Annotated in this window: 54 protein-coding genes and 1 riboswitch (1 of these 55 only partly in view); of the genes, 8 read left to right on the top strand and 46 right to left on the bottom strand. The window is 34.5% G+C overall.

The annotated features are described in order from the left end of the window. Positions 1–83 precede the first annotated feature (83 nt). Positions 84–1,160 (top strand): glycosyltransferase, encoded by a 1,077-nt coding sequence (locus RBQ61_RS10175; protein ID WP_308137218.1) that lies wholly within the window; start codon positions 84–86, stop codon positions 1,158–1,160. Position 1,161: 1 nt separating this feature from the next. Next, positions 1,162–2,208, top strand: coding sequence for a lysylphosphatidylglycerol synthase transmembrane domain-containing protein (locus tag RBQ61_RS10170; RefSeq protein WP_308137217.1), 1,047 nt, complete (start codon positions 1,162–1,164; stop codon positions 2,206–2,208). Positions 2,209–2,229: 21 nt separating this feature from the next. Here the strand turns inward: RBQ61_RS10170 and RBQ61_RS10165 are convergent, their stop codons facing one another. From RBQ61_RS10165 to spoIVA, 12 genes are all read right to left on the bottom strand, one after another. Beyond that, the gene (locus RBQ61_RS10165) at positions 2,230–2,559 is read right to left on the bottom strand and encodes a hypothetical protein (protein WP_308137216.1); all 330 of its coding nucleotides are present in this window, start codon (positions 2,557–2,559) and stop codon (positions 2,230–2,232) included. A gap of 107 nt (positions 2,560–2,666) precedes the next feature. Beyond that, positions 2,667–3,461: a sugar phosphate isomerase/epimerase gene (locus tag RBQ61_RS10160; RefSeq protein WP_308137215.1), complete on the bottom strand. Its 795-nt coding sequence runs from the start codon at positions 3,459–3,461 to the stop codon at positions 2,667–2,669. 44 nt (positions 3,462–3,505) lie between these two features. Next, on the bottom strand, positions 3,506–4,960 hold the full coding sequence (locus tag RBQ61_RS10155) for a 4Fe-4S dicluster domain-containing protein (protein WP_308137214.1): 1,455 nt from the start codon (positions 4,958–4,960) through the stop codon (positions 3,506–3,508). A gap of 122 nt (positions 4,961–5,082) precedes the next feature. Then, positions 5,083–5,613: a bifunctional pyr operon transcriptional regulator/uracil phosphoribosyltransferase PyrR gene (pyrR, locus tag RBQ61_RS10150; RefSeq protein WP_308137213.1), complete on the bottom strand. Its 531-nt coding sequence runs from the start codon at positions 5,611–5,613 to the stop codon at positions 5,083–5,085. An 8-nt stretch (positions 5,614–5,621) separates the two neighbouring features. Next, positions 5,622–6,575: an RluA family pseudouridine synthase gene (locus tag RBQ61_RS10145; RefSeq protein ID WP_308137212.1), complete on the bottom strand. Its 954-nt coding sequence runs from the start codon at positions 6,573–6,575 to the stop codon at positions 5,622–5,624. Next, positions 6,576–7,043, bottom strand: coding sequence for a signal peptidase II (gene lspA / locus RBQ61_RS10140; RefSeq protein ID WP_308137211.1), 468 nt, complete (start codon positions 7,041–7,043; stop codon positions 6,576–6,578). Between the two features lie 12 nt (positions 7,044–7,055). Continuing rightward, complete coding sequence (locus RBQ61_RS10135; protein WP_308137210.1) at positions 7,056–7,841, bottom strand: RNA-binding protein; 786 nt, start codon at positions 7,839–7,841, stop codon at positions 7,056–7,058. A gap of 9 nt (positions 7,842–7,850) precedes the next feature. After that, a complete protein-coding gene (locus RBQ61_RS17650; RefSeq protein ID WP_374049878.1) occupies positions 7,851–8,111 on the bottom strand; it encodes a YggT family protein in 261 nt (86 codons plus the stop codon). Between the two features lie 9 nt (positions 8,112–8,120). Next, positions 8,121–8,552, bottom strand: coding sequence for a cell division protein SepF (locus tag RBQ61_RS10130; protein ID WP_308137209.1), 432 nt, complete (start codon positions 8,550–8,552; stop codon positions 8,121–8,123). Between the two features lies 1 nt (position 8,553). Next, positions 8,554–9,258, bottom strand: coding sequence for a YggS family pyridoxal phosphate-dependent enzyme (locus RBQ61_RS10125; RefSeq protein ID WP_308137208.1), 705 nt, complete (start codon positions 9,256–9,258; stop codon positions 8,554–8,556). Between the two features lie 10 nt (positions 9,259–9,268). Next, positions 9,269–10,522 (bottom strand): HlyD family efflux transporter periplasmic adaptor subunit, encoded by a 1,254-nt coding sequence (locus tag RBQ61_RS10120; RefSeq protein ID WP_308137207.1) that lies wholly within the window; start codon positions 10,520–10,522, stop codon positions 9,269–9,271. A 266-nt stretch (positions 10,523–10,788) separates the two neighbouring features. Then, on the bottom strand, positions 10,789–12,252 hold the full coding sequence (gene spoIVA / locus RBQ61_RS10115; RefSeq protein WP_308140107.1) for a stage IV sporulation protein A: 1,464 nt from the start codon (positions 12,250–12,252) through the stop codon (positions 10,789–10,791). A 359-nt stretch (positions 12,253–12,611) separates the two neighbouring features. Here spoIVA and splB point away from each other — a divergent pair, with 359 nt between their 5' ends. Continuing rightward, the gene (splB, locus tag RBQ61_RS10110) at positions 12,612–13,634 is read left to right on the top strand and encodes a spore photoproduct lyase (RefSeq protein ID WP_308137206.1); all 1,023 of its coding nucleotides are present in this window, start codon (positions 12,612–12,614) and stop codon (positions 13,632–13,634) included. A 106-nt stretch (positions 13,635–13,740) separates the two neighbouring features. Here the strand turns inward: splB and RBQ61_RS10105 are convergent, their stop codons facing one another. Together RBQ61_RS10105 and RBQ61_RS10100 are read right to left on the bottom strand one after the other, a co-directional pair. Beyond that, entirely contained in the window at positions 13,741–14,622 is an 882-nt protein-coding gene (locus RBQ61_RS10105; protein WP_308137205.1) for a GGDEF domain-containing protein, read from the bottom strand. 126 nt (positions 14,623–14,748) lie between these two features. Continuing rightward, the gene (locus RBQ61_RS10100) at positions 14,749–15,642 is read right to left on the bottom strand and encodes a hypothetical protein (RefSeq protein WP_308137204.1); all 894 of its coding nucleotides are present in this window, start codon (positions 15,640–15,642) and stop codon (positions 14,749–14,751) included. Positions 15,643–15,888: 246 nt separating this feature from the next. On the opposite strand from RBQ61_RS10100, the gene dapB reads away from it, so the two are divergent. Beyond that, positions 15,889–16,686: a 4-hydroxy-tetrahydrodipicolinate reductase gene (gene dapB / locus RBQ61_RS10095; RefSeq protein WP_308137203.1), complete on the top strand. Its 798-nt coding sequence runs from the start codon at positions 15,889–15,891 to the stop codon at positions 16,684–16,686. Between the two features lie 43 nt (positions 16,687–16,729). On the opposite strand, the gene RBQ61_RS10090 is transcribed toward dapB, so the two are convergent. Further along, positions 16,730–17,245: a flavin reductase gene (locus tag RBQ61_RS10090; protein WP_308137202.1), complete on the bottom strand. Its 516-nt coding sequence runs from the start codon at positions 17,243–17,245 to the stop codon at positions 16,730–16,732. 398 nt (positions 17,246–17,643) lie between these two features. On the opposite strand from RBQ61_RS10090, the gene RBQ61_RS10085 reads away from it, so the two are divergent. Further along, positions 17,644–18,528 (top strand): YitT family protein, encoded by an 885-nt coding sequence (locus tag RBQ61_RS10085; RefSeq protein ID WP_308137201.1) that lies wholly within the window; start codon positions 17,644–17,646, stop codon positions 18,526–18,528. Between the two features lie 22 nt (positions 18,529–18,550). Beyond that, on the top strand, positions 18,551–19,030 hold the full coding sequence (locus RBQ61_RS10080) for a peptide deformylase (protein WP_308137200.1): 480 nt from the start codon (positions 18,551–18,553) through the stop codon (positions 19,028–19,030). Between the two features lie 132 nt (positions 19,031–19,162). Here the strand turns inward: RBQ61_RS10080 and RBQ61_RS10075 are convergent, their stop codons facing one another. From RBQ61_RS10075 to RBQ61_RS10055, 5 genes are all read right to left on the bottom strand, one after another. Further along, on the bottom strand, positions 19,163–20,668 hold the full coding sequence (locus RBQ61_RS10075) for a Na+/H+ antiporter NhaC family protein (RefSeq protein ID WP_308137199.1): 1,506 nt from the start codon (positions 20,666–20,668) through the stop codon (positions 19,163–19,165). A 180-nt stretch (positions 20,669–20,848) separates the two neighbouring features. Continuing rightward, entirely contained in the window at positions 20,849–21,988 is a 1,140-nt protein-coding gene (locus tag RBQ61_RS10070; RefSeq protein WP_308137198.1) for an ATP-NAD kinase family protein, read from the bottom strand. An 84-nt stretch (positions 21,989–22,072) separates the two neighbouring features. Then, positions 22,073–23,641, bottom strand: a complete 1,569-nt coding sequence (gcvPB, locus tag RBQ61_RS10065) for an aminomethyl-transferring glycine dehydrogenase subunit GcvPB (protein ID WP_308137197.1) — start codon at positions 23,639–23,641, stop codon at positions 22,073–22,075. Between the two features lie 23 nt (positions 23,642–23,664). Then, a complete protein-coding gene (gene gcvPA, locus RBQ61_RS10060) occupies positions 23,665–25,065 on the bottom strand; it encodes an aminomethyl-transferring glycine dehydrogenase subunit GcvPA (RefSeq protein WP_308137196.1) in 1,401 nt (466 codons plus the stop codon). Between the two features lie 29 nt (positions 25,066–25,094). After that, entirely contained in the window at positions 25,095–25,889 is a 795-nt protein-coding gene (locus tag RBQ61_RS10055) for an SDR family NAD(P)-dependent oxidoreductase (protein ID WP_308137195.1), read from the bottom strand. 218 nt (positions 25,890–26,107) lie between these two features. Here RBQ61_RS10055 and RBQ61_RS10050 point away from each other — a divergent pair, with 218 nt between their 5' ends. Next, positions 26,108–27,859, top strand: a complete 1,752-nt coding sequence (locus RBQ61_RS10050) for a sigma-54-dependent Fis family transcriptional regulator (RefSeq protein ID WP_308137194.1) — start codon at positions 26,108–26,110, stop codon at positions 27,857–27,859. A gap of 80 nt (positions 27,860–27,939) precedes the next feature. On the opposite strand, the gene helD is transcribed toward RBQ61_RS10050, so the two are convergent. The 26 genes from helD to RBQ61_RS09920 form a co-directional block, all read right to left on the bottom strand. Further along, a complete protein-coding gene (gene helD, locus RBQ61_RS10045; RefSeq protein ID WP_308137193.1) occupies positions 27,940–30,255 on the bottom strand; it encodes an RNA polymerase recycling motor HelD in 2,316 nt (771 codons plus the stop codon). Positions 30,256–30,466: 211 nt separating this feature from the next. Further along, positions 30,467–30,997, bottom strand: a complete 531-nt coding sequence (locus RBQ61_RS10040) for a folate family ECF transporter S component (RefSeq protein WP_308137192.1) — start codon at positions 30,995–30,997, stop codon at positions 30,467–30,469. Between the two features lie 39 nt (positions 30,998–31,036). Beyond that, a riboswitch (THF riboswitch) is annotated at positions 31,037–31,133 on the bottom strand. A gap of 51 nt (positions 31,134–31,184) precedes the next feature. After that, positions 31,185–32,048 carry a bifunctional 5,10-methylenetetrahydrofolate dehydrogenase/5,10-methenyltetrahydrofolate cyclohydrolase gene (locus RBQ61_RS10035; RefSeq protein WP_308137191.1) on the bottom strand — a complete coding sequence of 288 codons (864 nt, stop codon included), beginning with the start codon at positions 32,046–32,048 and terminating at the stop codon, positions 31,185–31,187. A gap of 78 nt (positions 32,049–32,126) precedes the next feature. Beyond that, a complete protein-coding gene (locus RBQ61_RS10030) occupies positions 32,127–32,870 on the bottom strand; it encodes a formate/nitrite transporter family protein (RefSeq protein WP_308137190.1) in 744 nt (247 codons plus the stop codon). Between the two features lie 56 nt (positions 32,871–32,926). Continuing rightward, positions 32,927–34,612 carry a formate--tetrahydrofolate ligase gene (locus tag RBQ61_RS10025; protein ID WP_308137189.1) on the bottom strand — a complete coding sequence of 562 codons (1,686 nt, stop codon included), beginning with the start codon at positions 34,610–34,612 and terminating at the stop codon, positions 32,927–32,929. A 42-nt stretch (positions 34,613–34,654) separates the two neighbouring features. Continuing rightward, positions 34,655–35,515, bottom strand: a complete 861-nt coding sequence (gene panB / locus RBQ61_RS10020) for a 3-methyl-2-oxobutanoate hydroxymethyltransferase (protein WP_308137188.1) — start codon at positions 35,513–35,515, stop codon at positions 34,655–34,657. Between the two features lie 329 nt (positions 35,516–35,844). After that, positions 35,845–36,774, bottom strand: a complete 930-nt coding sequence (locus RBQ61_RS10015) for a ketopantoate reductase family protein (RefSeq protein ID WP_213924126.1) — start codon at positions 36,772–36,774, stop codon at positions 35,845–35,847. A gap of 30 nt (positions 36,775–36,804) precedes the next feature. After that, complete coding sequence (locus RBQ61_RS10010; protein WP_308137187.1) at positions 36,805–38,091, bottom strand: TRAP transporter large permease; 1,287 nt, start codon at positions 38,089–38,091, stop codon at positions 36,805–36,807. Next, complete coding sequence (locus RBQ61_RS10005; RefSeq protein ID WP_308137186.1) at positions 38,092–38,580, bottom strand: TRAP transporter small permease; 489 nt, start codon at positions 38,578–38,580, stop codon at positions 38,092–38,094. 81 nt (positions 38,581–38,661) lie between these two features. Next, positions 38,662–39,681 carry a TRAP transporter substrate-binding protein gene (locus tag RBQ61_RS10000; protein WP_308137185.1) on the bottom strand — a complete coding sequence of 340 codons (1,020 nt, stop codon included), beginning with the start codon at positions 39,679–39,681 and terminating at the stop codon, positions 38,662–38,664. Between the two features lie 608 nt (positions 39,682–40,289). Further along, a complete protein-coding gene (locus tag RBQ61_RS09995) occupies positions 40,290–40,979 on the bottom strand; it encodes a FadR/GntR family transcriptional regulator (protein ID WP_308137184.1) in 690 nt (229 codons plus the stop codon). A 261-nt stretch (positions 40,980–41,240) separates the two neighbouring features. Then, positions 41,241–42,098, bottom strand: coding sequence for a MerR family transcriptional regulator (locus RBQ61_RS09990; RefSeq protein ID WP_308137183.1), 858 nt, complete (start codon positions 42,096–42,098; stop codon positions 41,241–41,243). Between the two features lie 27 nt (positions 42,099–42,125). Continuing rightward, complete coding sequence (locus tag RBQ61_RS09985; protein WP_308137182.1) at positions 42,126–43,028, bottom strand: TSCPD domain-containing protein; 903 nt, start codon at positions 43,026–43,028, stop codon at positions 42,126–42,128. A gap of 319 nt (positions 43,029–43,347) precedes the next feature. Next, positions 43,348–43,830, bottom strand: coding sequence for a hypothetical protein (locus RBQ61_RS09980; RefSeq protein WP_308137181.1), 483 nt, complete (start codon positions 43,828–43,830; stop codon positions 43,348–43,350). A gap of 184 nt (positions 43,831–44,014) precedes the next feature. After that, positions 44,015–44,848, bottom strand: coding sequence for a hypothetical protein (locus RBQ61_RS09975; RefSeq protein ID WP_308137180.1), 834 nt, complete (start codon positions 44,846–44,848; stop codon positions 44,015–44,017). A 308-nt stretch (positions 44,849–45,156) separates the two neighbouring features. After that, entirely contained in the window at positions 45,157–45,582 is a 426-nt protein-coding gene (locus RBQ61_RS09970; RefSeq protein ID WP_308137179.1) for a CBS domain-containing protein, read from the bottom strand. A 135-nt stretch (positions 45,583–45,717) separates the two neighbouring features. Further along, positions 45,718–46,431 carry a phosphatase gene (locus RBQ61_RS09965; protein ID WP_308137178.1) on the bottom strand — a complete coding sequence of 238 codons (714 nt, stop codon included), beginning with the start codon at positions 46,429–46,431 and terminating at the stop codon, positions 45,718–45,720. Positions 46,432–47,047: 616 nt separating this feature from the next. Further along, on the bottom strand, positions 47,048–47,563 hold the full coding sequence (locus tag RBQ61_RS09960) for a hypothetical protein (RefSeq protein ID WP_308137177.1): 516 nt from the start codon (positions 47,561–47,563) through the stop codon (positions 47,048–47,050). Between the two features lie 91 nt (positions 47,564–47,654). Next, entirely contained in the window at positions 47,655–48,491 is an 837-nt protein-coding gene (locus RBQ61_RS09955) for a hypothetical protein (RefSeq protein WP_308137176.1), read from the bottom strand. Positions 48,492–48,731: 240 nt separating this feature from the next. Continuing rightward, entirely contained in the window at positions 48,732–49,085 is a 354-nt protein-coding gene (locus RBQ61_RS09950; protein ID WP_308137175.1) for a hypothetical protein, read from the bottom strand. Positions 49,086–49,191: 106 nt separating this feature from the next. After that, positions 49,192–49,896, bottom strand: a complete 705-nt coding sequence (locus RBQ61_RS09945; protein WP_308137174.1) for a DUF4367 domain-containing protein — start codon at positions 49,894–49,896, stop codon at positions 49,192–49,194. Beyond that, positions 49,893–50,417, bottom strand: coding sequence for an RNA polymerase sigma factor (locus RBQ61_RS09940; RefSeq protein ID WP_308137173.1), 525 nt, complete (start codon positions 50,415–50,417; stop codon positions 49,893–49,895). Before RBQ61_RS09940 ends, RBQ61_RS09945 begins: the two co-directional genes overlap by 4 nt. Positions 50,418–50,454: 37 nt before the next feature. Further along, entirely contained in the window at positions 50,455–51,186 is a 732-nt protein-coding gene (locus RBQ61_RS09935) for a DUF6076 domain-containing protein (protein WP_308137172.1), read from the bottom strand. Between the two features lie 5 nt (positions 51,187–51,191). Next, positions 51,192–51,407, bottom strand: coding sequence for a hypothetical protein (locus tag RBQ61_RS09930; RefSeq protein WP_308137171.1), 216 nt, complete (start codon positions 51,405–51,407; stop codon positions 51,192–51,194). Positions 51,408–51,848: 441 nt separating this feature from the next. Further along, positions 51,849–53,609, bottom strand: coding sequence for a flavocytochrome c (locus RBQ61_RS09925; protein ID WP_308137170.1), 1,761 nt, complete (start codon positions 53,607–53,609; stop codon positions 51,849–51,851). A gap of 474 nt (positions 53,610–54,083) precedes the next feature. Continuing rightward, positions 54,084–55,610: a hypothetical protein gene (locus tag RBQ61_RS09920; protein WP_308137169.1), complete on the bottom strand. Its 1,527-nt coding sequence runs from the start codon at positions 55,608–55,610 to the stop codon at positions 54,084–54,086. A 375-nt stretch (positions 55,611–55,985) separates the two neighbouring features. Here RBQ61_RS09920 and RBQ61_RS09915 point away from each other — a divergent pair, with 375 nt between their 5' ends. Beyond that, positions 55,986–57,671, top strand: partial view of an excinuclease ABC subunit UvrA gene (locus RBQ61_RS09915; protein WP_308137168.1) — the 5' portion only. The gene runs 576 nt beyond the window's last position; the window shows 1,686 of its 2,262 coding nt (coding positions 1–1,686); the start codon lies at positions 55,986–55,988; its stop codon lies beyond the right edge, outside the window.

Genomic DNA, 57,671 nt, shown 5'->3' with positions numbered 1-57,671 from the left:
TATCAACAATAATTTTTTTCCGTGACACTTAAGATTATTAAATATATTTTGTATTTTTAATAACATACGAAGAGGTATATATTATGGCTGATATATTAATATTAACCGCATCCTTTGGGATGGGGCATAAAAGTGTGTCTAATGCTTTAAAGGAACAGATTGAGACAGAAAATAAAAACGCAGAGGTTGTAATTGCGGATATTTGGGAGATATTGAATCCAAAAGTAAAGGACTTCAGCTCGAAAATATATTGTGAACTGACAGAAAATTATCCGCTTGTTTACAACACGTTTTATGAGATAAAAATGAATTACAAGAATAATATTATAGATAATGTATTTTGCAGCTTATATCAAAAAAAGTTTTACGAATATTTGAAACTTAAGAAACCTAGGACTGTTATAAGCACATTTCCGTTGTGTTCATGCATGATATCAAAAATAAAAGAAGAATATGAGCTTGACATCAATTTGATAACAGTAATAACAGATGTGGTAGACAGCTGGGAATGGATTTACAAAGGAACAAATATATATTTAGTTCCAACTGAAGAAATAAAGAATAGAATAATTCATAAGGGAGTCAGCGGTAGTACTATACTCGTGACCGGCATTCCTGTCAAAAAAGGATTCATAAGTGAAAATATTAATCTTTCCATCAAGGATAAACACTCAATCTTGATTGTATTAAGCGGAATAGATAATGTTCCTGAAAGTGTTCTTAGTAAACTTGACCAATTAGATAATTTTGATATAATGCTGGTAACGGGCAGAAATGAAAGGCTTTTTGAAAAATTGTCTAAATCTACATTTTCCAATATTAAAGTGTACGGCTATGTGGACAATATGAATCAAATGATGGACGAATCTCTGTTTATTGTAACAAAGCCAGGCGGAGTAACTATATTTGAAGCAATAAATAAAGAATTGCCACTGATTGTATTAAACTCAAACATTGGTCAGGAAAAGGGAAATATTGAATTTATAAAGAAAAACAAAATAGGTGTGGTTATTAACGATTTCGAAAATTTACCGTCAATACTAAGCTACTATGCCAATAATCAGGACATAATAAATTATTATTGCGAAAACATAAGAAAAATAAAAAAGACCCTAAATTACACGAACAGTTTTTGCTCTGTCTTAAATGAGGTGATTTAATATGCAATTCAAAAAAATCAGGAAAAAATTCGGATTAATATTCGTTGTTTTATCTGCTGCAGTCATGCTGGGTATACTGTTTAGAAACAACGATTTAATTAATCTGTTCAAAATAATAAATAATATTAATGCCTTCTACATCGGAGCTGCTGTTCTTAGCATGTTTATGTTTTGGTTTCTTGAAGCCGGCATGCTTTATACATTGATTTCCAAATTTGCGGACCGCAAAAAAAATTTGCGAACATTCTGGCTTGCGATAAAGGTTACAATGATTGGTCAATATTACAGCAACATTACGCCTATGGCAACGGGAGGGCAGCCGGTTCAGCTATGCATTTTAACTGATGATGATATTTCCTTAAGCAGCGGAACAGCTATTCTCATAAGCAAGTTTTTACTTTTTCAGATTGGTGTAACCATCTATTCTTTTTGTCTTGCTGTTTATAAAATCAAGCTTCTTGTTAATTACTACAGCAGTGTTTCCGGTTTCGTAATAGCAGGACTGACGCTTAATATGGTCATGCTTGGCACTGTATTGTTAATAGCCTTTAATCAGCGCGTTTTACTTAAATTATGCGGAATGCTGTTTAATTTGTTATACAAGCTTCATTTAATTAAAGATGTAAAAAAAGTAATGAACAAAACCGAGAACTTTATAGCTGATTATAATAAGAGCATTGTAAAATTAAAGGAAGATTACTGGTTCACAATAAAAATGTATGCCGTCACCTTTATACAGCTGACAATATTTTTCAGCACAACATTTTTTGTCTATAAATCATTTAATTTGAACAGTTCCAATATACTTGATATCATATGCCTGCAGTCGTTTTTGTATATGGCGGTATCTTTTATACCTACACCGGGTACGGCTGGAGCAAGTGAGGTAGGTTTTGTACTGCTTCTTGGGCATTTGTTTCCTTCTAACATAATTTCAACTGCGATGCTTCTATGGAGAGGCATAAGCTATTACTTCAGTTTGATATTCAGTGGATTCTTCTCTTTCGCTGTAGCAGCATTAGGAAAGAAAAAAATAGTAATCAGTTGATTTTTCTAATTGTTGCAGCGTTTATTCAAAATATTCCTGCGATTCTTTGTAGGCAAATCCTTCTATAAACACATATATAATCCATGTCAGCACTATGAATGGTCTGAAGAAGTATAATCCAGCCCACAATGACAAAACCATCGCTATATTAAGTATGGCATGGTTTTTGGTCTTGAATGCCTGTTCTTCAAATTTGTATTTAACTATCAGCTTGAATATTATTTGAAAAACCACTATTAAGCAAGTCAATACAATTACGTAATTTAATACATCAAAAAAAATATAGAAATCAATCAGTCCTACAATCAATATATTTATTAATGTTTTGGCTATATAGAATTTTTTATACATTTTTATCCTCTTTCATGTATATCAGTAATATAAAATCATTCATAAAATGCATGTAGCAATTATATACCATATTCTTTAGCTTGTAAATCATGTACGTTTATTCAGCTCTATAGATTGCAATCCAATATTTCCTCAAGATTTTCCCTTGCTTTTATTAAAAAATCTATGGGGAGCATGTTTTTTTCAGACTCAAAAGGATATGTTTCCATGGAATAACTTTTTATGTTAGTATTTTTAATAATACTAATAATTCTATCCCATTTTACATGGCCCTTCCCTGGAATCCAGTGTCTGTCGCACAAGCCATCATTATCTGACAAATGTACCGCCATGAGTTTGTTCTGCCACCTATTCAGTATTTCACCGAAGCTTGATTCGTTAACAAAATCGTGAGATGAATCATAACAAAATCCCAAATTAGGTGAATCTATTTCCTTTAGTATGAATTCCGTGTAATTAAGCATTTGTGTATTTTCAATCGCTACTTTAATACCTGTTTTTTCAGCTTCTTTTATTATCTTGCTAAAGGAATCATATCCAAGTGAATAATCAAAACTTTTTTCATTTCCCTCCGTAACATGCAGGACAATAGTATTAACTCCACTGTCCCTGCATTCGTACAGCCACCTCTTAATCATATTGACATGATTGTTTCTCTCTTCACTGCTTTCACTCCAAAGATTGTTTGTATTTTCAAAGGGTAAATGCACATTATCCAACTTTAAATCATAGGAATCTAAAATTTTATTAAATTCTCTGCGATCCACCTTGTATGGATAATATTCATCCTCCCACCACAGCATAACATAATCATATCCAGCCTGCTTTATTAGCTTAATTCTCTCTTCTATAGCCATTATATATCCAAACCAATTGTAAATCCCTGTTTTATAATCCTTCATCCGCTTTCCCCTTGTATTAACGCATACATAAACCCAAATTCATGCTACACTTCCATATTCAAGTTTTCCTTATCAAGAGCAACATAAGTCTGCCTTACATGTTTTCCTTTTGCTTTGTCTGCACTGCTGTTAATTAAATCTGCACCTGTATGTTTTTTGAACATGGACACAGGGCCGTTTACACATCCCCCCCTGCATGCCATTCCTTCAATAAAATTTCCGTTTAGCTTTCCTGACTTTGCCATTTTAAGAGCCTTATCGCACTCTTCTATTCCATCACATATTATAGGTCTAAATTCAAATCCAAGACCTTGTACGGAAATAGTATTTTTAATCGATTCGGTAACGCCGCCAGCTCGTGCAAATATCCTTGCATAATAGGACACGTTATCAAGAGTGGACGCCTCACATTCTACAGGGTTAATTCCATAAGCGTCAAGAAAAGCAGTAAGCTCTTCGAAGCTCATTGTATATTGAATTTCACCTTTTAAATTATCCTGATTTATTTCAGCCTTTTTTGCAACGCACGGGCCGACAAAAACTATTCTTGCTTCCGGATCCTTACTTCTTATAAGTCTGGACGTTGCTATCATAGGTGAAACAGCAGTTGAAATATTATCCTTTAGCTCCGGATATTTTATTTTTATATATGAAACAAATGCCGGACAGCATGAGGATGTTATGAATTTTTTGTGCTTAAGCTCTTTTTCCAATAATTTTGTTTCATAGTCAGCAACCATATCAGCTCCTACAGCAGCCTCAACAACCTCATAAAATCCCAGTTTTTTTATTGCGGTTACCACATTTTCAATTTCTGTTTCTGGATATTGAGCGGCAACTGCAGGAGCAACAATACAGTATACCTTATATTTTGTATTATTTATTGACTCATCAAGCATCTTCATAATTTCCATGATATGAGACTTGTCTGCAATCGCGCCAAACGGACATCTTGACACACATGCGCCACAATTGGTACATTTGCTATAGTCAATTACGGACTTTTTTGTTTCCTGGTCAAAGCTTAATGCTCCAGTCTTACATATCGTCCTGCATGGTCTTTTTACATCCGATATAGCTTCGAATGGGCATACTGCCGCGCACCTGCCACATTCCAAGCATTTATCTTGGTTAATATGAGCTCGCTTATTAATTATTTCGATTGCTCCGGCAGGGCAGTTTTCCCTGCAATGGTGAGCAAGGCATCCCCTGCAAGCTTCTGTAACTGAAAATCTATACAGAGGGCATTCGTCACACGCCAAATCTATGACATTAACCACATGTTCCTTATTATCCTCAATGACATTTTTTATTCTATCGGATATTATAGCTCTTTCCTTATATATACAACATCTTGTCTCAGCTTCAGGCCCGGGTATTATCTTCTCCGGTATATATAATATATCCTTTGCTAAGCTTCCGTTTTTATTTGATCTTATGACCTCTTTCAAAACTTTATATTTTATATATTTGGCCTGGTTGTCAAATTTTTTTGTCATATACGTCCCCTTTATTATATATTGTCAAAATATTACAATGAAATTATAATTCCTTACCAGGTTAATGTCAAACAAAAAAGCTGGTGACGTTTTCCGTACCAGCCTTCATTTTTCAATTAATTTTATTCCGCTATAACAACCTGATTAGCACCATCTGTTTCTTCAAGCTGTACACTAATTCTTTCCAGCCTAGAAGTGGGAACATTTTTACCTATAAAATCAGCTCTGATAGGAAGCTCTCTATGCCCTCTGTCTATCAATACTGCCAGTTCAACATTTTTCGGCCTTCCCTGATCTACAATTGCATCAAGTGCTGCTCTAACCGTTCGTCCCGTATACAACACATCGTCAACCAATACGACAGTCTTATCTTTTATATTAAAATCAACACTCTTAACGGACAAAGGCGCTCTGTCATCCTTTTCATAATCGTCTCTGTAGTATGTTATATCTAATGAAAACAGTGGAACCTTTGAGCCTTCTATCTCCTCTATCTTATTAGCGAGTCTATGCGCAAGCGGCCATCCTCTTGTCATTATGCCAACCAATACAATATTTTCAACGCCCTTGTTTTTTTCAATTATTTCATGAGAAATCCTGAATAAAGCCCTTTCTATTGCCTTTTCATCCATTATTATTGCTTTCGTTTTCATATTATAGTTTAATTCCCTCCTATATTTTTAAGCACTTTTTGAAAATATTCAGGTAGTTCACTTTCAAATTTCATATATTTTCCCATAGTCGGATGGACAAATCCCAATGTTTTTGAATGAAGAAGCTGTCCCTTAAGTCCAAACTTGTTTATCTTTCTGCCGTACACATCATCACCAACTACCGGGTGGCCTATATATTTCATATGCACTCTTATTTGATGAGTTCTTCCTGTCTCCAGTTTCAGCTTAATTAATGTATATTTTCCAAACCTTTCAACTACCCAATAATTTGTGCGCGCATTTTTGCTATTTTTGTAAGTTACTGTACGTTTTTTTCTGTCTTTTTCACTTCTGCCTAAAGGTGCATCAATCGTTCCTTCATCGTCTTTTATGTTTCCTTCCACCAATGCATAGTAAATTCTGTCAATTGAATGATCCTTCAGACATTTTGCCAGGAAATTATGTGACGCGTCATTTTTGGCAACCAACATCAAGCCGGATGTATTCATATCAAGTCTATGGACAATTCCTGGGCGCAACACGCCGTTAATTGACGACAAATTTTTTAAATGGTACATCAAACCGTTTACCAAAGTTCCCGTATAATGACCGGGAGCCGGATGAACTACCATGCCCTGAGCTTTGTTCACAACTGCCAAGTCATCATCTTCATATACTATATCTATGGGCATATCCTCCGATGTAACATCCAGAACCTCCGGCTCCGGCAATATTATCCTTATTTCATCATTTAATTTAATTTTATAGTTTGATTTTATTTTTTTGTTATTTACAGTGATGCTTCCGTCAGAAATGAGCTTCTGCACAGAGTTTCGTGACATATCATCCATGCAGCTTGATATATAAGAGTCTACTCTCTCATTTTCTTTATCTGTAATTAAAATTATTTCATCATCATTTTCTTCGAACTCAACAAAATTAGAATCTAATTTGTTTTCCATTTAATTCACTCTTTCAAACCTGTTAAAAAGAATCAAAATAACCATGAGTATTGTGCCACATACAACAAAGCTGTCTGCAATATTAAATATTGGAAAGTTATAAAAACTGCCAAATCTCACATCAATAAAATCAACGACATATCCGAAACGCACTCTGTCAATAAAATTTCCTATAGCTCCTCCGGCTATCATTGCTATGGATAACCTTGATAACCAGCTTATATTTTTTGTCTTGAAAAATACATATGACAATACCCCAAGCATAACAATGGTTATTATTATAAAAAACATCCTCTGATCCTGTAAAATGCTGAAAGCAGCACCCCTGTTTTCAGCGTACGTGAACCTCAAAAAATCTCCTATTACTTTAATTGAACTTCCGTCCATCAGCACATCTATAGCCCAAACCTTGCTTAGCTGATCTAACAATATAGATGCTGCAAAAACTATTCCTATCAATACGTTCATAGAATCCTCTCATTAAATGTAGTGCTTGATTTCAATTTTTAGCTTACCGCTTTTTGTTAATCCAAAAAGTCCCGAAATTTTGTATCTCCCGTACCTGCTTATTGAAATCATGTCATTTTCCTTTACTTCTGATGATACCCTTTCCTCTACCTGCCAGTTTATTTTTACATTACCCGACTTTATCATACCTGATGCCGCTTCTCTGGACTTATTAGTAATATGCTTAACAATGTTATCTATTCTTAAAGATGAGCTTGTTATATTCATAATAACATGCTCCTGCTCCTTATAATTTATTTCATCTAGGCTAATTTTTTCTGCTTCTATTTTATTATGACCTATTTTATCTAAATTGTACAATATATAATCAGAGATATCATTGTGCAGAACTATATCCGCATAGTTGTCATAAACATAAATATCCCCTGTTTTGTTCCTGGCTATACCTAATGACATCAACGCTCCAAGATAATCCTTATGATTTAGTTTTTTAAACTTAGATCGATTATATATTCTAATCCCGGTCACAAATTCATTCTTTTCTATATTATCAAGATAATCAGGGTATAAAACGAAAACTTTCCTCTCACTATACTCAAATGAGGGGAAAATTTCAAATTTTATATCATAATTTTTAATTGTAGGTAAACTCAGCTCTGCAATATATGGATTTGTAAATTCTGTAACAGCAACAACAAATTTTTTGCTGACATGCAGAGACTTTTCAGCGATTCTTCTAACCGAATTTCTTGTTTCCTCGTCCTTTATAAAATCGTAATATTTTTCGAAATTTTTCATGTTATCTTCCTAAAAGGCAAAAATCAAAGTCTGGAACAACCTTAACAACAAAAATGCCAATATTGGAGAAAAATCAATCATTCCCATGCCTAATCCCAGTCTATCTAAAATTGCCCTGCAAGGAGCCAGTATAGGCTCAGTCATTTGATAGATAAAGTAGGAAATTTTTGACGATTGTAGGGTTGGGAAAAATGATAATAATACTCTTACTAGTATTAGCGAATCTATGATTCTTAATAGTAGACTAAGAGCTAATCTTATTGTGTACATAGTTGCTCCTTATTTATAAAAATAATTCCTTTCATACCTGTCACTTAGCCTTCCGTCAATTTGAACATTATTAGGAGCTAAGACAAATATTCCATTAGATATTTTTTGAATACTTGCTTCAAGTGCATATACAGCACCTTTAATGAATTCAAAAATTTGTTTTTGATCTTCTAATTCCATTCCTTCAATATTAAGAACCACAACTTTTCTGTTTTTTAATTCGTCAACAGCTTTTGTGCAATCCTCATACTTGGTCGGCTCACATATAAAGACCTTCATATCAGTGTTAGAATGAACCTTAATTACATTGTTTTTTCTTGTATAAGTTTCCATTCTTTCAGGTTTGCCGCTATTTATTTCGGCAGAAACATCCTCCTCATCATAATCTTCTTCAAATTCCGTGATGCCTATAAAGTCCTTTACCTTATCCATTACTCCCATTCTACACTTCCTCCTTGTATTTTCTTGCTCCAAATATAGCTGTTCCAATCCTTACCATATTTGCACCTTCTTCAATAGCAATTTCAAAATCATTTGTCATCCCCATGGATAAATATTTCATTTCAGTATTTTTAAGCTTCATATCTGAAATTTTATCATATATCTCTTTCATCTTCCTGAAAACCCATCTTATATCTTCTGGATTTTCACAATACGGTGCAACAGTCATAAGTCCGAGCACCTTTATATTCTCAAACTGTTCCATGGACTTTACAAATTCATAGATTTCATCTTCACCTATACCGAATTTACTTTCTTCTTCACCAATATTCAGCTCTATGAGCACCTTTGATGTCAAGTCATGCTGAGATGCCCTTTTATTTATTTCTTTTGCCAGTTCTATACTTTCAACTGAATGAATGAGAGCTGTTTTATCAATTATGTACTTTACCTTATTTTTCTGTAAATGTCCTATAAGATGCCAATTAATTTCTGTATCTGAAAGCTGCTCATACTTACTGACGAGTTCCTGAACCCTGTTTTCTCCAAGATTCAATATACCTCCCTCAACAGCTTCCTTCGCCCTTTCAGCCGTAACCGTCTTAGATACCGCTATAACAGTAATATCCTCAGGTTTTCTTCCCGAGCGTTTTGCCGCAGCAGCTGTCCTTGCCACTATTCCGTCTATATTGTCCTTAATACTCACAACAAACCTCCTAATCTGCTATTTGACCATCATATACGTTTTCAGGTTCTAATATCACTTTATCAAATATTTTAACAGTAGAATATGATTTTTCATTAATTGTTATTATTTTTCTTTCATTTTCCCCTATGTATGTGCCCGTAGATATTATTGCATAATCTTCGTCCATTCCTACTATTTCTACAGGAAAAAACTTTATAATATTACTTGCATCCTTAACATATGCACCGGTCATACCATTTAGTTTTGTTAATGCTTCGGTTTTTATTTTCAGTCCTTCATATATATCGGTTATCAGCTCTAAATTTATATAGCGTTTATCATAAATTTTATAGAAATAATCATTAAAATAAAGAATCAGCACAGATTGCTCACTGCCATAATTAATCTTTTCAATATACCCCCAAAGTTCATGCTGTTCCCCGTCTGATGTAATTCTGGTTTTTACATATTTATTTTCTTCAAATAACTTTGCTTCCTCATTATCTAAAGTAGCTGTAATATAATAATCAAAATTTCTTATTATTTTAAATATAGCTTCATTTTCAGAAACAGTTTCGCTTTTGCTCTTATCCGCTGCTGTATATTTTTTTTCTGTCGTGGCACTTGGTGTCATTTCCAGAACATTTTCAAACTTATATACATCTTCAAGCCCGTCTGTTTTATAAGTTATAATTCCAGCCTGACCCGAGTAATAACGGACTTTATGTGTTGATATGCTGTTCGTCAGATTTTTTTTCATTTCTTCCAGTTGAGCAACATTGTATTGCTCATATGTTTCCCCAAAAGCAGTTATATCACTTTCGCCATTTACTTGTCCGACAATAGAATACATACTGCTGAATTCATTATTTAAAATGCTGGCTTGAATTTCATTTTCATAAGTAGCAAATGTTTCTTGAGATAACACAGGCGAATTGCCTGACGAATTATTTTTTTTATCTATTGCTGATTGTATTTCAGCAACTTGTTTATTTATTTTGACTGAATTTGCATCAGTGCTTAAATCCGCAACAAGCTGACCTTCCTTTACTTTGGCCCCATCTTCATAATAATATGTAACACTTCCTCCAGCAGCTGCATTATATGTAACTTCATCCTTTATAATGATTCCTTCTGCTTTAATAACATCTTCAAGGTTTCCGTTCTCCGCAACCATGGTTTCAGCTGAGCCGTTAACATTTTGAAATATGTAAATAACTATACAAACTGCTGCAAATGAAAAGAAAAAATTTTTTATACCAAAGATTTTTCTTTTAGCCATTTAAACAAAGCTCCAATTTTACTCTATACAGATTATATTTTAATCCGATTGTTAGCACATTATAACATAAATTTCAACGTTTTTGCAAGCTATATATGCTTATTTTCAAATAATATTACAACTTTATGCGAAAAATTTTTGTTTAAAATGACATATTCATATAATTAACAACAAAAAAAGAGATTCTTCGTCTATACTCACAGAATTTCACTAGTTTCATGGAATTCTGTAAGCACGAAAGGATCTCTTAAATAAATTTTTGATTTTTAAATTATCAAGAAAATAATACTTCCTGAGCCGTCATTTACAATCTTCTCAATTGTCTTTTTAAGTTTTTTTCTTGCATTTTCAGGCATTGCGGTAAGTTTGGATTCAAGCTGTTCATCAACCAGACTGTACATGGTCTTTCCGAATATCTCTGCATCCCATATGCATTGAGGATTATCCTTCATCTGTTCAACCATATGGTTCATCAAATCTTCGCTTTGAGCTTTGTTCCCTATTATAGGAGCTACCTCTGTATTTATTCCTGCATTAAATATATGAAGTGACGGAGCCTGAGCTTTGATTTTAATGCCGTATCTACTACCTTCTTTAAATACTTCCGGCTTATCAACTACCATATCAGCTATTCCTGGAGAAACATATCCATAACCTTTTGATTTAGCATCATTAATTGCAGATTCAACTTTTTTGTAATTATCTTTTGCTTTTGACAGATCTCCTATGAGCTTCAATATTTGATGTTCTCCGGTTATTTCCTCGCCGGACAACTCACTTATTACCTTGTAATAGTATGAATTGTCAAGATCAATTCTCATGTTAATGCTTCCGTTGCCAAGCTCAATATCTTTCACAAAGAAATCTTCAACAAAGTCATTTTCAGTAGAAAATATTTCATCTGCATTAAAATCACTTAATTTATAAAGATTTTCGAAATCATCTTTTAATGTACCGATCAAGTCCTTTTTTAACGAATAATCATATGTAAGTCCATCAAACCATTTTGGAAGTTCAACATTAATTTCCTTAATAGGAAATTCATACAAAACATTTTCCAGAACACCGTCGATATCTTCCGTATTGAGATTCATCAAATCCAATATCTTAACCGGGGCATCATACTTCTCTTTTAATTGCACCGCCAAGGCCTGAGTGTTTTCATTTATAGGATGTGTAGTATTCAAAACGATAACGAAAGGCTTATTTATTTCTTTTAATTCTTTAACTACTCTTTCCTCTGCCATAATGTAGTTATCTCTGTTAATATCCGTTATGCTCCCATCTGTTGTAACAAGTACTCCGATTGTGGAATGATCGTTAATAACTTTTCTTGTTCCTATTTCTGCCGCTTCTGCAAAAGGAATAGGTTCTTCGTTCCACGGAGTGCTTACCATCCGCGGCACTTCGCCTTCCATGTTTCCTATGGCTCCTGGAATCATATAACCTACGCAGTCTATTAACCTTAATTTTGCATTAATATTGTCTTTAAATGTAACTTTTACTGCATTTCCCGGTACGAACTTAGGTTCAGTTGTTGTTACTGTCTTGCCTGTACCGCTTTGAGGCATCTCATCTTTTGCTCTTTCCTTTATATATTCATCTTCAATATTAGGCAGCATTACATTTTCGGAAAATTTTCTTATAAAAGTTGATTTGCCTGTCCTTACAGGACCCACTACACCTAAGTATATCTCGCCGTTTGTTCTCTTTGCGATATCCTCATATATATCTAAATTAGTGATAATAATCCCTCCTCCTGCTAAATATGCACTTTCGTATACAATTAATTTATATGCCCCGACAAATATCTTTATTCCAAAATATGCAAAAATATATTACAAAAAATAATTTAAAAAATTAAACCTGAAGATAAACTTCAGGCTCTTAAACTCTTTATTTTATTGCCGACAATTTTAAGATTATTTCTCAATATTTTTTATTATGCGGCGACTTTCTTAGTGTATTGATACAATCTCATACTAACTTATAAAATTAAATAACACGGAAATTTAAATGTTACATATTTTTGCCTGCATATAAATCAACACATCTGACATAATATTAAAAACGATCTATTGGAGAAAACATGTTTATACCTAAAAGAATACTTTTTGAAAAAAATGCTTTGGAATATGAAACCGGAATAAATATATACAATTATTTTAAACACAATACTAAAGTAGATCTAATTCACTTAAAAAATAATAAATTTAAAGAAAACATCCCCGGAAAAAACACATATGACTTTTATAGAGAAGGCAAAAAAACATTAGTTGTAGGAGTAACAAAAGGTATGAAATTTCAATCATGCAAACCTTCAGCCAATTATCAACTTCCTTTACTATCCGGATGTACCGGTCAGTGTGAATACTGCTATCTACATACACGTCTTGGTGACAGACCTTATATGAAAATAAATGTAAATTTAGATGACATACTTTCTTCAGCGCAAAACTACATAACTGAAAGGCTTCCAGAAAAAACAATATTTGAAGGATCAGCTACTTCTGATCCTGTGCCTGTTGAACCGTATTCAAATTCTCTCAAACGAGCTATTGAATTTTTCAGCAACATTGAACATGGAAGGTTCAGATTTGTAACAAAATTTACTGACATAGATACTCTTCTTAATTTAAACCACAGAGGCAGAACAGAAATAAGATTCAGCTTAAATACCAATAAAGTTATAAACGACTATGAGAATAAAACTCCCTCATTGGAAAAAAGGATTGAAGCGTGCAAAAAAGTTATTAATGCAGGATATCCCGCTGGATTTATTATAGCTCCTGTATTTCTATATGATAATTGGGAGGATGACTATAGAAGCTTGTTGATAAAAATAAGGGACAGCTTACCTAATGTAACTGAATATCCCTTAACATTTGAAGTGATTTCACACAGATATACAACAAGTGCTAAAAATATAATATTAAAGACGTTCCCTGAAACAACCTTACCTATGAACGACGAGAGCCGAACATTCAAATACGGACAGTTTGGATATGGGAAATATGTATATTCAAAAGAGCAAATAAAAAATATAAAAATATTTTTTGAAAAAGAAATAGCCAATATATTCGACAAAAAAACTATTAAATATATTATATAAATGTATAAAATAAAAAAAGCTGCTATCATGATGTGACCCAAAAATTAGATTTTCGGTCTAACTTTTGGGGGTCGGCTCATCATTCAAATGCAGCTTTTTAGTACCATCAATTCTCTTGCTGTTTATTTTTTTTATCTTTGTACATTTTTTTGTCCGAAAGCCGTATAAGCTCTTCGGCTGTTCTTGGTACATCTTTCATTGTTTCAATACCAAATGAAATAGAAAGATTGGTATTTTCCAAATTAAATTTCATTGGTATTTTTTCAATTCCGCACTGTATGCGCTCAAGTATTGTATGGGCCTGCTTTTCATCAGTATTATTTAAGCAAAGAAGGAACTCATCTCCCCCGTATCTGGCTGCCCAATCATGCTCTGAACGTATATGCTTCATAATAACGCTCGCGACAGCTTTCATAGCCCAATCGCCTGCTTCATGACCATTAAGGTCATTTAACATCTTAAAATTATCCATATCTATAAAGCAAACCGAAAGCGGCTGATCCTTTAATGTCGAATTAATAATATCAACCGGAAGACGCTCATCAACAAATCGACGGTTATAAAGAGAAGTCAGAGAATCTCTCACAATAATATCGTTAATTTCACGCACAAAGCGATTCAATAATTCACCTTCACTATAATTTCCGGTTCCAACCATCATACTGTCTGTAGTATTCTTCATCATCTCCAGAACAACAGGCTTACTTTTGTTTTCAACAGGTATAGCCGTCACAAGCATAATTGTTTCCATAGATTTTTCCAACTTAAAAAAGCTCTTTTCCTCATTGTGCGCTCTGACAGATATGCAATTGTCACAAATTCTTCCATTTCCCCAATAATCGTAACAGATTTCTTTTTTATCATCCGGAGAAGCATCCCTGCAGTCCACCACTCTTTTATTTACCGGGTCCACAAGACGCACCGAATCATACATTTTACTAAAAAAGTCCAATTTATCCTTTATCTCATTTATAGAAATATGTTCCATTTTTTCTCCACTTACTGTGTCAAGCAAAACATTTGCTTAACAGAGTTCACCAAAAAATATATTTTTATTACTTTAACATATATACAAGTAAAAAGCAATTTTAATTGGTAATTTTTATAATATCGATTATTTCATTTTATCATTTATTTTTTCTCCTCTATGGCTTCTTAATAAATGATTTCTCAATTTTTCCATCGCATCTTTATGCCTTGATGACTTTATACCCGGAAAAGCCTTTAATATCCTCTTGTGACCAAAAAACCTTGCTTCTAAAATTTCATTATAAGCCTTTTTCAAATTAATAAGATACTGTTCTCTATTTTTCATAATTTCCATATGTGCCTGCTTTATCTCTGCCAATTCTTCTTCTACAGCACTTCTCTTTTGATCTATCTCTTTTTCAAGTTCTTCTTTTCTTTTCATTAATGCTATTGTGCCGCCTGCAAGATTTTCTCCCAAATCATCAGAAGCTCTCCTAATCAAGCCAGTTAATTCTTCTATTCGTTCTAACCTTTTATTCATCTTTAAAATTGTTTCTGTTGTAGCTATAAAGTCTACTGTAAATAAAGTCATAAGTATTGTCAGAATAATTTTAGCGGCTGTTTCTGGTATAATGTTTACCACATCCACTATAATAGGGTTAATATAAGCCACTATAACCAGACATGCAATTCCCCACATTAAAGAAAAAATAGGACAAATATATCCTCCTATATTAAACTTTTCATCAGAATAATCCCACCATCTGTGCTTAAAAACCTTCTCAAGAACAAATCCGGTAATTAGTTCGATCAAACTGGTGACAACAATCGATCCTGCAAACAAGATAAATAAGTTATCGTGAAACGGTCTTAAAATTACAACTACAGCAACAGCACCAAAGCCATAAATAGGACAAATTGGTCCGTTCAGAAACCCCCTATTTACAAATTCTCCTTCCTTAAGTGCAGCATAAATCACCTCTGCACACCATCCCAAAAACGAATACATAAATAAATACAGTAATATCCTAATAAACATCTCTATAGCCTCTACTTATCCCATTTTATAAATATTATACATCCGTCAAAAACATACTGTAAGCATGTAATAAATACATTCTTGCCTACATACGGACATATTCATAGCGATATTATACTACACTATTATTAAAATTCAACTTAAGTCTTTTACTACGTAATAGCAAAAAAATAATTAAGATGCTTTAAAAAATTGAAAATATTAGAAATAGATGGTAGAATAAAAAAAAAGACTTGTGGAGGAATTATGAAAATAATAATTGTTGCACCAAGAGGAAAAATGGGTAGACTTATTACCAAAGTAGCATCGGAAAATACTGATTTTGAAATAATAGCAGGTCTAGGCCCTAAAGGCAGAGATTACATAGGTAAAGATATCGGAACAACAGCGGGCATCGGAAAAACAGTAGGTGCACCAGTAGTTGATAATTTAGAAAATGTTATAGAAAAATGTGACGCGGTGATTGATTTTTCTAACGCAGAATTATCAATGAATGTACTTAATAAGTGTATTGAAGCGGGTAAATCTCTTGTTTGCGGCACTACAGGATTCTCATCGGAGCAGATTGATAAAATAAAAAAATCCTCGAAAAAAATTCCGTTGCTGCATGCTTCCAACACATCAAGAGTAGTAAATTTGATGAATGCATTGCTGGAAACAGCGGCTAAAACCATCGGAAACTCTTCTGACATAGAAATAATTGAAATGCATGATGCGTATAAAAAAGATGCTCCCAGCGGAACCTCAAAAGAAATGGGAGAAGTTATAGCTAAATCCATGAACAAAGAACTAAGCGATATTGCTGTAAACGGACGCATAGGTTCGAGTGAAAGAATTCCCGGAACAATAGGCTACCATTCAGTTAGAGCTGGAGACATTTCGAGCAGCCATACGGTTATATTTGGATTAATGGGTGAACGCCTTGAAATTACCCATCATGCACACAATTGGGAATGCTTTGCAAGAGGAGCCTGTGAAGGCGCATTGTACTTAAAAGGAAAAGCTCCCGGATTATACACTATGAAAGATGTTATAGAGATATAAAAATGCTGTGTTTAGTAATTTTACAAAACTATTAATATAATTTTTATTTATCTTTTTTCACAAAAATATTTTCAACTTCCGATATGTAAAGTGTATGATAGTCTTTATTAGGATAATTTACTTCGTCAAGAGAGTTTTCTATGAAAAATTCGGAGCCAAATTTTTGAGAATATAATTTTTTACATATTATTACTGTATCAGCTTCACTAAAATATGGTGTACCATTAAAATGTTCAGTGGTTAAGCCTGATTTTGACACTTTATCTTCGGATCTACCTGATACAGTACCAAGATAAGTCAGTTGTTTTTTAAAACTATTATTAAAAAAAGCAAGCGAAAACCTATCTGAATTATCTATAAATTCCTTAGTATATCTTGTAGGACGTATTACTATAAATGATACGTCCTTGTTCCACATTACCCCAAGGCCTCCCCATGATGCTGTCATAGTGTTTATCTTGCTATCTTTTTCAGCCGTTACAAGCATCCAGTCAGATCCTATCATCTTAAATGGACTGTTGTTTAATTCTTCAGGTTTTATTTCAATAAAATTATTCACTTTATTTCCCTCCTATTTATTAAAATCACAATTCTTACACAAAAAACACAGCATTTTCAAAGTGGAATTCTAATCTATTTCATGATTAAAACTAGTCTCTAATCTCTCTTATAACAAGTAAACTATCCATATGGTTACAATTTTTTGCCCCTCATGCTTACATAATCATATTATACCGCAAAAACAAATTTCAATCCAGTTTTCACTTAATATAAATGCTATCCAACATAAAAGTAATACGCTTCCTTCCAACGTTTAATTATCTACTGTAATAGGGTTGCTTTATTAACATTTATAACAATTTATCAAATTTACTATCAAATTTTTGTACTAATGCATTGCCTTACTTTCAAATTTAGTATATTATTTATTATATATATTAATAAAAGAGGTTCTATATGGAAAAAAATATTAATCTAAAAGCAGTGTTAATTAAAATTGTATTAATTACTTTTGGAGCGCTTATATATTCTATGGGGATTTCAGTATTTTTAGACCCAAACAATCTCGCTCCAGGGGGAACTACCGGAATTGCAATAATAATAAGCAGCTTAACAAGCTTAAAAACAGGTACTTTGGTTCTTCTGATAAATCTTCCAATTCTAATATTTGGATGGTGGAAATTCGGAACTAAATTTATATTATCAACTATATATGTTACATTTATTTCATCATTTTTTATTAATATGCTTAATGCATATATAATAGTTAGATATGGCGTTTTAACAGATGATTTGTTGCTGTCCGGTGTTGCAGGCGGATCTCTTATGGCTATGGGAATGGCCATAGTATTCAGGCAAGGAGCAACCACGGGAGGTACTGATATAATTATCAGAGCTTTAAGGCAAAAATACAAGCATATAAAAAGCGGTACTATTTTTATTGTTACAGATGCAATTATAGTTTCTGCAGCAGCTGTTATATTTAAAAATATTGAAATTGCCTTATATGCTGCCATTACTATTGTTGTCAGTAATTTTGTTTTGGACTCTGTCCTATACGGAGGAGACAGTGCGAAACTATTATATATAATCAGTGATAACCAAGAAAAAATAGCTAAAAGAATTCTTGATGAAATAGATATAGGAATCACTTACCTAAAAGCTGAGGGGGCATACATGCAAAATTATAAAAAAGTTATTATGTGTGTATGCAGAAAGTATAATTATACAAAAGTAAGAGAAATTATAAAAGAAGAGGATATAAACGCATTCTTCATAGTATCGAGTGCAAACGAAGTATTTGGAGACGGCTATAAAAGCCATCTAATGGAAGAAATATAAATACATATCTAGGAGGAAGATTATGAAGAAAGAAATCTTACTGTTAGGAAATCCTAAATTATATGAGGTCAGCACACCTGTTGAAAAATCAGAGTTGCCTAATCTTTCACTCATCATTCAGGATTTACATGATACATTGATTGCGTTTCGAAATCAATATAATGCCGGTAGAGCGATTGCGGCACCTCAAATAGGGGTTCAAAAAAGAATACTGTACATGTACATCGAAGAACCGACAGTTTTCATCAACCCGGTTCTTGAACCAATAGGTGAAGAACAGATGGAAGTCATGGATGATTGCATGTCATTTCCAAATCTGCTGGTAAAGGTTAAACGACATCAAAAATGTCTTATCAAATATCGTGATATGGAATGGAATGAGCGTAAAATTGTTTTAGAAGGAGATTTATCTGAACTCCTGCAACATGAATATGATCACCTAGATGGAATACTTGCTACTATGAGAGCCATTGACAACAGATCCTTCTTTATTAAGCAATAATTTTAGCAGCATCCAGTAGTATTTTAATAATTGGATGCTGCTTATGACTTTTTACATATCTGTTATAAAACTAAGACATATATCTAATAGATAATATTTCGCCGTAAAAATGGTTCACGCTTTTTTTAGAATTTATACCTCTTCAGAAACCCTCAACTCTTTGCCTTTTTTTCTGAGTTTCACCTCAGGTTCCGAAGGTATTTTAAACAGTGGTATAAACCTGTCTAGTCCTGTAAATGTTAATATTAACATAGAGCCTACAGCAACAAATGCCATAACATTCATCCTCATAACATCTATAGTAGTAAAATTAGCTATAGGATAAACAGCATTGGCTATTGCTGTAAAGAATACCGGAAAGCAATGCCAAGGAATTAATTGAGAGCCATAAACTCCCATGGCATCTGCAAATGTAGCAAGTCTTAATCTCAACTTATACATAGAATCCGGAGTACCTTCCACATTTTCTTCTACTATGTTTCTAATTATAGGCGATATTGTTGCTATCTCTGCGGTTTCATCCGACAACGCAACATTTCCTGTTATACATAGAACACCACACCAACCCATTAATTGTTTTACACTGGAGGACATTTTAACAATTAATTTTGCTAGAGGTTCAAAAGCATTCATACCGTTCATAATACCTCCAAAAGCAGATACCCACATCATCATTACTATTGACCATCCACCTGCATCTCCAAATCCCACTAGAAGCAAATCATTTAACCATTGGCTTACAGTTGTTGTACCTGCAATCATACCAAATATTAACGCAGAAATCATACCTGCTCCAAGACATATCATTGTTTGTATTCCTGCAAATGCCATACCTACAACAATAACCAGCGGTATTATCATATAAACAGGTACTCCTGTTTTAACTTGTTCAAGAAGCAATATTGCCGAAGGTCTCTGTTCAGCCAACGCTTCATATGCTTCCGGAGGGATTGATTCTATTGCTTGCCTTGGATCTCCGGAAACACCTGAAAGCCCCATGCCTAACACAAATATTATAACAGCTGAAATAACTAAACAACACAATGACCAAACACCCTGGTGCCTAACTCTGTGAATTATTTCAACATCCTGCAAGCCTGAACTTAGCACTGTAGTATCAGATATAAGACCTATATTGTCACCAAAACATGAGCCACCTGCAACAGAACAAAGTGTCAATATTTCACTTCCCCCTACAATATAGTTAAGCCATAAGAATATAGGAGCGCATGCTGCGAAAGTTCCCCAGGATGTTCCTGTAGCTATTGATAATACACAAGTAACTAAAAATCCTATAACTGCCACTGTTTTCCCTGATATGCCCAATGATAGAGCAATATTGATAACAGAAGCACCCACGCCTGTTGCCATAAAACATTCAGCAACGCCATATGCAAACATCAAAATAAAAAATACTATTGTTATATTGCTGGCACTCTTAAGACCTCTATCAAAAACTTCTTTGAAGGTGAATTTATTTGAAAACATAGCTACCAATACAGCAAAAACAGTTGCTATTGGAGCTGCAATAAGCAAATCCATCTCGAAAATAATTACCAATAAAGCAAGTATTAATAATGGTAAAAATTTGATCGCTGCTATTAAAGCGCTTTCAGATTTCTTTTCATTTTTATTCATATAACCCTCCATAAATTTTTTAACATAAACAAATTAAGTATGCAAAGTTTTGAGATGATTTTTATTATTTCAGCAAAACATAATGTTGTTTGTTAACGTTTTCAATAGGGCTGCATTCATTATTCTTTATATACCATTACAACTAATTAAAATAAATTCAGACAGCAATTTTTTGATATATTATGAATTTATTTTATAAATAACTGTTTCTCTGAAGCCTGTAATAATTTTTGCATACCCCTTTAGCATTTCATCTGTTTCATTGCTGCCTGTATCCAAAAGCAACGGTTCTCCTTTTAAGTTAGCTATTTTATCTTTTGTAGCTATTATAATTATATTGTCTTTCCCCACAGTTTTAACTACTTTATCACTGATTTGCTGGTTCCCCCTGCCAAGTAAATAACCTTGCCCACCAGTTGGAGTAATAATTATTTTAGCCGGACTAGATGATATGTATTTCAAAATTTGATTTTCAGACAGATCATTTTCAATTAATTTTTTGTTATATATTAAATCAACTCCTATTAATGTATTCTTAAGCCCCAATATTTCCATTATTGCACGTGTTGTCGACCCCGGTCCAATAATGTAATATTCGTCCTCAAGCATATCCCTAATAACTTCATTTGCAATTTCATATTGCTGGGATTTTTCACTCTTTAGCGACGGAGCTTTTTTATTCTGCATGAATTTTCTTTCCACCGGTACCGTTAAGTACCCAAACAATCTTGTATTCACATTGCCTTTGCGATATTCACATTCATCTATATCCAGAACTTCAGCTTCCTTGGTAAGGGTTGTTTTACCTTCAATAAACAATTTTGCCAGTTCTCCGGCTCTGCCAGGAGTCTTTGCAAATACGGATGAATGAATTTTTACACCGGCCGGTATTCCTATTGCTGTAGTACTCTCACCCGCTCCTTCGTAAATATTTTTTGCCGTACCATCTCCCCCCGTAAATACTAATAAATCAACATCTTCGTTTTTCATAATTCTGGCGGCCTCAACAGTATCACTAGATGTTGTATTTTCACTTCTTGGAAAATAAATTATTCTGGCATTAAAATTGTACTTCTTTAAAGCATTTTCTCCCATATCGCCGGAACAAGTAACTATTTCCACAAGATTTTCAAGTCCACTAATTTTCTCAATAAACACTTTTGCTTTATCTAACGCTTTAGGTATGGAGCCAAGCCTTAATGCTTCATGTGCCAATCCGTCTGTCCCCTTAAGCCCGACACTCCCCCCCATGCCTGCTATGGGATTAATTATTAATCCTATTTTTTTCATCACTCTATAGTCCTTATTTTTTTTAAGCACAAATTAACAGTGCTTCTGCAGGAATGGATTTAAAAATAATTAATACATCCCTACAGAAATTTCATTATAAACAACCTAGAAAAACTATTTAAATTTTTTCTGATAGCTTCTCCAAGTTACTGCCCACTTTTCAGGATCATCCATTCCAGATTCATCTATATAATGACACACACTTTGATGAGGTGCTGTTTTTACTATTTCAGGATTTGTATAGGCTTCATTGAATATAAATTTCAGTGTTTCAATATATTCATCCAAATCAGCTTTGGACGGAGTCTCAGTCGGTTCTAATGTCATTGGCTCAGGTATGTAATATGGATGATGACTCTGCCAATAATGCATTCCAAAATCCATCATTCTTCTTTGAACATCAGCAGTTGACACTCCTGTTTCATTGTATAATTTTTCAAGAGTATATCTAACCTGCTCCACACGCTGTTTGCCTTTAATATACGGTGCATCAACATATGGAAGCTCCATTAGTTTTTTAAACAGATAATTGTTATTAAGCACTGCAGTTTTTGCAACCTGGTACAACCCTTCAGGTCCCAGAGATCTTATCCAAGCATATGCTTTCAATACAACCTGTGCAACACCATTGAAAGATCGGATTTTTCCTACTGAATAAGGATTGTTTGTAATTTCATAATTCAAATAATATTTTTCTCCATCGTAATCAACAAGCGGAGCCGGCAAATATTTTTCAATATGTTTTAAAACTCCTGTTGCTCCAACAGCAGGTCCTCCGCATCCGTGCGGCGTTGAAAACGTTTTGTGAAGATTAAAAAAGCACATATCAAATCCGGCTTCTTTGGCCCTTGTAACTCCCAATAATCCATTTGCATTTGCTTGATCATATCCACACAATCCGCCATGCTCATGAACAAGTTTTGTAAATTTTAAAATATTCTTATTGTAAACGCCTGTGTCTTCTGGATTAGCCACAAAAAATGCTGCTGTTTTGTCGCTTACGGCTGCTTTAAATGCTTCAAAATCAGGATATCCATTTTCATCCGGATGAATATATACTATTTTATATCCTTTAACATGTGGAGCTGCAGCATCAGAAGGGTGCGAATAAATCGTTGTTATTATTTCGTTTCTCTGATTTTCCTCGCCTTTTTCTTTATAGTATGCATACACTAGAGATGCCATTGTAAATACTCCTTGACTTCCGCCACCTGGTTGGAATGTAATTCGATCCATCCCCGAAACTTCTCTTAAGTATAAATCCGTTTCATACATAATTTGAAGTATGCCCTGTACTGTAGATTCGTCCTGTAGAGGATGGAGTTCTGCCATTTTTGGAATTCTTGAAAGCTGATCATTTATTTTGGGGCTGTATTTAACTGTGCATGTTCCCTGTCCTATTTCAACATTTACATCTGCCCCTAAAGTTTCCTGAGAAAGCCTTGTGTAATGTCTCAAGACTCTGTTCTGCGACATTTCAGGAAGATTCAAAACAGTTTTTCTTTTCATGTTTTTCGGCAGCTTGGATATTCCGTCTCCTACTTTTTCCGATATTTTTGTTTCAGCCTTTGGAACAAGAATACCCCTTTCGCCTTTTTGGCTTAGTTCAAAAATTATTGCTTCATCCCATTTTGCTTGGTGAAAATTCTTTCTGACTTTACAACTTCTATCTATTTTTTTCACATTGATTCCTCGCTTTCTTAAGATTAAAGAACTATTTCTTCAAGAGCTGTAATTAATTTATCTATATCAGTCTTAGTGTGCACTTCTGTTACACAGTAAAGAGCACATTGACCGAGTTCAGGAAAATCTTCAGACAAATCTTTTCCGCCAAATATTCCTTTTTCAAGCAAAGCTTTGTTAACTTCTTTTACAGATTTTCCTGTTTTACTGAAGTCAACTACAAACTCTTTAAAGAATACCGAATCAAAATAACTTCCATTAATATTATCAAGTTCATTTAATCTTCGTACAGCATACTGAGATTTCTGCATAATTGTCTGTCCTACTTCTTCCATGCCTTTTGGACCCATTGTTGCAAGATATACACCTGCTGTAATTCCCCAAAGAGCTGATTGAGTTCCCACATATTCCTTGCCATTTTCTCTGTAATTACCAAATGATGTTCTGTCATATGCAACGTCTCCGAACCCATACTCACCTTCAACATTAGTTGAAGCGATTCCGAATAACCTAGAAGGAAATTCCATAACGTATTTTTCTTCGTCCATTGTAGCCATAAATCCTGATTGTCCTCCGCCATAATTCATATGTACTCCTAAAGGCTGTAAATCACCGCAAACTATATTTGCACCATAAGACGGAGGCGGGGCAATAACTCCCAAGGATATTGGATCAACACCAACGACACTTAATGCTCCTAATTCATGAGCTATATCTGAAATTTTATGTCCGTTTACTTCAATAAATCCAAGGTAAGAAGGATTCTCAAAATATACTGCAGCAGTTTTGTCGGAGATTTTCTTTTTTAAATCATCCATACACATGCATCCTGTTTTTTTGTCATAATCAACTTCAACTATTTCAAGAACAGGTTCACAGTAATTTTTAATAGCCATTAGTTTTTCTCTATCCATTAACCTCGGAACAAGGACCTGTTTTTTTCCCACAACTCTTGAAGCCATGCTTATTGCAGTAGCTGCAGCCTGAGTCCAGTCCATAGTTGGAACATTAACGACTTCCATGTCCACAAGCTCGGCTACAAGGCTTTGATATTCAAACAGCGCCTGAAATCTTCCAAAATCGTTATAGGGCTCACCACCGTAAGCTGTTAGAAATTCTCCTCTTCCGTTTATTTCATCGCATATTGCCGGTACATAATGTTGCCAGCAGCCAGCGCCGAGAAAGTTCAAATTTTCCAAGCAGTTTTTATTTTTATTTAAAATACCTTCAATATGTCTTTTTAGTTCATACTCAGAACCTAAAGCTTCAGGAAAATTCAAATTTTCTTTTAACTTAATTTCATCAGGAACATCCTCATGAAGTTCTTCAATTGAATTTAGTCCTATTTCCTTTAACATTTCATCTTCTATTTCAGGAACTGAATTAGGAATATAGGGATGGTTTTTAAATCCTCTTATTGTCATTTTAACCTCCAAATTATTATTATGTTAAATTAAGCTAATCCTCCTCCGTCTACAACAATTGCCGCTCCGGTTACCCAGCTCGATAAATCACTTGCAAGGTACAGCACTGTATTTGCTATATCTTCAGGCATACCTATTCTTTGAAGAGGCCTTTCTATACCACAATCTCTAAGATAAGTTTCCTGAGAAGCAGAATCTTTAACTACTCCTGTTTGAACTCCCTCATCTCTAAGCATCGCTGTATCAGTATCACCTGGATTAACACTGTTAACTCTTATATTTTGATGTCCATGATCAATAGCCATTGCGCGAGTTAAGTTAACAATTCCCCCTTTAACTGCACAATATGCTGCTGCCAAATCTCCACCTTTCAAACCCCAACCTGATCCTGTGTTAATAATGCTTCCGCCTCCGTTTGCAGCCATGTGCGGAATTACATATTTAGAAAATAGAAACGTTCCCTTAAGTCCTACGCCAAGAACAAAATCCCATTCTTTCTCTTCCAGATCAACAACTGTTTTCCTTACGGTAACACCTGCATTATTGAATAATATATCAATATGTCCGAATTGATTAAGTATAGATTCAACTGTATTCTTGACTTCATCGGATTTTGTTACATTACATTTAAAAAACTCTACTTTTCTTCCTGCATCCATTAACCTTTTAGCCTCTTTTTCGCCGTTCGCACTTATGTCGACCATTGCAACTGTAGCGCCGTAAGCTGAAAGAAGTTCAACTGAGCCAAGTCCAATTCCTGATGCCGCACCTGTTATTATTGCAACTTTACCTTCTAATGACAGCAAATCTTTTTTTACCAACATTTTTGACCCCCCTATTTTTATTTACTATAATAATAGCATTTATTGTGCCAATATTGACATTATAAATAAAAAAAATAAAACTACTCTAATTACACAACTGCTTTAAATTTATTATTATAAAAATTATTCTTAAGATAATGTTTTCTTGCCATTTTTGTCAATTTTATTGATTCATATGTCAATTAGTTATATAATTAATTAAATATATAGGAGGACTTATGATAAACTTATATAATTACGAAAATGAAATAAAAAATATTTTAAACATAATTAAAAGTATCTTTAATATTGACTATGCTGTTTTTGATACCGAAAGCAATTTAGTTATAAGCACCGAATCCTATTTGAGAATCAAAGGGCGCGTTGTTCATTCTCCTTCCATTCAGGAAGTAATAATGAAAGGAAATGTGACAGTAAATAATCCCGGTCATATGGCAGCTTGCTTGGGATGCAGATTTAAAGATAATTGTCCTTCAACAATTGAAATACTAAAAAGCATTACAGTTAACACAGAACCCCTTGGAGTACTTTCTTTCACTTCATTTTCCAAGGAAAGCCATGACAGAATTGTCAACAATATCGACTACTACACAAATATTATCGAGCAATTCGCACACCTTCTGTCGCTTTTTATAATGCAGCAATACAAAGCATTTGATTCTACAGCCTCAAAATCATCTCTAACCACAATACTTGATTTGTCAGAAGATGGGTTTATAACTACAGACGCAGAGGGAAACATTGAAATAATAAATGCCGCAGCACTTGATTTTTTTGCATCCTGCGGTATGAACACCAAAAATATTCATCAGCTTTTTCCAAACAATGTAGTCTCGGTCATCTTAAGCGGAAGGTCAATATCAAATTATAAAGTTAAAATTAACGATTCTCCTGTCAGAGTTTTTTCAACTCCTCTAAGAAACAATGATGTATCTGTCGGAACTGCTATAAGAATAAACTACAACAAAGCCATTCTCTCAGATAGCGTTAATTTAAACATTAAAAATGACCAGCCTTATAACATTGACAGCATTAAAGGTAAAAGCGAACATGTTAAGCTCATAAAAAAAACTATTAAAAAAATAGCAAACAGCCCTTCAACCGTCTTTATATCCGGCGAAACAGGAACCGGAAAAGGGCTTCTTGCCAAGGCCATTCACTATGAAAGCAAAAGAAAAAATAAACCTTTTATTATTGTAAACTGTACGAGCATACCAGAAAATCTTTTTGAAAGTGAACTTTTCGGATATGAAGCCGGAGCTTTCACCGGTGCAAGCAAGTACGGAAAACCCGGTAAGTTCGAACTTGCAAATGAAGGAACGCTTTTTCTTGACGAAATAAGTGAAATTCCCATAAACATGCAAGCTAAACTTTTAAACGTTTTACAGGAATCAACTTTTGAAAAAGTAGGAGGTATCACTCCTATAAATGTAGATGTGAGAATAATTGCAGCATCAAATCGAAACCTTGAAGAAATGATAAAAAAAAAAAGCTTCCGTTCAGATTTGTTTTACAGACTGAATGTAATACCTATGAAACTAATTCCTCTAAGGCAAAGACGTGAAGATATAAGCATATTAGCTAACGATTTTTTGAAATTTTATAATAGAAAATTAAAAAAACAAATATTGGGTTTTGACAACAAAGTATATGATATACTGAACAATTCATATTGGCCCGGCAATATAAGACAGCTTGAAAACGTAGTTGAATATTGTGTAAACATAACCGAAAAAGAAGTAATCACACCGGCGGATTTGCCGCTTGACTTCTACGAGGATAAACAAGCAGATACATCTGCCGCCGTAAATCCTATAAAAGAAAACGAGCATAAAATAATAATCGAAACAATAGACAGGTACGGCTGGGATGTTAAAGGAAAAACTCTTGCTTCAGAAGAGCTGGGAATGGGTCTAAGGACTTTATACCGTAAATTAAATGACTACAACAAAAGTATTGCAAACAGGTAATCGACCGCTCTTCACCTGCGTTATTAGGTGCAGCATAAGACATAAAGCTGCAGCTTTTTATCTTAACACAACCTGACATCCTATTGTGACTGTTGGTTGCTGCCTAGTCTTTCCAAAAGACTGTTGTTACCTTCCTTAAAGTATACATATAGCTTATGTTGAGCTCTTGTCATTGCAACATATAAAAGCTTCAGGTCCAGCTCATCTTCGCTGTATTCGTCATCAACATTTACAATTATTACTGCATCGAATTCTAAGCCCTTTGACAAATATGAAGGAAGAACTACAATTGTGTTGTCATATTCCTCTTCCTTCCCTACAATCAGCTTTATATCAAGCTCCTCATTCTTCTTAAGCTCTTTGTGAATTGCACTGCACTCCTTCGGAGTTTTTCCTATAATTGCTACTGATTTATAACCTTGAGAAATAAGCTCAAGAACTTTTTGGCATGTTTCTTTTAAAAGTTCTTTTTTTGTTTTAAACTTCATAATACTTGGAATATCCCCATGTCGAACTACAGGCTTTGCAGTTATAAGTTCATCATTAGGAACAAGTTTTATTACTTCATTAGCCAAATCCATAATTTCTATGGTAGTTCTGTAGCTTTGCTCAAGTGTGAGATATTGTCCATTCTGTTCAAATATTTTGCTCTGCACTGATTTCCAATTTTTAAGGCTCCTATATGAATGAATTCCCTGAGACAAATCTCCAAGAATTGTAAAAAATTCAGTGTTAAAAATCTTTCTAAGGGCATAAAACTGAAAGAGGCTGAAGTCTTGAGCTTCATCTATTACAACATATTTTATATCAGCTTTTTCATCAAATCCCATCAATCTATGTTTCAAATACAGAAGCGGCGCCAGGTCTTCAAGTTCTATACATCCACTATCAAGAATTTTTTTGGAATAGTCTGCTGTAAAAAACGCAAGCTCTTCACTAAGTTTTCCCAAACTTAACTCTATAAGTTTTTCTCCTTCTGTTACAATCCCCTTATAACAATCAAACAAATCTTTTTCAATAAATCTGCTCATATAGCTTTTTACGGCAATTTTTATTTCTTTTTTGACTTTTTCAAGTGCAGCATCTCTTAAGTTAAGAAGATCAACTATAACAAGCCTTCTCTCCTCGCCTTCCGGTTCATTGTGCCTTATGATTTCAATCTTCCTGTCGTAGGAAAGCTTTTCTTCATCATATATTGAATCTTTTTCATTATCCAATCTGAACCTTAGATGTTTTTCCAGCTGTTGAAATCTTTTGTACAAAGGAAGATGCCTATAATCTCTTAAAATAACGCTCTTAATTTCTTTAACACTCATAAGCCTGTGACCTTCAAGCATAAAATCTTCCTGAGGAATACAACTTAATTCTATTTCATTAACATACCTTGCAATAATGTTTTTAAATGCAAGTGATCCCTTAAACGCTGAAGTTTTTACAGCAAGCCCTTTTTCTCGTCCTTCATTTGCATCTTCTTGTTTTTTGTTAATCAGAAAAAGAAGTTTTTCTTCTGAATCCGTAAGTTTATATTTATTTCCAATAAGTTCAAAAACATAATCTGCATATGTAGTCTGCTTTACGCTATCCGCCCCAAGTTCCGGCAAAACGCCTGAAATATAGTTAAGGAATAACCTGTTTGGTGCAATAATCATGAACTCTTCAGGATGAAATGATCTTTCATAAGTGTAAATTAAGTAAGCAATTCTGTGAAGAGCAATAGTAGTCTTACCGCTTCCTGCCACCCCCTGAACAATTAGCGGTTTATTTATGTCTGCTCTTATTATGGCATTTTGCTCAGATTGAATTGTAGAAACAATATCTTTTAGTCTATTATCTTTGTTTTCACCTAAAGATGCCTGCAAAAAAGTATCTGTGGCTGTTATATCCACATCCATTATACCTTTAAGGTGACAATTTTCTATTTCATACTGCCTTTTTAACAGAAGCTCACCTTTCATATCTTCACCTAGGTCATTGACATAGGTTACATTTCCTAATCGTCCATCATAGTATACGCTGGCCAAAGGTGAACGCCAGTCAAGTATCATGGGAATATCCCAATCAGGTCTTAAAAGCGACAGCTTTCCTACATAAAATTTTTCTATGTTTTCTTTGCCGTCCTCCCTAAAATCTATTCTGGCAAAGTAGGGCTTTTCCTTTGATTTTTCCAATCTGTCAAAATTCAATTCAAGCTCGTCAAGAAGTCTTGTGTGAAGCATTATTGATACATAACTTAAACTGCTGTCAGTTGGATCCAAATTAGCATAAGCATCTTTAATTTCGTTTTTGTACAAATCCTTATTCTGCTGGGATGCACCAATAATATTTTCTATATATTCTACCGTTTCCTTAAGTCTCTTTTTTTCTAAACTGTAATCCTTATGATTTTCAAGCGCCATGTTTCCTCCCCAGAGTCTAGATTTATTAGATAACTCAAATCTTTTATATATTAACTCATATGGTTACTCAGGTCAAGAATGATTCTGACCCGCAATATTTATAACCATTAAAAATCTTAAAGAAAATACAAAAAATAAAAAACTTACCTTATAGGTAAGTCATAAATTAAATATATTAAGAAATTTGTGCTGCAATCATAATATCACAAATTTATCTATTAACTTGAAAAGCCAATTTTCTTATTGCAGATTTCGAAATCACAAATATTGTAACAAGCTGCACCGGTATTAAAAAAACACACTGCATCATCCTGGTAAGAAGCAAAGGCTTGTAAGGAGCTCCATACAATATGGATATCCAAAATGTGTTTAAAAGCAAACTCAGTACGAGCTGATTAATTCCAATTGCAACTGAAATTCTTGCGATAGACTGCTTCTCATGCAAGAAAACACCGTATACAATTCCCGTAACAAATGCCGTTAAGGTAAATCCAGGAAAATATGCTCCAATGGGAAATAAAATAGCTCCAAAAAAATCCCCTAAAGCCGCAACTATTCCACCCTTAACAGGTCCCAATAACATTGCAGCTATTACAACAGGAACAAAGCCAAAGCCTATTTTGATATTCCAAGCTGAAATTGAAAAAAATCTTGATAAAACTATTTCCATAGCAACAAACATACCTGCCATTGCAACGGAATTTGAATCGAATTTTAATTCTTTTAATGATATTTTGTTCATAAATCTCCTTTCATGTTCCAACTACGAAAGAAGCAAATAAATAGCGGATGCGAAACTGTACCGCAAGCTTAATAGCTTCTCGCCCGAAGGCAACCTCCCATCCTTCGGTACTTAACGCACTGGTTTCTACTCTAATTTATATTTAATATATTTTTATACCTAATTTACACTTGTATATTTTGATGCTTTATTTCACTGTTAACATTTCACAGGCTTTAACCGCTTGATCGAGAAGAATTGTAGTAGTTATAGTTCCTACGCCACCTGCTGCAGGGTTTATTGCTTTGACTTTACCAAATGTGCTGCTGTAGTCAACGTCACCACATATGCTCCCTGTGCCGTCATCGTTTATTCCCACATCTATAACAACTGTATTTTCTGTAAAGTAATCTTCATTCATAAACTTTGCCTTACCAATTGCAGCAACAACAATATCTGCATTTTTTGTCACATCTTTCATGTTGCCTGTTCTTGAGTGACAAATAGTTACTGTTGCATTTTCATCTAAAAGAAGCATTGAAAGTGGTTTTCCTACAACAAGACTTCTACCAGCAACAGCTATGTTTGCTCCCTTAAGAGGAACTTTATAGTATTTAAGCATTTCTACAACTGCCTTTGGAGTACATGGTGCAAATCTTTTGCTGTGACCTTCAAAAATCTTTTCCATATTTAATGGCGACATGCAGTCAACATCTTTTCTTGGATCTATGATGTTTGATATATATTCTTGATCCAAATGGCTTGGAAGAGGTCTGAAAAGCATTATGCCGTGAATTTCACTGTTGTTGTTTGCATCCTCTATAGTATTTTTAAGCACCTCTGTTGAAACATCCGCTGGAAGTTCACTTACAATGCCATCAATACCGAGATTTTTGCAGTTCTTTAAAATACTTCTTTCATAAAATACATCATCTTCCCTTGCTCCAACTCTTATAATAATCATTCTTGGAACAATCCCTTTTTCCTTTAAATTTGAAACTCTTTCTTTTATATTTTCTTTTAAAAAATCCGCAACGGGTTTTCCTACCATCCTTATTGTTTCTACAGACATTTCACCCTCCTGTTAAATAACAAAATATTTTTTAAGTTAATTTAAGTAATATAATTTTTCTAGCGCATTTCCCTCATATTACTTATGGTAAACTCTGAAGTACATGACTGGAACAAAAATTCCTCCTCCAATAAAGTTGCCTATTGCTACAGGAATAAAATTAGCAGCAAATATTTTCGACAATGTTATAGAATGGTCAAAAATTGCAGCCATTGGAAGATAAAACATGTTAGCAACAACATGCTCATATCCGCTAAGTACAAAAAGCATTATAGGAAACCAGCATCCCAATATTTTACCTGTAGTATCTTTTGCAGTTGTGGCAAACCACACACCCAGTGCAACCAAAATATTACACAAAATTCCCTTGTACATTGCCTCCATAAATGTAAGCGATAACTTTGAATTAGCTATTTTTACTATGGTTTCCGAAAGAAAAGTGTTATTGTACACTCCTCCTGCATACAAAAGCGCCACCGCTAATAGTGCTCCCAAGAAATTACCAATAAGCACCTGCATTAGACTTGACATATAATCTTTAAGCGTAATTTTTTTCTGAAGATAAGCAAATGTCATAAGGCAGTTCCCGGTAAAAAGTTCTCCTCCTACAAGCACAATGAGCATCAATCCAACCGGAAAAACGGCTGCTCTTATAAATGGATTGTCATATGAAGCCATAAACCCTTGCGCTCCCAAGGAAATATAAAGTCCTGCCATTATACTCATAATCAATCTTTTTCGAGTAGTCATAGCTACTTTATTCTGTGCTGATGTAATCAGAACTTCAGAAGTTTCTTTTGGCGTAAAACAAGCATTGCTCAAAACAACAACTCCTTTGCTGAAATTTTGTTAAAAGGCTGCATTGCAGCCTTTTAGCATTAAAACAATCCTATTATTTTTCCTTCCATGTCTACGTCTATGCTTTCTGCAGCAGGGACCTTTGGAAGTCCTGGCATTTTCATAATATCGCCTGTTAAAGCAACTAAGAATCCTGCTCCTGCAGAAATTGTAATGTCTCTTATTGTAATCTTAAATCCTTTTGGCCTCCCAAGAACCTTAGGATCATCTGTCAATGAATATTGATTCTTTGCCATGCATATCGGAAGATTTCCAAAACCAAGTTTTTCAAAATTTGCTATTTCCTTATTTGCTTTAGAAGAGAACTCAACATCATCTGCTCCGTATAATTTTTTTGATATTTCTCTTATTTTTTCTTTTATGGAAGCATTTGATTCATATGCAAATTCCATTGAGCCTTCTTTATCGGAAAGTCTTAACACTTCCTGAGCAAGCTCTATTCCGCCTTGGCTCCCTTTTCCCCAGACTTCGGAAAGTGCCACATTTACACCAAGCTCTTTACATTTTTCTTTTATAAGATTAAGTTCAGCTTCTGTATCTGTAGGAAACTTATTTATTGCAACCACCGCAGGAAGTTTGAACACCTGAGTAATGTTTTCAACATGCTTAAGAAGATTTGGAAGTCCCTTTTCGAGAGCATCAAGGTTTTCTTCTCCTAACTCTGTCTTAGGAACCCCACCGTTATATTTTAACGCTTTTACTGTTGCAACTATTACAACAGCGTTTGGTTTTAAACCTGTCTTGCGACATTTAATGTCAATGAATTTCTCAGCACCAAGATCTGCTCCGAATCCTGCTTCCGTTATAGTATAGTCTGCGATTTTACTTGCCATTTTTGTCGCAATAACTGAATTACATCCGTGAGCAATATTTGCAAATGGTCCGCCGTGAATGAATGCCGGAGTTCCTTCCAAAGTTTGTACAAGATTGGGTTTTAGCGCATCCTTTAACAATGCAGCCATTGCACCTTGAGCTTTAAGCTGTCCTGCCGTAATAGGTTGTCCATCTCTTGTATAAGCAACAATTATATTAGAAAGGTTTTTCTTTAACTCAGAGATGTCGTTTGAAAGACAGAATACAGCCATTACTTCAGAAGCCACTGTAATATCAAACCCGTCTTCTCTTGTAACACCTTCACTTTTTCCACCTAAACCATCGACTATGTGGCGCAACTGCCTATCATTCATGTCAACAGCTCTTCTCCATACTATTCTTCTTGTGTCAATATTTAATTTATTTCCCTGATGTATATGGTTGTCAATCATAGCAGCCAACAGATTATTTGCAGCTCCTATAGCATGAAAATCTCCGGTAAAATGCAGGTTTATGTCTTCCATTGGAATAACCTGTGCATAACCTCCTCCTGCAGCTCCTCCCTTAACTCCGAAAACCGGACCTAATGAAGGCTCCCGAAGGGCAATTATCGTTTTTTTACCAAGTTTTGAAAGAGCATCTCCCAATCCAATGGTTGTTGTTGTTTTTCCTTCTCCAGCAGGTGTAGGATTAATTGCAGTTACTAAAATCAGTTTCGAATTTTTTTTATCTTTCAAATCGTTCAACAAGTATCTGTAATCAATTTTAGCTTTGTATTTACCATAATTTTCAACATACTTATCTGGTATTCCCATTTTATCAGATATGTTGTTAATTATTTCTGGCACTGCTTGCTGTGCTATTTCTATATCACTTAAATATTTTTGAGCCATAAATCCTCCATTACTATAGATTTTTATTGTTTAGGTACTTTATTATTTTTTGGAATTACCTCCGCCGTATAATGTATCAAGCTCATAGCCTTCAACTTTTGCATTGAAGCTATATTCAGCTGATGGGAAAGTTCCTTCCAATGTTTCTTTGTGGAATTCATTTAATCCTTCTACCATTTCTTTTCTTATGTTTTTAAATAATTTTACGAATTTTGGTTTGAAATCGCCGTACATTCCCAGCAAGTCCTGAGTAACAAGTACCTGGCAGTCAACATAAGGTCCAGCTCCAATACCAAGTACAGGAATTTTTATAGCTTCTGTCAATGTTTTAGCTACTCCTTTTGGCACACATTCCAATACCATTGAAAAACAGCCTGCTTTTTCAAGGGCTTTAGCGTCTTCGATTAATTTTGCAGCTGACTCCGGTGTTCCGCCCTGAACTCTAAAACCGCCCAAAGAAGTTGCTGTCTGAGGAGTAAGTCCTATGTGTCCCATAACAGGAATTCCTGCTTTAACCATTGCAGCTATTGTATCAGCCATTTCAACTCCACCTTCAAGCTTAACACAATCGCAGCCTGTCTCTTTTATTAACCTGTTCGCACTCATGATCGCCTGTTCTTTGCTAACATTGTATGATCCAAAAGGCATGTCTCCAACTATAAATGTTTCCGGTGCTCCTTTAACAACAGGTCTGATGTGGTGAACCATATCATCCATCGTAACAGGTGTTGTTCCGCTATATCCAAGCATTATCATACCCAATGAATCTCCGACAAGTATTATTTCACAATTGCTTTCATTAACAATAGAAGCAGTTGTATAATCATAAGCCGTTACATATGAAAATTTTCTACCTTCTTCTTTAAATTTCTTGAAGTCCATGATTGTCATTTTCTTTTTCATTTTAATATCTCCTTTTATATTTTATTTAAACGAAATTAATCGTTTTCCTTTGCCGTTAAACTGCTTTTCTACATAAAATATTTTGAAAACGCAAAATTTGTTTTTCTTACGTGGTATTACCTCTGACAATTATTATATATACTCTTTATAAAAATGTCAACAGTTATATAGTTGTTTATATTTTATTTTTTGCTTATTTATCAATGGTTTGTTTGATATTATATTGTCAATATCTAAATTTCATTATACAAAATGCTTTCTTGGTGGTAATACATCTTCCTTTTTATTTTGCAAAATAAGAGGAGCCTATCCAGCTCCCAAAAACTCATTTACTTTATCTGATACATTTTCTCTTTCATAAGAACAAGATTAGTAAGCACCTTATTTACAGGAGTATCTATATTATATTTTTCCCCTTCTCTAACAATAGCTCCGTTTATGTTGCTTATTTCTGTTTTTCTTTTGTTGTTTACATCCGCAAGCATGGACGAAATATTGTCTTTTGTAACTCTTGCAACTTCCTTACAGTGATCTGCCGGATTTGGAGTAGCTAAATTTATTCCTGCAGCTTTTGCAACCATTTCAGCTTCCTTTACAGCCTCTCCTAAAATATTTTCTGTTTCGGGATTTTCAAGAAGCTGTCCATTCTTTAATCCCGTAAGAGCTGTAAGAGCATTAATTCCAACATTTACAAGCACCTTGTCCCATATAATTCCCATAACATTAGTAGATACTTTTACAGGTTTCAGCCCTGCATCTTCAAGCACTTTTGCAATGCCTTTTATTTTTTCTGTAACTTTACCGTCCAATTCTCCAATAACAGTAGCTCCATGACCTGCATGTTTTACTCTTCCGGGCCCCAATAAATTAGCACCATGAGAAGTTGTTCCCGTTATTATTTGTTCTTTCTTAACAATAGTTTCCAGTTTTTCAATATTACCTAACCCATTTTGCAAAGTAAGAACAATTGTATCTTCTCCTATTACAGCTTTGTTTTGCGCTATTGCTATATCAGTAATAGTGGACTTAACAAAAACTATAGCCAGCTCAACTACTCCAACTTCATTTGGATCAGATGTAGCCTTAATACCTTTTATATATCTGTCTCCGCTGGTTCCTTCCATCCATAGACCATCTCGATTAATATTATCTACATGTTCCTTATAAACATCTAGGAAATATACTTCATTCCCTGCTTCCGCAAGAAATCCTCCATATATACTCCCCATAGCACCTGCGCCTATAATTGCAACTTTCATTTTTTATCTCCTTACCATTATTTTTTTACTTTAGTTCATAAGCCCCGTAATCTTTGGAAGCCATGTTATTATATCAGGGAAATAAGTAATTAATAACAATACAGCTATTTCTGACAGCAAGAAAGGCATTATCCTTTTGCTGATATCTCCTATGGATATTTTTGCAATCCCGCTAGCAACAAATAAATTAACAGCCATAGGAGGTGTTATCATCCCTATTGACGTATTAATTACCATGATTATACCAAGCGCAACCGGATGCACTCCAAGCCCTGTAACCAACGGCAAAAGCATTGGCGTAATCAATAGTATTATTGATTGGGTTTCTAAGAAACATCCAAGGAAAAGTAAAACAAAGTTAACTAAAAATAATATTATATATTTACTGCTAAAAGCATTTAAAACTGCCCCTGCAATTGTAGTAGGAATATTAGCACTGGTCATAAGCCAAGAAAATGGCGCTGATAAACATACAACAAACAATATAGCAGCAGTTGATGAAGCAGATTTGGATAATATTGCTGGTAAATCTCTCCACTTAAGTTCCTTATAAACAAACATCGCCACAATAAACGAATATACAACAGCTACAGCAGAAGCTTCAGTAGGAGTAAAAATACCTCCGTATATTCCGCCAAGAATTATTATTGGCATTAGTAATGCCCATATGGCATCTATAAATGATCTTAAAAATTTATCTACAGTCAAATTTTCATTTTGCTTTATTTCATATTTTCCGCAAGTAATAATTGCTACGAGAATAATTACAGATGCTAACATAAGTCCAGGAACAAATCCAGCCATAAACATAGTTCCAATTGAAACATTTGCGATAATAGCATATGTAACCATTGATATGCTAGGCGGAATGACAACCCCTAAAGTTCCAGATGAAGCCGCTACAGCTGCAGCTCTGTCCTTAGGATAACCGGCTTTTTCCATATTTGGAATCATGATTCCTCCTATTGCCGCTACTGTTGCCGCATTTGATCCGGATATTGCACCAAAAAATGCGGAAGCTATAGTTGTAATAATAGACAAACTAGACGGGAGCCTCCCGAGCAAAACTCTTGCAAATTCAATTAGCCTTTTGGATATTCCTCCTTTTTCCATCAAATCTCCTGAAAGGATAAAAAAAGGCACAGCCATTAATGGAAAGCTATCGAGAGATGTGAACAACCTTTGTGCTATTATTACTATGTTTGTATTCATCGTTCCAGTTGTAAGAGCTATAATAGCTGCTATCCCCAAAGAAATGGAAATAGGAACATTTAGCAGCAGCATAAGTCCCAAAGTACCGAATAAAGTAATGGCCATTTATTCCACCTCCTGTGCATTTTCATCTACAAATTTTCTTATTGCATACTGCAAAGTACGCACGAGCATAAGAGTTAGCCCAACAGGCATAGCTGAATATACTATCCATGTAGGCAGCTGCATAGCAGGCGTAACTTGTCCCATTTTAAACAGCTTAGATACAAGCCCGACAGAAACATATGTCATAAATCCGCAAAACCCTAAGATAATTAAAGTTCTTAGCATAAATGTATATTTCTTAGTTGATTCAGGTAATGCATTAACAAAATTGTCAACTGTAAAATGTGCGTTATTCTTAGCACCAACACCAATTCCTAGAAATACAATCCAAATCATCATATATCTAGCCGCTTCTTCAGACCAAGGAATAATCATTATTTTAGTAAATCTAAAAAATGTTGCTACAAAAATTATGATAACCATACACGGGAGCAGTACAGTTATAGCATTCTCCTCAAAATTATCTAGAAATTTTAATATTTTTTTCATTGTACCTCCATTAAACACCTTGCATCATTCATGGTAAAGGATGGAGTACTTATGTTCTCCATCCCCCCCATTTTTCTCTATTTAATTGCCTTTTAAAGCATTTACATAATCTTGATTGATTTCATCAGCATATTGATCATACACCGGTTGGCATGCTTCCTGCCATAAAGATTTATCAACCTCAGTTACTGTAACACCATATGATTTTATTGTATCTACTAGCTCATTGTCCATTTTTATACAATACTCTCTTTCCCAAGTTCTTGCTTCTTTTTCAGCTTTTACAATAGCATCCTGCACTTCTTTAGGATAACTATCAAAAGCAGATTGGCTTATAAGCATTACCGCCGGAGAGTATACATGTCCAGTCAAAGACAGATATTTTTGAGCTTCATACAGCTTGTTCGAGTTAAATACAACAAGAGGATTTTCTTGACCATCTATAGTACCTTGCTGCAAGGCTGTAAAAACTTCAGACCAAGCCATCGGTGTTGGTATCGCTTCTAGCTGTTGAAATGTTGATATGTGTATTGGATTTTCCATAGTTCTTATTTTCTTTCCTGCAATGTCATCCGGCGTAACTATTTCTTGTTTATTATTTGAGACATTTCTAAATCCATTTTCCCAAAATCCCAACGCCTTAATTCCTAGAGGCTCAAGAGTAGCTAAAATTTGTTGCCCTATTTCTCCGTCCATTACCTCATATGCCTTTTCTCTGTCTGTAATTAAAAACGGAAGGTCAAAAACCTGAAAATCTTTTGAAAAATTAGGGAGAGGTCCAGTTGAACTAACTACCATTTCCAACGTTCCCAAACTTAAACCTTCTATCATATCTCTTTCATTCCCCAATTGACCGCTAGGGAATATCTGAACATCTACTTTGCCATCAGTATATTCTTCTACTTTTTTTTCAAACTCTTGAGCTCCCAATGCATAATGGCTATCAAGTTCTGTTGCAGTTCCAACCCTTATTACTATTTTCTCATCAGACGGAGACGAAGCCGCCGGTTCGGATGAAGAACTATCTTTGTCTCCTCCGCTACATGCAGAAAGTGAAAACACAAGAGACAACACTAATAATATTGATATAACCTTTTTCATTTTATTACTTCCTCCTAATATATATATTTATAATACGTTTTCCACAACATCAGGCCCTGAACATTCATATAACAAGCATGTCCATCATATTTGCTGATTCTTATTCCTTCCACCGACAAATACAGCACCCAAATTATTGTCAAAACATAAAAAACATTTTATTACTATTTAACGAATTACAACTAGCGCACTCCAAATCCTATTATTAAACAAAAATTACTTTACTTATTTTTCTAATTATAATTCTATCTTTATAGTTTAAAATTAGTAGCAAAAACATAATCGTTTTCCTCGTTAATATTCAAGACATAAACTCTCGCACTACACATAGCTTATATAATTAACAAATTCGTGGTATTACCTCTTGAAGGTATTATACACAATGCATTATTAATTGTCAATATTAAATACAAAAATTATAATTATTATTTGTTCATTTATCAACGATTTTGATATTTTATTATCAAACTTTTAATCTAACATCTTAAAGAGGTGGTATTACTACTCTGTATTTTCATAATATCTAAATTATATATTTTACAAATAATTATTTAAGCGTCAAAAAATCTGCTGACAACATGTTAGCAGATTTTTATTTTTCTAATCTTTTATATTAAATCTTTCAATCCTTTAATCATATGATACCGCATTGCTAGTTTAGCACCTTCACCATCACGTGCCATTATAAATTTCAGAATATTATCATGGTTTTCAAATGCATTAGTTTTCAAATCTGGTCCAAGCATTTCATAATTGTTTGATATGATACCAAAATACATCCATTCATGTAAAGATGGTAGTATTTTTTTCATTATATCATTATGTGTAGCATCCGCCAGCGCTTTATGAAATTTTTGATCAGCCTCAACAAAAGCCTTGTTATCTTCTATAATTAATTTCTTTTCTTCTTCCGCCAAATACCTTATGTTATCAATTTCTTGATCAGTAGCATTTTCAACAACCATTTTCATAGCCTCTCCTTCGAGAATCATTCGGACATTGTACCAATCAGATAATAATTTTTTTTGATTTCCAACCGTATTAAAACCGAATGGATCCGGAATAACGTCTGGGTTTTCACTTACAAATGTCCCAACACCTCTTCTGATAGTTAGAACACCACTTGCAACTAAATATTTTATAGCTTCTCTTATGCATGGGCGGCTTACCCCCATTTGTTCTGCCAGAGCTCTTTCATTTGGAAGTTTTTCGCTAGGTTCATATTTTTTTTCAACTAAAATCATATTGCGAAGATGCTCTGCAACGTTTCTGGAAAGTGATTGTTGTGTTGATCCCATATTTTTCCCCTTTCGTAAAGAATATATTAATTATTATATCAGCAAAAAAATTCGTGTCAATAACATTGCAAATAGATGAACTTCTGAAATAAGATACATCGCATACAAGCACAGCACAAATTTTCTTGCTTATATTTTACCACAATACAACTGTTTATACAATTTTCAAACATAAAAAGTCGTAAGATCTCATTTTAATCTTACGACTTTTATACATCTTGCAACCTTTATCTATACAAAGGTTATTCAGGCTTTCTTCTGTTATTCTACTGGTATTTGGAACTCACAATACATATTAATACAAGGACTTATAAGAACCTGCCCTGCCAAGAATATTACTCTTATATCACCGCTGATTTTATATCCCTTATCTGCTATATAATTCAACATTTTTTCAATTTGATTTTTTCGATCAAAAATTCTGCATTTACTAATCATGCACACATATTTTCCCGACTTACTCTTATGCAAATAGAAGCCCTCAGGAACTATATCACACTTATTGTTTAATTGAATTGCAATACTTACAGGCGAATCCTTGTAAGAACTCCATTCAGGGTTTTCCCTAACTAAAGCCATATAACAAGTATTGGAAAAAATTTGTATAAAAAAATCTTCGTTTTGGCTCAGATTTTTTTCAACAGCAGACATTGTATAGAAAAAATCGTTGTAATTTGTTATTTCCCTGTTTGTTTCTTTAACTAAGGAATATCGATCATCAAATAATTTTTCCTCGATAATATTACATCTATCCAATAAGTTTTCACCGTTTAGATATCTAATCTTCAGTTCCAAATTTTCTTTTTTGTTCTGAAGCTGCTGAATCTGTATATCTATTGTTTTTAAATTTTTCTCAAGGATGTCCTTCGCAAAATCCCTGTCCGCGTTATCAAACAAATCTTTAATCTGCGAAATTGAAAAATTTTGTTTTCTAAGCTCACAAATAACCTTTACACATCTGTATCTTTCAACCGAATAGTATCTATATAATGTTTGCGGGTCTATATAATCCGGAGTAAGCAATCCCTCCCTATCATAATATCTTAATGTTTCAGCTGTTATGTTGCAAATTTCTGCAAACTTTGAAACACTTAATAAACCATCTTTACAAACATTCATATAATTACCTTCTTATGTTAATTTTTATTATGATCTTGGGAAGCATGCTCCTCCACATGCAAGACAGTTGCCTCCGCAACCACTAAATTTCTTTGAATCTTCTTCTCCGTCAACATTGTCATCATTATCACCATTATCGGCATTTAACATTTCATCTGTATCTTTTGAATTGTCTCCGCTTTCAATTGCATAAAGATTTAAAATTTCTTTAAGACCTTTTGCAAGCTGATCTGGACATGATGAAACATCGTTAGCTCCTGGACACTTAATACCTTCAAAATCTTCTATAACATCAGTCATTTCCATTCCGTCTATCAAATGTATTATACCTGTTGTATTTCCAACACATGGATCGCCTAAAAATTCAACATTAGTAACTTTAGTACCATTAGTTCCAATTACAAAGCTTGTAGTACATGTTGATCCGTCAGCTTCGAATTCAAATTTTCTAACTCCTTCTTCTGCACCTTCTTTGGTAATTTCTTTTAAACGTTCAGATGCAGGAAGAACAGCTTCTTCCTCTATAAAAGTACCGCCTAATGCTTCTACATCTACATCAGCTTCTTGAAGAGCTTTTGTAACTGCTGTTAAAAGTCCCTCAGATGATTTTGTTGCTCCCGAAATTGTATCTACATCAAGTCTTTGTGTTTCCAAAATTTTATCAATTATTTGAGGCATTGCTTTGCCGCCAATATCTGGTGTTTCGTTTGAAGTAACTTTTATATCTTCTATTTTTGTTTCAGAAAGTGTAACTTCTGCAGTCATACTTCCCTCAAACCCTTTACCTCCACCTGTATATACTCCTGCTGTATACTTTGCTTCTTCAACTGGTTTTTGTGTCTCCTGTGTTTCTTCTGCTGGTGCTGCGCAAGCAGTAAGCATTAATGCTAACACTGTAACGATTGTTAAATTTTTAATAATTTTTTTCATCTTTTCTCTCCTAATTATAATACTATAGTCTACAATTTAAGTCAATAATTGTATCTTTTTTTTATCATAACACTTTGTGCTGCACAAAGGTCAATGTTAAATCTAGAGACAAATTAATTAATTTTGCAGGATAGCAATACATCCAGCAATTTAAAAGCATTTGTTGATAAAACTGTTACTTTATTGTCAATAATAAAAAGAAGGAGAACTTTTTATTCACCTTCTTTTTGATAAGTGCTTAATATATTGTGAGCTTATATAGCTTAAAAAAGCTATCAATTTACTGTTAAATCTACGCTACACTTAATATTATAGAAATTTAAGAATTGTAATCTTCAAATAATGCATCAGAAAAAGTCATACTAAACTTTCCAGAGAACCAGCTGCCAACTAAATAAACTTGATATACTCCTTTTTCTAACGAAAAATCATTATAATTATTAATAATGTTATCAAAAAAAACAACTTCTTCTGAGGCATCATCAATTAATAGAAGCTTAATATCTCCATTTCTTTTTTCTGCTTGAATGTTCAATGTTGTATTATTAATAACAGACAGCGTTCCCAATCGGACATTACCACCCATCATGCAATATCGAACAACAGCTTCATTCTTGCTAACCTCCATTATATTATAAAACCATGAATAATATATATTGTCTAACTCAGAAGTCAGAGTTTCTGCGGACTCATCAATATATTCATTATAAACAACATCTTTACTTAGACTGTTTAATAGCAAACATATACCTATAATAAAAACAACCTTTTTAATAACATTCTTAACTCTCTTAACATCCATAAAATCCTCTTCAAATATTGCATGTTTTATTCATAACAAACAACAAAATGAGCTTTTCGCTATGAACAGTATAACACAAGATGTAAAATTCCGTCTATGTTAATTATAAACACTCGTGTGTACATGGACGCTGTCATTGTCATCTTGCACATTTTGAATTATCTCATTGACAATCTTGATACTATTAACCTAATGTCACCAATAGCACTTCAATTAGCAGCAGGTATATATATGATCGTTGGTAGCGCAACCTGGATGCATAACCACCAATACAGCATATCAACCACATTTTTAAAACATCAATAGCTATTACTTCATCATTTGCAATTAATAAAATTGCTACACTAATGCAAATACTTCCCAATAATATTCCGAACTTAAATATATCTCCAACATGAAACAACATATCTTTGAATTTTGTGCGGGTAGAAAAATATATTTTACCATCTGTGCATGTCCCCATACCGAAAATAATATCGTGCATATCACCTGTAAAATAAAAAAGAAAATTTATAATTAGAGCTAAGCAAATCACTAAACTCAAAATGTTAATATGTAAGTTCCCGTTTTCTATCAATAATATTTTCAAAATCAAGCCGATTACAGAAAGCACAAGTAGCACCGAAATAAAAACTATAGATTTTTTTATAGGAACACTAAGTAAATTGTTTTGCTTTTTTTCCGCTATTTCTAACTTCGTCTCAACAACTTCATAAGAATCAACTTCAAATATTATGTACAAATTATTCTGGCATATAATTTTCGCACCCTCGTTTTTCATATTTTCTATCTCTGCATCTATCTGTTCGTCTAAACGTTTACGGAAAATTGCGCATGATTTTGGAGACTTAGTCTTTGCATAACAAAATTTTAATATGTTGCAAAATTCTCCTATCATTCCACAAAGATAATAGCCTTCTGTCATTTGATTTCTTATAAATCCAATCAGTGCAGAACTTTCATAAAACTGATAATTATTATATATTATTTTATATTTATGGTTACTTTTCTTGAACATATCTTTATATCCAAACCTTTTCTTATTCTTCTAATAATCACATTTTAACGTTCTTTAAACTTTATATTTCGACATTATATCATAAAGTCAAACATCCAGCAATAGAAACTCTTGTGGAATGTTGATTTTCCAAGGCTTTTCATTCTGTATTCATACTTAGCTGCAGCATTTTGACTAAATTACTTATTTAACAAAGAAATTTTTTATAATTAGAAAACTACAATGAGCATATACTGCAAGAGCAATTTCATTTCAATGACAAGCAAAAAGCAAAACAGGAGCTATCCTGTTTTGCTTTTAATAATCCGCTATTTAAAAGCGTTAGATGAAGGTTTTGATATGTTTTTCAGAGCAACTTCTGCATTGTCCTGAAGCTTTGACTCCACAGAAATATCCCCTAATGAGACCATTCCTACGAGACAGTTATTTTCTACAACCGGCAGTCTTCGTATCTGCTTTTCACCCATTATTCTTGCAGCTTCATGCACATCCATTTCAGGAGAGCCTACTGATGGATTTGAAGTCATAACTTCCTTTAGCGACTTAGATTGATTATTTGATGCAACAGATCTTAGAGTAATATCTCTGTCTGTGACGATACCAATAACTTTTCCTTGATTAGTAATAGGAATTGAGCCTACATCATGTTGTTTCATTAATTGAGCTGCAGCTTCTATTGAGTCATCTTGTTTTAAGCTGGCAATTTCTCTGGACATTATATCTCTTAATTTCAATAAAAACACCTCCGATTATATAGTTCCCTCAGCATATGTTTTTATTAATGAAGTAATGCGAAATTATTTTTGAAATTTTTTTACTATTTCTCAAAAAATTCAAACACGTTTTTATGCTCGTTACAAACCATTAAATTAATATTTTTTTATAAATTTTTTTAATTCTTCAACAGAACGATTTATAACAAGTTCAATGGGAAATTCTGCTTCTTTTATTACTTCCATTGCCAAATCATGACTTCCCACTGCAGTATCTGTATGAGCGTCACTGCCAATTACTATAGGAACACCATATTCCTTGCACAATTTAAGCATTTCAATATCATTTTTCTTTGTATCTCTTCTGTAATTATTAGGATCAAGAGAAGAGTTATTTAATTCAAGCAAAACATTATGTTCTTTTGCTCCTAAAACAAGAGCTTTAAAATCCGCTAAAAAGTTACTGTCATCAGGATGACCTATTATGTTTACATATGGATTTTTCATAACATTTAAATAGGCTTTCGTATTTTCTTCTTTTGTTCCCGGTGCAATGCACGGCAAATGCATACTTGCAATAACAATATCTAAATTTTTTAGCAAGCTATCTTTCAAATCCACATTTCCTTCGTAATCCATTATGTTCACTTCAGAACCCATAAGCAATTCAACACCGTACATGTTTCTGTCAACTGCACCCAAATTTGCAAAATAGAAATCTGTAGCTGAACCTGGCATTTTAGGTCCGTGCTCTGTTATGGACAGAAGCTCTAATCCTTTTTCTTTTGCTGCAGCAGCCATTTCACGTATGGTACTGTAAGCGTGGCCGCTGGCCAATGTGTGTGTATGTGTATCTAATATAAATTTCATTTATTATCCTTCCCTATTTCTATAGTTTCACGTCGTAATGGCTTTTATTATAAACTAATTCATAATTAATTTCCACAACAATTAGTTTACTAAAAACTCTGTGCATATTTGCATTGTATATTTGTATCTTTAACAGCATTTTCTTTGCAATACAAAGAAGCTCACCATGTTATTGGGGAAGCTTCCTGTTAATTATAAATTATTTCCCTGCAATGGCTGTTATATAAAAAGTTCCGGAAAAGGCGGGCTTCATAGGGAAGTTAGAGAAAAGGCTGTCAAGCAAATCGGTTGAGAGTTTGTATTATTTCGTAGTCAATAACCATTGGCCAAAATAGAAGCAACCGACAGAGATATGTCTCCTTGTTGGTTGCTTCTATTTTGGGCTATGCTTGTCCTGCTTGCCGCATTACATCATTCAGCATAATCACGTGAAAAGCTCCATAGTAATTAGGGTGATGCGGAGCAAAACTAGTAAGCCTTACTATTTTGTACGACCTCATCTATATAATAGTATATAGGGCTTATGACAATAACTACAAATATATTCATCAGAGGTACGCATATTCATTAATTCAGTACTTAAGGGATAAAATTAATTAACTTTGTTGCCTGTCAATTAATGCGGTTTCCATATATTGTTATCTAATAATTCCAGACGCAAATTATAATAGAACGTTTCGTTAGTTTCCGCGTTTTTCATTTCTTGTTTTTCTTCGTTTAAATAAATTTTGATGATATATTTTTCGGTCGTGCCATCCCACATAAAATAACCTGGCCAGACAAATTCAACATTAGGTTCTTCCTCAGATTCATCAAAACTAAAGTATGAAAAACCATATGATTTCAACTGGGCAATATAGTTTTCAATATCCCCAAGCTCTACATTTTCAATATAGACAGTCCAGTAATTTACATCTTCATATATACCGCTTGCATCCGCATAACCAGTTTGAGCATGTACATATTTAATTTTCCCCCCTTCTCTATACTCTATTTCAGTTGATAATGAGTCGGTAACTGGCCACGTGTATGTAGCAGGGTCTATTGAACCTTTATTAGTATTTGTTTGACAAGAAACTAAACAAAATAATAAGCAAATCAAAAAACCGGATTTCCAAAACACCTTACCCATGGACATACTCCTCTCTCAAAGATTTCAATTTGCAGGCCCCCGTTAACGAGGACCTGCACTGGTAGTATTATATTATTTAGTTAGCGCCAAATTAGGATTCTTCATGAGATGTGCCGTCATTGTAAAAAATGATTTGTTTATACCCCCAAAGCGTTCTTTTGGTGTTACCCTTACTGTGGGTGAAAGAAACAGTAATTGAACCCGCGGCATCAACGGTTACAGAAATATCTATCGTTCCTGAAGATGTAGTGGAGTGAGCATATTCACCATATGCTCGTGCGCATTCAAAGGTTGTGCTGTTAGAAACGGCTGGTGCAATAGACAATGTAATATATCCGCTCTTGGCCCAGACCCAGCGATCTCCCAAACTATTCATTTTATATGAGTCAAAGGTGCATTTTACAGAATTTCCACTTGTGGATGTCGATGGAGTTTCGGTTTTGTAGAAGGTACCATCTGTATAATGAAAGCTTACTGATGCTGAGCTACTCATTTTTTTTGTTTCAAAGGCTTTGCTCTTCGAGTCAATTCCAGACATTGCCAAAGCAAATGCATCTTCACCCAGACCTATTGGTGTTTTGTCCCATGACCAACTATATTTACAGGTATATCGTGTTGTGGTATGCTTAGAGTTAGTCAGTGTTGCTGTAAGATCGGCCGAGGCTCTAGTTGCTGCAGCTTCAAACGAGATATTGCCTTTCAAATACTCCTTTAGTGCAGTTATTTCTTCTTTGGAATACCCCATTCCTTTTAATTCCGCTTCCGATAAAGCGGCTCTCTTGGTAAATCCCTTTTCAAATTCTACCAAAGGATCAATGCCTCTTGCACTCCTTTGTTGATTGTAAATCTTTGACTGTTCTAATACTGCCTCATATTCAGTTGTTATAGTAGTGGTGGAGTCGTTACCCTCATACACTGGGGCAGCCATTGCCGTAATAGCTGATGATGCAAGCATTGATACAGCAACACACAATGCTAATAGGGACGAAAAAACTTTGTTCATAAATAAACCTTCTTTCCTTTTTAAATTTAAGTTTCTTTGTATGACACCATATTTATTCCTTATTATAAACTTTCAAATTACCCATCGTATCCCAATCTAAGATTAATCAAACCAGGTAGAGTGCATGGCTCTTATCATACGGATTAGGAGGGTATAGTTCTATGGCTATGGGCACGTACCGGTAACAGATACAGAAGATTGTGCTTGTCCATTCACCGAATAGGACAAGGTTAGCTTGTAGTTCTGACCTTTTTTAACTGTGCATTGTTCAGATAGAATAACTCGCCCAGTTCCTGAGTCACTCCAAGAATCAACCAACGTTTTCCCTCGCCAAAGGGTCAGGGTTACGGATAAATCATCTTTGGAGTTTCCGCTTTTGCAGTCAACCGAGCAGGTTGCGGTAGTTCCGCTAAATGATAAACTGGGTCGACTGCGAATCGCTCGGGTTTCCGCCGCCTCAGCTGACATTGAAAGTGTCAGCACAAGCAGTAACACAATAGCAAAAATACTCTTTTTCATAAAAATCACCTCCTTCTACATTTTAACAGAGAATACTTTGTGTGTTTCTATTATGTAAATGCAGCAGAAGGTAAATTTCTCACAAATTTTTATATATTTTTTTATTTTATTTTTTATTCCAAAAAACGCTCTCAGCTACATTCAAAATTTCTGTTTCATTCAAGAAACCATCCACAGTGAATTGTAGATTTTTATCCACGTCAATCCAAGTGATAGCGCTTGTTTGCTCTGGTGTTTTCGATAGAAATAGTTGTCCGTGACATCCGTTTACTGTAATTTCAGATACCTCCATGCTATCTGTCACAAAATCAGATGCCGCACCCTGCTGGATAAATGAGTAATCCAGATATAAAATTTCTTCGTCTGCATTTTGATAAGTCACGCTTACATAGCCCGGTAATTCACTCCTGTCAATCTCCACATAACCTTCTGGCAAATCTGCAATTTGATATTGAGGCATTTCTGCCTGTGTTGCTTCCCCTGAATATTGATAAACAATATGTGTATCATACCACTCTCTGACCCATTGCAGAACTGCAGCCCGAACAGTAGGGCTTGCAGCCATAAGCGATCCAAGAGCAATAGTGAAAGCCATTACAATGGATGCCACGACCTGAAGTGATTTTTTCCATATTGGACGAGTCTCTTTACGATACCACGCCAGAGGATCAGCAAGCATTTTTTGCATTGCATAACGGTATTGTTTTGATGTTTCCACAGGAGAAGTATTTTTTAAGTAATCAGCCCACTCCAACTGCAATGCATCCAGTAAAATTCTGCGCATAAGTTTATCAACTTCTTCATCAGTCATATGTGAAATCCCTCTTTTCTCACAAGCTTTTGCAGTAACAGACGACCTCGGCTGGCACGAGTGCTGACTGCGGTTTCGGTGATGCCTAAATGCTGAGCAATCTCACGATCTGTATAATTCAACAACAGTTTCATTTCAAGTACCGCACGATATGTTTCCGGCATACGCATAAAAAGAGCCACTAATGCCTTATAATCCATGTCGCTATCGGATGCTGACGTGAATACGTTCCAATCCTCCAGAGGTACTGTTTTTTTATTTTTTCGCCAAATCATGAGAGCTTCGTTCTTCGTTATAGAAATGAGCCAAAACAATAATTCCTCACAGGGAATCTCTGTAACTTTTTCAAAGTGCTTTATAACTTGCATAAAGGCATTCTGAACTGCATCTTCTGCATCCCTTTGTTCCGACAATATACGCATGGCAACCTTCTCCATTTGGATATGATACTGATTAAAAATCATTGTGAATTTTTGACGGTCACCTTCATCATCAATAAGTGCAAGTAAAAATATCAGCATTTATATCCCTCCCTGTGTTACCAAAATCCAGAAACCATTATGAATTCATTAGCCACTCAGTAAACTCTTGCAAGCGGATTTCCCCAGCTTCACATCTTGCCTTCTGTTCTCTGGCCTTTTGACTCCAAGCATAGAAAGCATCGTGCTCGATTTTCCTTGCCTTAATCCACCCAAAGCGTTTTTTGTACTCTCTGCGGTAAACTTTAAAGATTTCATCATCTTTTCGCTTTTCATTCCAAAGGGTAATAGCTCCCATATTTTTGCAGGTACGACCCTTATCGTCTATGGGACGATTGCAGTATTCCGCATCAGTACGCTCAACAATGGCAAAATACCGCTTGCAGTTTTTGCAGATACGTACAGGCTGTCCACGCTTTACAAACTCACGGACAAAGTAGTCAATGATGTCATAAATATCATTGGGATACAACACCTCCGTAAATGTCCTCTTATCTATAACCTCAAAACTCATGGGCTGGGGCTGGAATTGAAAAGTATTTAGCTGGTCACTGCCACGGTGATTATAATACCGAACCATCTTCTTCCGTACTGGCTCCTTGGAGCTGGTGTCCAAATCCAGTACATAGGCAAAGATTGTTTTAATCTGTTCCTGCATGGTGTGAATATTGGATGGAATGTGCGTCAATACCTTGCGAGGCAGCAGGTTCACAATATCCTCATAATTTTGTCGATTCGCCTGTTCCAAACGTTCCCGCCATTCCAAACGAAGCAGTTCAAAGTAGATATGTTTGGGCGCTATCGTGTCCAATACAGTTAAGAATTCATCTGCATACCGCTGTTCCTTGGAAGAATACAGTTCCATGAGAGCGTTACCCATTCCCTCAAAAAACTGCTGTCAGACCACACATCCAAATACAGCAAATCCATCAGACTTTCCCCAAAGGGAAAGTCTTTTTTCTTTTTCTGTTCATTCCCAAATTCAAAATGCTCTTTGTCATCTGCAATCCAGACCTTATATTTTTGTGCCATCCTTTGTCACCTCATCAAAGACTTATTCCTTGTTAAATTATACATTAGTCTTGAATATATGGCTATAGTCTAATTGCTATTATATATAATAATTAGACTATGAAAGGAGCGATGCCTATGATTGTGAAATAGCAAAAGCCGCCACTCCACGGTAATGGAATGACGTCTCACGAAACCCTACGGTTTCAAAAAAATTGGTTGCTCTCATTTGTAACGGACAGAGAGCGAAAAAGCAACAGGAAAATGTGGGGCGTGAGGATACGTTTACTACTCTTTAAGGTAGACCAGCTGTTTGTATTGACAGCGGGCTTTCGCCCACCGCCAATACAAACAGCTGGTGGTGAAAACGGAAAAGGCACAGGATACCGAAATATCCTGTGCCTTACCGTAAGAAAGTACAAACTTCCCTATTACGCCCCGCCTATATCCGGAACTTTTTAATTATTTTCCTACAAAAGCTGCTGCATTATCTCCAGCTATTCTTCCGAATACAGTTATGTCAGCAACTGCGTTTCCACCGATTCTGTTTCCGCCGTGAATTCCTCCAGTAACTTCACCTGCAGCATACAATCCTACAACCGGTTCGCCGGATTCGTTCATAACCTGTGTGCTTGTATTGATAGTAACACCGCCCATTGTGTGGTGAACTGCAGGGGATATTTCAACTGCGTAGAAAGGTCCTTCAACAAGTTCAACTTCCAATGATGTTCTGCCGAAATCAGGGTCTGATTTCGCCTTAACAGCTTCATTGTATTTTGCAACTGTTGCTTCTAAAGTAGCTGCGTCAACTTTCATAATATCAGCAAGTTCTGCAAGCGTCTGAGCTTCCTTTAAAAGACCTTGATTTTTATATTTTTCATAAGTAGATGCATCTTTATATGTTTGATTATCAAGAACCAAGAATGCAGTAGCTCCGTTTTGCTCAAGTATAGCCTTTGATACAACATCTCTTGTTTCAAGTTCATTTATAAATCTCTGAGCTTCATGATTAACAAGTATAGCACCGTCACCTCTTATACCTTCGGTAATCATTTCGTTGATTTTTGGAACAACTGTAGGATGTGTTTGTATCTGATCAATATCAGTCAATGAAACATTGAGATTTTCGACCATTGCCAATGCATCACCTGTTGCTCCCGGTGAGTTTGTAGTTCCGAATCCTTTAAGCGCTGGATTATATTTTTCAACCATTTCAGGGTTTGCTCCAAATCCACCTGTAGCTAATATTACAGCTTTTGCATTAATAGTGTAGCTGTTTCCATCTTCATTTTCAACTTTAATTCCAGTTACAGTATTTCCTTCTGACAATATCTCAACTGCCTTAGTGTTTAATCTAACTTCAATTCCAAGTTCCTTAACCTGATTGCTAAAAACATCCATTAAATGAGTTCCTATTGGCATTCCACCAGGTGCTTTATGTAATCTATCTACGCTTTGTCCTCCTGATCTTCCAACTTCAGACAGGCTAGCACCAATGCTTTCAAGCCAATAAATTGTATCAGCAGAATTTTCTGTAAATACCTTTAAAAGTTCCGGATTATTAAGATTTTTTCCACCCTTCATAGTATCTTCATAGAAAAGTTCCGGACTATCTTCTATTCCTTTTTCTTCTTGATATTTTGTTCCGGCTGCATTCATACCACCTGTTGCGTAGTTAGTATTTCCACCCATAAATGCATTTTTTTCAACAACTATTACGTTTGCTCCTTTGTTAGTAGCCTCGATTGCTGCTGTAAGTCCTGCTCCACCGGCTCCTACAATTACTATGTCAGTTGAAGCATCTTCAACCTTTTCCTCTACTGCTTTAACTTCTTTTGCAGTAAGCGCCGCACCCGACTGTTCTACAGCATCTTTAACAGCATTGATAAATGCAAAACTTGTTAAAGTTGCTCCTGTAACAGCATCAACATCAACAGAATTTGAATCAATCATCTGTTTAGTTAACTGAGCAATTACAGGTTCAGTGAACCCTGACTCTGAGCTTTCTGTAACATTAATATCTTTAATTTCGGAATTTTCCAAAGTAACTTCAACCTTAAATGGGCCGTATTTTCCAGTTCCCTCTCCCTGAACAGAAGTGCTTACAAGCTCTTCCGATTTATTCGCTTCAGCTGGCTGTTCAACTTCTTTTTGCTGGCATGCAGTCATTGAGAAAACAAGCATTACTGCCAGCAGTAGTGATAACATTTTTTTCAATTTCATAAAAGCTCCTTTTTTGATATTTTTTTAACTTAACGTATTATAGACTTAATGATAAATGTTGTCAATACTAATATTATTTTACTTAATTTAAAAAATATAAAGTTAATAAAATTATGTTTGTATGTTTTTTAACAATTATATCCTATGAAAAAAATACGCTTTGCAAATATGTCATTATATTAAATTTGCAACAAAAATCCCATCACAACAACACACTTGTAATATGATGCCGTAATGGGAGCATTATTCCTAATAAATTAATCTAAGATGAAAACAAACCAAACACCTTGTCATTCCTTTTCGCTTTTATTAGTCTTAATTTTTTTAACATGAACAATTGTGTCAACTCTATTTGTTATCCTCTTCCCAGATTTCGTTTGATAATTAATCAAATACCAGATGACAACAACGTCCACTTGTCAGCTTCTAAATTCAAAGATTTAATGAACTTTCCAGGTTATTTAGCTATACCAACTAAAATGGTTTTGCATCTTTGTCGTTAGGATCGAATTGCAGTGCATCTTGAATCATAAAAAAAACCCTGTTAGAAGAAAACATCGATGATGTTGTTCGAGAATCTAGCGCTGTCTGCACTGGATACTGCAATCGGCTTCGTTGATGAACATAGTTTATCCACGAGTCAATAATATAACCGTCTACATTTTCAAGAATTTCATAAGAAACATATCCTCTGTAGTGTTCCTTACCGGTGGGAAAAGAAAATGAAGCAAAAGCATCAGTGGAAACCTGTTTTCCAAAAAAAATATTTTCGTTTTGATAAGTTGCATACTCTAGACTGTAGTATGGTGCCGCATAAGTTTGTTCATCATCATCGTATAGAACATGACCTGAAAAATTTCCATTCTTTGACCAGCCACGGTCACCCCTGTAAGTTGGCCATAGCTGAATGACTTCTGTTCCGTAAAACCCCGGATCTACAACCCAATCAAAGTGGTGAAATATTTTCCATTGTTCTCGTTCACCTGAAAGCTCGACTGCTACACTTGTGATTCGCAGCTCCATAACATCATAAACCGTTGAAATATAGGTAGCATTTCCGTTTTTTTCAGTTACTTCCCGGCCATCATTTACAGCATGATCTTCCCTATCAGTTACTACCCGAATTGCTCCATCACAATCTGAAACATCATTTTCAGTAAGATCATTTAAAACAGTTTCCGGAAATCCCATATCCAACAAATGTAATCTTAAATCTTCGTATTTATTTTGCTCAGCCACGTTAATTTTTTCCCAAGACATAGGATATTTGCCAAAGAACAAATAGCCTGAGGCAATACCCAAAACAAGAACCCCTAAAATAATCCTGGTTAAATTTTTGTCTGATATTTTAATGGGAGCGTCTTGAATTGCATATCCTGCCTTATTAAGTTCAGATGACAAGCCATAAAGACTTCGGATAATATACACATAGGCAATGAGAATTATAATTGCAATAATCCACCCATTATACTGAATCAAACCAAGTACACATAAAATAACATACCAAACAATAAGTGCAGAAATTCCGCTTATATTTTCAGGTGATTTCGATTTTATCTGCACCGAGCGAAAACCGCTGCGCAGGCAAAACATGAGAACAATAATTAAAGCAATATTGACATAGTTCAAAGCAGTAATGACAGGAAGTTGATAAATATATTTCTGCCAAATGGTTGCATTCAGTATCAACCCTGGAAAGAAATAAAAAATTCTGATAATTGAAATTATCCAACATACTCTAAACCCAAAATTTTCATTACGCAAAGAACGAAATCCAAGCAACATAAGCACAATACCAATTGCAGGTAAAATATAATTAAGGCAAAGAAAATTCAGCGTCAATGTGCTCAATGCCAAACCCACAAGCACACGATTTATAGCCTTACTCCAAGGAGTTATTTCATTAACAACGTCACTTTGAGGCTGTAATTCAGATTCCCCGTTTTTCAATAATTTATCAACTTCTTGTTCATTCATGGAATTAAAATCATGTTCATTCAATACCTTCACCCCTAAACTATTTTTTGATATATTCCTTGACTTAAAAACTCTTATATATCCATTATCTCTTAATAACCGTATGTCGTCATATTTTAGGTATAATATAATTATCCGGATGTTTCTACCCAAAAATATTTTAAATTTATCTTATAACTTCTACATTATATACTATTATTTTATCTATTTCAATTTGATTGTTGTGCTATTAAAATAGTGACAACACTACCATCCCCTTGTCACTACTTTTTATTTACTGTTGATTTATTTTAAATCTGGCTATATACTGACAATATGTCGGCTGGAAATGGGAATTATCAGCCGGATGTGTACTGAGGAACAATAGAGCAAAATTTTTAGCAGGAGTAACAAAAGCAAATGAATTTTGATGAAAACAACACTATAAATATAGTAAATGCTTGTGAAAACAATTTAAAAAACATTTCAGTGAAGATACCCAAAAAACAAATAACAATTTTTACCGGAGTGTCCGGCTCCGGGAAATCATCACTTTGTATTGACACTATAGCAGCAGAGTCAAGAAGAGAACTGAATGAAACCTTTCCCAGCTTTGTTCAGCAATATCTTCCAAAATACGGAAGGCCTGACGTTGAAAAGGTAGAGAACCTTCCTGTAACAATTATCATCAATCAAAAAAAACCAGCACCAAATACACGATCCACTGTTGGAACGTACACGGACATTCAACCTTTTTTAAGACTTTTATTCTCAAGAGTTGGAAAACCCTTTGTAGGATATTCGGACAGCTTTTCGTTTAATCACCCATTGGGGAAATGCCCTCGATGTGATGGTCTGGGTGATATTACAGATTTAGATATACATAAACTTGTAGATTTTAATAAATGCTTAAATGACGAAGGTGTAATAAACTTTCCCACTTTTACAACAAGAGCATGGAGATGGAAAAGATATGCATACAGCGGGTTGTTTGACCTTAATAAAAAAATTAAGGATTATTCAAATGAAGAGCTGAACTTATTTCTTTATTCTCCTCAAGTAAAGGTGAAAAACCCTCCGTCTAATTGGCCAAAAACAGCAAAATTTGAAGGTATATATCCCAGGATGTACAGAAGTATAATAAGCACTAAAGAAGGCAAACGCCATCAAAAGATTTTGGATGAAATGGTAACAACCGCAGCATGCCCTGAATGCGGCGGATCAAGGATAAACCATAAGATAAGAAGCTGTAAAATAAATGGCAAGAGTATAGCAGATGTAGATGATATGCCGATTCCAGAAGCTATAGAATTTATCAAAAGTATTGATAATCCATTGGCACAAGATATAAAAAGAGAGCTTATAAAACGTCTGACTGCTTTGGTTGAAATAGGATTGGGCTATATTTCATTAAGCAGAGGCTCCGGAACCCTATCAGGCGGAGAGGCTCAAAGAATTAAAATTGCAAAATATATAAATTCTTCTTTGACTGATATGGTGTATGTACTGGACGAACCGAGTGTCGGCCTTCATCCCAAAGATATAGAACTGCTTAAGAATTCTCTGATTAAGCTGAAAAATCATGGAAATACAATCTTGATTGTTGAACATCACAGAGAAATTATAAAAATGGCTGACTATGTAATTGATATGGGTCCCAAAGCAGGAACTAACGGCGGGATGATAATATTTCAGGGTAAGTATTCTGAACTCATAGAATCCGATAACTTAACCGGAAAACTCTTAGGACAGAAAGCTCCTCTGAAAGAAGTTATAAGAAAACCGAAAAAGTGGTTCTCTGTCAAAAATGCTCAAATTCACAATTTAAAAAATGTTTCTGTAGATTTTCCTCTTGGAGTGCTGACGGTTATTGCAGGAGTTGCAGGATCAGGTAAAAGCTCCCTGATGGAATATTTTCAAAATGTGTTTCATGAAAATGTGATTTCAATAAGTCAAAAAAATATCGGTGTAAACTTGCGTTCAACACCTGCGACATATCTTGACATATCAGACAACATAAGGAAAATATTTGCTCATGAAAATAAACTGAAGCCAAATTTATTCAGCTTTAATTCAAAGGGAGCATGCCCGGCATGCGGCGGCAAG

The sequence above is a fragment of the Sedimentibacter sp. MB35-C1 genome, assembly GCF_030913635.1.
In the GTDB taxonomy this organism is placed as follows: domain Bacteria; phylum Bacillota; class Clostridia; order Tissierellales; family Sedimentibacteraceae; genus Sedimentibacter.
This window is presented reverse-complemented; position numbering and strand designations above follow the sequence as displayed.

What these genes read in the sequence shown, in the direction of transcription:
- RBQ61_RS10055 (WP_308137195.1), bottom strand. Translation starts at nt 25,889, where the DNA reads ATGTTGGTAAAAAAAGATTTGCTGTCATTAGAAGGTAAAGTTGCAATA.
- RBQ61_RS10050 (WP_308137194.1), top strand. Translation starts at nt 26,108, where the DNA reads ATGATAAACTTATATAATTACGAAAATGAAATAAAAAATATTTTAAAC.
- RBQ61_RS10040 (WP_308137192.1), bottom strand. Translation starts at nt 30,997, where the DNA reads ATGAACAAAATATCATTAAAAGAATTAAAATTCGATTCAAATTCCGTT.
- RBQ61_RS10025 (WP_308137189.1), bottom strand. Translation starts at nt 34,612, where the DNA reads ATGGCTCAAAAATATTTAAGTGATATAGAAATAGCACAGCAAGCAGTG.
- RBQ61_RS09985 (WP_308137182.1), bottom strand. Translation starts at nt 43,028, where the DNA reads ATGAAAAAAATTATTAAAAATTTAACAATCGTTACAGTGTTAGCATTA.
- RBQ61_RS09925 (WP_308137170.1), bottom strand. Translation starts at nt 53,609, where the DNA reads ATGAAATTGAAAAAAATGTTATCACTACTGCTGGCAGTAATGCTTGTT.
- panB (WP_308137188.1), bottom strand. Translation starts at nt 35,515, where the DNA reads ATGAAAAAGAAAATGACAATCATGGACTTCAAGAAATTTAAAGAAGAA.
- RBQ61_RS10135 (WP_308137210.1), bottom strand. Translation starts at nt 7,841, where the DNA reads ATGAAAAATTTCGAAAAATATTACGATTTTATAAAGGACGAGGAAACA.
- RBQ61_RS10100 (WP_308137204.1), bottom strand. Translation starts at nt 15,642, where the DNA reads ATGTTTATTAGGATATTACTGTATTTATTTATGTATTCGTTTTTGGGA.
- lspA (WP_308137211.1), bottom strand. Translation starts at nt 7,043, where the DNA reads ATGAACGTATTGATAGGAATAGTTTTTGCAGCATCTATATTGTTAGAT.
- RBQ61_RS09945 (WP_308137174.1), bottom strand. Translation starts at nt 49,896, where the DNA reads ATGACTGATGAAGAAGTTGATAAACTTATGCGCAGAATTTTACTGGAT.
- RBQ61_RS09980 (WP_308137181.1), bottom strand. Translation starts at nt 43,830, where the DNA reads ATGGATGTTAAGAGAGTTAAGAATGTTATTAAAAAGGTTGTTTTTATT.
- RBQ61_RS10015 (WP_213924126.1), bottom strand. Translation starts at nt 36,774, where the DNA reads ATGAAAGTTGCAATTATAGGCGCAGGTGCTATGGGGAGTATATATGGA.
- RBQ61_RS09940 (WP_308137173.1), bottom strand. Translation starts at nt 50,417, where the DNA reads ATGCTGATATTTTTACTTGCACTTATTGATGATGAAGGTGACCGTCAA.
- RBQ61_RS10035 (WP_308137191.1), bottom strand. Translation starts at nt 32,048, where the DNA reads ATGTCTGTAGAAACAATAAGGATGGTAGGAAAACCCGTTGCGGATTTT.
- RBQ61_RS09995 (WP_308137184.1), bottom strand. Translation starts at nt 40,979, where the DNA reads ATGGGATCAACACAACAATCACTTTCCAGAAACGTTGCAGAGCATCTT.
- RBQ61_RS09975 (WP_308137180.1), bottom strand. Translation starts at nt 44,848, where the DNA reads ATGTTCAAGAAAAGTAACCATAAATATAAAATAATATATAATAATTAT.
- RBQ61_RS10120 (WP_308137207.1), bottom strand. Translation starts at nt 10,522, where the DNA reads ATGGCTAAAAGAAAAATCTTTGGTATAAAAAATTTTTTCTTTTCATTT.
- gcvPA (WP_308137196.1), bottom strand. Translation starts at nt 25,065, where the DNA reads ATGACAATAAGAGGATTTAAAAACCATCCCTATATTCCTAATTCAGTT.
- RBQ61_RS09930 (WP_308137171.1), bottom strand. Translation starts at nt 51,407, where the DNA reads ATGGCACAAAAATATAAGGTCTGGATTGCAGATGACAAAGAGCATTTT.
- RBQ61_RS09965 (WP_308137178.1), bottom strand. Translation starts at nt 46,431, where the DNA reads ATGAAATTTATATTAGATACACATACACACACATTGGCCAGCGGCCAC.
- RBQ61_RS10010 (WP_308137187.1), bottom strand. Translation starts at nt 38,091, where the DNA reads ATGGCCATTACTTTATTCGGTACTTTGGGACTTATGCTGCTGCTAAAT.
- RBQ61_RS10160 (WP_308137215.1), bottom strand. Translation starts at nt 3,461, where the DNA reads ATGAAGGATTATAAAACAGGGATTTACAATTGGTTTGGATATATAATG.
- RBQ61_RS09960 (WP_308137177.1), bottom strand. Translation starts at nt 47,563, where the DNA reads ATGGGTAAGGTGTTTTGGAAATCCGGTTTTTTGATTTGCTTATTATTT.
- RBQ61_RS10085 (WP_308137201.1), top strand. Translation starts at nt 17,644, where the DNA reads ATGGAAAAAAATATTAATCTAAAAGCAGTGTTAATTAAAATTGTATTA.
- RBQ61_RS10075 (WP_308137199.1), bottom strand. Translation starts at nt 20,668, where the DNA reads ATGAATAAAAATGAAAAGAAATCTGAAAGCGCTTTAATAGCAGCGATC.
- RBQ61_RS10005 (WP_308137186.1), bottom strand. Translation starts at nt 38,580, where the DNA reads ATGAAAAAAATATTAAAATTTCTAGATAATTTTGAGGAGAATGCTATA.
- RBQ61_RS10105 (WP_308137205.1), bottom strand. Translation starts at nt 14,622, where the DNA reads ATGGAACATATTTCTATAAATGAGATAAAGGATAAATTGGACTTTTTT.
- RBQ61_RS10175 (WP_308137218.1), top strand. Translation starts at nt 84, where the DNA reads ATGGCTGATATATTAATATTAACCGCATCCTTTGGGATGGGGCATAAA.
- splB (WP_308137206.1), top strand. Translation starts at nt 12,612, where the DNA reads ATGTTTATACCTAAAAGAATACTTTTTGAAAAAAATGCTTTGGAATAT.
- RBQ61_RS10145 (WP_308137212.1), bottom strand. Translation starts at nt 6,575, where the DNA reads ATGGAAAACAAATTAGATTCTAATTTTGTTGAGTTCGAAGAAAATGAT.
- helD (WP_308137193.1), bottom strand. Translation starts at nt 30,255, where the DNA reads ATGGCGCTTGAAAATCATAAGGATTACAGTTTAGAAAAAAAGAGACTT.
- pyrR (WP_308137213.1), bottom strand. Translation starts at nt 5,613, where the DNA reads ATGAAAACGAAAGCAATAATAATGGATGAAAAGGCAATAGAAAGGGCT.
- RBQ61_RS09990 (WP_308137183.1), bottom strand. Translation starts at nt 42,098, where the DNA reads ATGAATGTTTGTAAAGATGGTTTATTAAGTGTTTCAAAGTTTGCAGAA.
- RBQ61_RS10165 (WP_308137216.1), bottom strand. Translation starts at nt 2,559, where the DNA reads ATGTATAAAAAATTCTATATAGCCAAAACATTAATAAATATATTGATT.
- RBQ61_RS10130 (WP_308137209.1), bottom strand. Translation starts at nt 8,552, where the DNA reads ATGGGAGTAATGGATAAGGTAAAGGACTTTATAGGCATCACGGAATTT.
- RBQ61_RS10000 (WP_308137185.1), bottom strand. Translation starts at nt 39,681, where the DNA reads ATGAAAAAGGTTATATCAATATTATTAGTGTTGTCTCTTGTGTTTTCA.
- RBQ61_RS09955 (WP_308137176.1), bottom strand. Translation starts at nt 48,491, where the DNA reads ATGGCTGCCCCAGTGTATGAGGGTAACGACTCCACCACTACTATAACA.
- RBQ61_RS10080 (WP_308137200.1), top strand. Translation starts at nt 18,551, where the DNA reads ATGAAGAAAGAAATCTTACTGTTAGGAAATCCTAAATTATATGAGGTC.
- RBQ61_RS09950 (WP_308137175.1), bottom strand. Translation starts at nt 49,085, where the DNA reads ATGAAAAAGAGTATTTTTGCTATTGTGTTACTGCTTGTGCTGACACTT.
- RBQ61_RS17650 (WP_374049878.1), bottom strand. Translation starts at nt 8,111, where the DNA reads ATGTACACAATAAGATTAGCTCTTAGTCTACTATTAAGAATCATAGAT.
- dapB (WP_308137203.1), top strand. Translation starts at nt 15,889, where the DNA reads ATGAAAATAATAATTGTTGCACCAAGAGGAAAAATGGGTAGACTTATT.
- RBQ61_RS10170 (WP_308137217.1), top strand. Translation starts at nt 1,162, where the DNA reads ATGCAATTCAAAAAAATCAGGAAAAAATTCGGATTAATATTCGTTGTT.
- RBQ61_RS10155 (WP_308137214.1), bottom strand. Translation starts at nt 4,960, where the DNA reads ATGACAAAAAAATTTGACAACCAGGCCAAATATATAAAATATAAAGTT.